We start from the raw sequence: 56,923 nt of genomic DNA on the forward strand, positions 1-56,923 counted from the left end.
GTTTTTCATGGTGACAGTTTGAATTTAAAGTTAGTAAATTCGAATTATTAACTGTCCTATTTTTAGGGAAGCCTACATTGAGGGCAGAAATTATGATATTTTAATTGGAATTACCGCGCCAATAATTGGGTTTCTGTTTGTGAAGCAAATAATAAATAAAAAGATTTTGATGGCTTGGAACCTTGTAGGATTGATACTCGTGCTTTTCATTCTGTTTAATGGAATTTTATCATCGGAATTACCATTTCAACAATTTGGATTTGAACAACCTAATCGAGGAATAAACTATTTCCCTTTTGTTCTCTTACCAGCTACAGTAGTTCCAATTGTAATTTGGACACATTTATCTGATATAATTAAACTAAAAAAAGAAATAAACAATTGAATACAAGAATAAAGACTAATTTAGTGTAAGTCCAAGCTTCAACTTTTGTAAAGATTGTCCCAACGACCATTAAATAATGAACAAACAGCTATTAATATTTCTATTTATTTTCAAACTTGGATTCGGTCAAGACTTCAAATACCTTTCTGAAAACTATGAATTCAAAAATGGTGAAATAGCTTATATGTTTGGTAATGATGTTAAACTTCGTGACCTACCGAGTATCAAATCGGATGTTTTATCTCTTTTAAAAATTAACGAAAAAATTACAATAATAGAGAGGTCGAATTCAAAAATGGAATTTGATGGAATTGAGTCATCTTGGTATAAAATAAAGACTAAAGATGGTATAGGATATGTACTCGGGAGTTTAATTTCGCTCGATAGAGTAACTTACGGAAATTTGACTTATTTGATTTCATTAAAAAAAGATGGATCAAAGTTATTTCTTAAAACAAGAGTTTTAAAAAGTGAATTTGAATTTAAAGAAAATGTTTCTCAACTTTTTACTGGAGAATTTTCAATAAAAGCAACAGGAAACAAAGGACTTGAAAACATAAAAAGTATATTCGAAATTAAATATTTCGCAGAATCTTGTGGCGTAGATGGAGGGGGAATTTATTTATTCTATGATGGAAACGAATTAATAAAAGTAATTGATTATACTCAAGTAGCAGACGCTGATTTATACTGGTTTATTGAGGAGTATATATTCCCAAATGATAAAGGTGGTATAAAAGGTAAAATCGTTTACAAAAGTGAAATTGGTGAAACCAAAGAATATGAAACAGATTGGACAGAAAGTAAAGCGACTAGAAGAGTTTTGAAATGGAATGGAAAAGAGATATTGCCCAAAATAGCTGCTCAAAAAGAAGAATAATTATTGTTAATAATATGCATAATCCATAGCCAGTACTAGTTTATTTACTGAAATTCATATGGATTTTCGATTCGATTTGTTTTTACCAATTTAGTTGCTTTAACACACAAAAGCCCATTTAATAAACCGTCAACAATCACCAAATTTCCAATGACATATAAAAAAGTAACTATAGAAACAGAACGTTGCATCATACGCGATCTAGAAGAGACTGATGCAGAAGGAATGTATGAACTGGATTCTGACCCCGAGGTTCATGAGTTTTTAGGTAAACAACCCATACAAACCATTGAAGAAGCAAAACATAACATTGCTTTGATCAGAGCGCAATATGTCACGAATGGAATTGGACGTTGGGCTATTATTGACAAAAAAACAAACGATTTTATTGGCTGGACCGGACTTAAATTTGAGCACGGATTGAGAAAAGAATTTGACTACTATGATTTAGGCTATAGACTCAGAAAAAAATATTGGGGAAAAGGTATTGCTACTGAAACGGCAAACGCATCGTTAAAATATGGATTTGAGCAACTTAAGTTAGAAGAAATTGGCGCAGCGGCTGATATTAATCATATAGCATCCAATACAATCTTGAGAAACCTTGGGTTGCAATATGTTGATCAATTTGAATATGATGGTGTACCTCATAATTTTTATAGCCTCAAAAAAACTGAATGGACCCGAATGCAAGGTTACTAATGGTAAATTGAACTATGTCTTTTTACGATAAGTTCGCTATTTATAATTCCTCCAATCAATAAGATCTCACAACAAATTTAGGAGTAGTAAAAACCAAAAAATATGAATAAAATCATAATTATAGTACTATTGGCAGTAGAATTATTATCCTGCAAAAACACCGAAAAGGAAATAGATAGGGTCGCAATTGCAAAACAATACTTTGAGGTTCTTGATAAATCGGACTATTCCAAAATGTCTAACTGGTTTGGAGATAGCTTACAAACGATAGAAGGAGGGCATAGTACTACGTATGCTATAGAGGATTATTTGGAACTTTTAAAATGGGATGCTGTATTTGATCCTACCTATGAAATCCTTGAAATTGAACAAAAAGGCGATGTAGTTATTGCAAAAATTTCGAAGATGGACAAAAGAATCCTATTTCTTCACGAAAAACCATTTATAACAAGTCAAACTGTTAGTTTTCAAAATGATAAAATAATCAAGGTAGAAACAGCGTATGTAAATTTTGACTATCCAACCTGGGATAAAAACAAAAATAGTCTCTTGACTTGGGTAAATGAAAATCATCCTGAATTGAATGGATTTATACATGACCAAACTGAAAAAGGAGGATTGAAGTTTTTAAAAGCAATTGAGCTTTATAAAAACCGAAAATAGAAGAATCTAAAAAACGGCTACTAAAGGATAAAACTATATAGCTTGAACTAATTTTTAAAGACCGCTAGATTTGACTCTAAAACTTAAAAAATCAGAAGCAAAAAAAGAACGTTGTATAGACTAGACCTTAACTAAGGGACTGTTTAAATAGTTAAATTATGTTATATACTATAGAAAATGAAATGCTCATTTGCACTATTGAATCAAAGGGAGCAGAAATCCGATCTCTTATTAATAAGACAACCGGAGAGGAGTACATTTGGCAAATAAAAGACAGCATATGGGGCAGTAGCTCTCCTGTGTTGTTTCCGGCTATTGGGAAGATAAAAGAAGATAGAATTTTATACAATGGAAAAGCATATGCCATGTCTAAACATGGTATTATTCGAAATAATGATAAACTTACTTTTGAGAAATTCGCAGAGTCTAGCTGTACGTTTACGCTCACAAGTTCAGAAGTTACCTTAAAACAATATCCGTTCCTGTTTACTTTTATAATAGAATATACGCTTATAGACGAGCGTTTACTTATGACGTACAAGGTAGAAAACCTGGATACGGTACCCATGCAATTTGCTTGTGGTGGACATACAGCCTATGCTTGTCCGTTAAGTGAAGAGGTTAGTTTATCCGATTATGTGATCGAATTTGCAAAGCCCTTAAACCTTGAAGCCAATGTTTTGGCTGCATCAGGATTGTTATCAGATCACAAAAGAAAAATCAGTAGTAATAAAGGCATACTTCCACTTTCGGATACTTTATTCGATGATGACGCTTTGGTATTCGCTAACATCGCATGTGATTCGGTACGACTGCGTAAAAAGAGTGATACCAAAGGAATAGTCGTTAGCTTTAAAGACTACCCTCATCTGGCTTTGTGGTCTAAACCATCAGCTGATTTTGTGTGTATAGAACCTTGGCTCGGACTTCCGGATAGAGAAGATGAATCTATTGATTTGACAAAAAAAACTAGTTACAAAACTATAGAGCCTGGTGCTGAATTTTCAATTGCTATTGAAACAGAAATTGAATACTAGAAGTGGTATAATAAGGAGTTATGTTTTTACAGTTTTAGCTTTTTGAAAACAAATTCGCTTTAAAGCAAATACAACAAATTACCAATACCGACAACACCCGTTAAACAGCCTAGAATAAGATCCATTTTGGTTGCAATAAAAGTGAGTTTTTCTTCGATTTTTGGGGCAAACTTTGCATACAACGCGTATAGCGAAAAAGAACCTGCCGTAGAACCTATTGAAAAGTATAAACTATTCAGAAAAGAGTACTCAAAATATTCCAATCCTATTAAAAATGAAATGGAGGTAAAGTAAAAAGGAATAGCAAAGGTGTTGAGTAATGACATGCCTATGCCGTGTAAATACGCTTTAGACTTGTCAATTTCCTTTTTCTTTTTGAGTTTTTTGGTAGTGAAATATAATCTGAAAAAATTAAGAGACAGAAGGAGTAAGATTCCTGTTCCCACTCTTTGAATGCTGGTAATATATTCAGAATTCTTCATCAGAATACTCGATAGGTAAGCTCCAATATTTGCTTGAAAAAATAAAACCGTAGCAAAACCGCCAATTAAATACAAAGCGGATTTTCTGCCACTTTTTAAACTGAATTTTACAACAGTTAGATTTAAAAAACTTGGTACAATACTTCCGGAAGCAGCAATAACAAATCCCAAAAGCACAGAGGAAAGAAAAATCATATAGTAAGTATACGCGCAAAGAAACGACTTAAAGCGTTAAATGGTTCTAACCTAAAACTTATAATTTGGTTAAAATATGTTATACCCTGCTTGGCGAGGATTTAGTATGCTAAAGTATCGTATGGTAATACCTTTTCATTTGCTTCCATTACACTGTTGTACTTGGGAGTATTAATTAGTGTGAAAATGTTTGATGAACACTGACAAAATATCTTAAATATTCTTTGAAAAAAATCCAATTATCTTATATTACCAACCTATCAAAAGTGAATACAATTATGCAAGAAAATAAGGTCTTAGATTATATAAATGAAGTTTTAAACAACATGCCGCCTGATTGGTTAGGCTTAACGACACATCGACTTGATATATACGATGAACAATTAGCTAAAACTCAGTTTATAGATGGATTTAAAACCTTATTCAATGCTAATAATGCGCAGACATCAGCGCTTAGCGAATTGCCTACAGCTTATGATTACATTCGCCTGGGACACCCCTTATCATGCGTTTTGGAGTGGGGGATAGCTCGTTTGAACAATTTGCACCCCAATAATGTAATTAGTTTTTCGTCCGTAACAGTACCTATACTGGCAGTGCTAAGGACAAATTTATTAGCTAACAAAAACACTCAGATCGTTTATAAAGATAGGTTACCTGATTCTTTTGACGCTGACGCGCTGCAGCGCGTATATGGTTATACCTTTGAATTGAAAAAAATAGAAAGTATCGATGCTCTCGAAGCATTTGATGGTAGCACAATTTATGTTTCCGAACAAACAGATATCGCTGCTGTAAATCTTCAGAAATCTATTGATTTTCATGTGAGTACGCATACCAATCTGGGTAGTGTTTTGGTAGTTAATGGGGAACAAAATGAAGCGTATGTTTCAAAAATTCAGCATGTACGAAGAAGAGAGACTATCGCTATGACACCGATTAACTGTTATGCAGCTTTGCAAGCATTGGTAGCACAATCACCTTTAGAAAATAAAAGATCTAACGTTGAAGCAAATAAAGCAGCTGTTTTAGATGCAATCACAACCATTACCGGAACAACAACAAAACCATTAGTGGGTTCGAGTGGGTTGTCAGTTCAATACGCCATTATGATGGGACTTATTGATGATGCTTTAGAAAATCACAAAGGTAAGGCTATCAAGTTCGTTGTTCCACCTAATTGCTATGGAGGTACGAATGATCAGGCAAGACGTGTTGCTGCAACTCTGGAGAATGTAGAAATTGTGGATTTACCTGTTGACGGTGATAATGATATGGTAAAAAGTATTGCTACCGTATTAGAGACAATTGCTAATCAAGATGCCATTCCGTATATCATAGCCGAAATTCCTACCAATCCCAGAGTAGAGGTTCCGGATCTGATCCAATTAAAAAATGTATTGAGTGAAGTTCGCAAGACTACTAGCGGTGCAGTAGCTGTGGATCCGGTTTTTATTTTGGATCAAACATTTTGTCCTAATGTACAGTTTCTGGGTGACGGGAATATACTCTCAGATGTTAGAGCCATTTCGTATGCCAGCGGATCCAAATTTCCGAGTGGTGGACAAAGCACGGCAGGGTATTGTGTAGGGAATGATAAAACCCAAAACATGATGAAGAATATAGAAAAGCATCTGATACTTTGTGATAATGAAGCTACACAATTACAGTATGAAATACTAGCCAAGCAATTGCCGTCTATGAATCAAAGAATTGAGGAGGCCTATAAAAATACCCGTGAATTTGTAAACTTTATCGAAGAAACCTTACCGGAAGCTAAAATCAATTTTGTATCGGAAGCATTGGCTGAGCAAGGATTTACACCCTCGGTGTTTTCATTAGATCTTCCTACCAAAGGCGCTACTGCCGAGGAAAGGGAGCGTTATAAACGTGCATTAAATCATAAGTTGATTGACTTAATGATTACAGAAATCCCGGAACAAAGTAAATACTGTGTAAGCTACGGACAATTAAAAGGCTGTTATTGGACGATACCGGCAACCTCTACACAAGGAACGACCAAAGAAGGAGACAAAGATTATATCGCTCGTGTAGCACTCTCTCCGAATATGGATCTGGAACGACATAAAGAAGTGTTTTTGGACTTTGTCAAAAGTATTTGATTTAAATAAAGGTGGTGATCGCCTCCTAATAAGATATATTTAATATTAATTGAATTAAGAAATGATATTCGTTCAGAAAATAAGTTTTCTCTTTATTATTTTAACAAACTGTTTAATTGCAAATTCTCAAGAAGGAATTTGGATTAGTGAGTATTCACTCAATAATAAAAATAATATGAAGAGTAATCAGATATCTAATAGATTGCTATTCAAGATAGATAATGATTCAATATTTACATTTGATTCTGGAAAGGAAGAATGGAAAGGTTCTTTTAAAACAGGCTTTGGTTACATCAAACATGAAAATAAACTTTCTATTCCTTCAATAGGAGCCGAACTAGAATATTCTAACGGAAATCAATTGACGTTAAAGGATAAAAATGAAACTTTATACTTTAAAAAGACAAAATTGAAAAAAATTAATGTTGATAAATTTGAGAAATTTATTTCAGAAAACATCTTTGTAAGTAATTTTAACAAGAATAAAAGAGACACTATATCCTTTCAAGTTAATAGGACTTCTCCTAAATATAGTTTTAATAATGTAGATGTCTATTTTATTAGGTTAAAAAACTCTAAGGTGCTATTGTATGCTAATTTTAAGGGAGAAAATATTTATGAAATAGCTTCTTTTGGCAAAAGGCAATTTTCGATAAATCAGAATTCAAAACACGGAATGAAAAAAATAGATTTCGAAGTTTTGAAACTTAATAATTTGGATAAATTTAGAATTGAAGAAGAATCAATGATGCTCGAGTAAAGAAGTGTATATAATTTTTACCTATTAAACTCCTTTCTGTTTAAAGTTTATTATGAGATATTAGGTTTTTTTAGACCTGCTCCTGTCCCTTGTTAGGGAAAGGTGGCTAAGCATAGCGCAGCCGGAAAGGCTAACTATTCAATTTTGAAAGCAGAATTATAAATGTAAAATATAAAACTGCAAAAGCTAAATTTTAGAGGTTTTATAATTGATAAGTGATGAAGCAAAAGATAGAGTTCATGAAAATAAGTTCAATCATATTTTTGATCTCCTGATTCTTGTCTCACAGTTATAGATTCCTACCTGCTATTCTACATCAATAACTTCTTATTTACTGTTTTCAATTTTATTATTTCTCTTTGAACTAAGACCCGGGATTTTAAGTGTATCCAAAAAAATCTTTTTATAAGTTTGTAGCACGTATAAATAGATATTATGAATCCCATTACCCTTTTTGAACAATGGTTCAGCGAAGAAAAGAACCAAAATAATAGAAAACTATCTAATGCATGTTGTTTATCCACCGTAGGTTTAGATGGGTATCCAAATGCTCGATTTGTTTCGCTCAAAGAAATTGTTGAGGATTCATTTGTTGTCACAGGCTCTTTGAGCTCAAGAAAGGGTAAGGAAATAGAAAATCATAAAAAAGCAGCCTTAACTTTTTGGTGGACATCATCCGAGAGGCAAGTTAGAATACAGGGAGATGTGACAAAAATTTCTCAAGCTCAAGCAAAAACCTATTTTGAACAGCGACATAGAGATTCTAAAATAGTGGCTGCTACATTTGCTCAAGGCGAAGAGATATAAAGTGTTTCGCAGCTCAAAGAACAGTTCGAAGCACAGAAAACCGAACTGGAAAATAAGGACATTGAACTTCCTGAAAATTGGAGTGGAATTTCAATCAAACCTATTCGGATTGAATTTATGGAATTCAAGAATAGCAGACTTCATGAAAGAATACTATATGAGCATATTGAGAATCGTTGGAAATCTACACTACTACAACCTTAATCAGACAGCATGGATAAAAAGATTGCTTATATAACCGATATTCATTTGGATGAAAAGTTTCCCGTGGATTGCGGAGTTGATGCTCAAAAAAATTGGAAAATACTACTTGAGGATATTTCCTCACGCCAGATCAATCAAATTATTTTTGGCGGAGATATTGGTCTAAAATCTTCAAATAAATGGTTTTTTGACTCCCTTAAGGAATATAATCTCGCTATTACCTTAGGTAATCATGATTTTTTTGACGAAGTAATAAAGTACTATAATTTTGAAAATTCCAGAAATCAAGCAGAGCTGTATTATACGCAAGAGCTTGAATATTTCAAATTTATATTTTTGGACTCCAGCAAGGGATTTATAAGCGAACAGCAATTTAACTGGCTTACAACAGAACTTATCACCCTAAAAAAAATAGTTATTTTTATTCACCATCCGATTTTAGCTATTGAAGCTGAGGTTGACAAGCGCTTTGCATTACAGCAACGGGAGCGGATACAAACAGTATTACTGAGTAGTAAAAATGAGATTTATATCTTTTGCGGACACTACCATTTTAATGACACGCAGCATATTGAAAATATCATTCAACAGGTAACACCTGCGAGTTCTTATCAGGTGGAGAAATTATTGGGTGTTATTGAAATTAACAATGCAGCAGAGTTTGGATATAGAATTATTGAGCTGAAAAAGGATACCATTCAAACCAATCTAGTGATGCTCCCCAATAATTGATAGGATTGCTTTTTGATACGCTCTACTCAGTAAAACCTTCATTTAAAAAATCAACGAATAGCCAATTTAGCTATATAATAACGTTTGTGTTAGGAACAAGCAAAGATTATTCTTCTTCGCTTGCAATAAAATTAGGTGTTTCAGTTGTTTCGTGAACTTCACTGGTATTTTCAGTTTCCGTTTTCTCTATGGCATGAAACTTTTCTAACTGTTCCTCTTCTCCTGTAAAATAAGGGAATACATCCATAATCGGAGATTCTGTAATTGCAGGAATACTATAGTCACCAGTTGTGCCTTTCATTGCCGTTAACGTATTATCGTACGCTTCTTTTACATCATTTGCCTGAATCAACATATAAAGGTTCGTTTTGCGTTCCTTTCCACTTTCTTCATCAAAAGAGATTAACGACACCTTAGATTTAAACCAACGATCCGAATTTTCAAAAGGATGAACCTCAGATAGGTTAGCTACCTTGATATTCGTAATCATAAACTCTTCACTCGTATACGCAGCCATTTCTTCATTGATTCTGGCTTCAGCTTCAGTGTATGAAATTGCGTCCAGTAAATAAGATTCGGTAGTTACCTTTTGCTCTCCTGTTTCATGTGTTTTTCTGTATTTTACTTTGCACTCGTACCACGTTACGCTCATATCAATTTTTTTTGGACGGCAAATATAGATTTTTCAAAAAAGGAGAGTAGTATATTTTAAGAAGAGATATTCACAATTTGTTTCGAAAATGTATAAACTTCTTATATCATTATAGTTATAAAAAGTAGTGCCTTATTCGATCAGTAAAGAATCTTTGTCAACACCGAAAAACTTTTTATAACTATGGAAATGGTATCGATACTGTCATCTTCCGAAGTCCAAACCATTATTGAAAGCTATCCTGCTGCAATCAGAGAACGAATTCTTATACTTCGTCAGCTAACCGTAGAAACAGCAAATGTAACAGAGGGTGTCACCGAGCTAGAAGAAACGTTAAAATGGGGAGAACCCAGCTATATGACCAAAAAAGGGAGTACACTTAGAATCGCCTGGAAGCCAAAAATGCCTGATTATTACGGAATGTATTTTCAATGTTCTAGCAGATTAGTATCTACGTTTAAAAGGGTATATAGTGATGCGTTTAGTTTTGAAGGAAATCGAGCTATTATTTTTAATCTATATGATCCGATTCCTGAAGAAGAGCTCAAAGTATGTATTAGAGCGGCACTCATCTATCATACGGTGAAACATTTACCCACTTTGGGGATTTAAATGAAAAGTTCTGTAGGTTTATTAGATGTTTTAGAGAGTTTGAAGAGAAATTTATCATGTATTATTTGATAAAAAAATAAATACACCTAGGTTTTGTTAAAATGTATGCACTGCAAGTAAGACCTCTTATAAAATATGAATTATTTTCTTTAGGATAAATAATGTAATTTGTTTTTTTTAAATTACGAGTACGAAGCATTTGTTTTAAGTACTAGTACACACACACACACACACACACAAATCAAATTTAAAATGGGGGATGTTTTAAAAAGGAATAATGTGCAAATTTCAGGTAAAGGTGAACAACCGATGTTATTTGTACATGGTTTTGGATGTGATCAGAATATGTGGCGTCTCATGGTCCCATCTTTTGATGAAGATTATAAAATAGTTTTAATAGATTTGGTAGGAGCAGGGGACTCTATTTTGTCAGCATATCATCCAGAAAAATATGCTTCGTTGCATGGCTACGCCCAAGATGTTGTTGAAGTTTGTCAAGTTTTAAATTTAAAAGAAGTAATTTTTGTCGGTCATTCTGTAAGCGCTATGATTGGTGCGCTTGCTGATATACAAGCTCCCGGTCTTTTTTCTAAGCTAATTATGATCGGACCCTCTCCATGTTACATCAATAACGCTAATTATGTGGGTGGTTTTGATCGGAAGGATATAGAGGAATTATTAGAAACTATGGAATCAAATTATTTAGGTTGGTCAGCTGCACTCGCTCCAAGTATCATGGGTAATTCTGATAGACCTGAATTAGGTGAAGAATTAACCGAAAGTTTCTGTAAGATGGAACCTACCATTGCTCAGCATTTTGCTCGCGTTACCTTTTTGTCAGATAATAGAAAGGATCTTAAAAATGTGAAAGCTCATAGCCTGATAATACAATGTTCTGACGACATGATTGCTCCAGAAGTAGTAGGTATGTATACACATCAGGCAATTACCAATAGCGAGTATAAAAAAATAAATGCAATAGGACATTGTCCTCATATGAGCGCCCCTACAGAAACCACAGCGGCCATTCGTCAATTTCTAAGTAAATAATAGAAGAGTATGAAAGCATCTACACCAGCAAGTACTCCATATCACTCCCCAAAAGATTGGATAGATTTATTTAAAGAAGCGCCTTGTGGCTATATACTCACAGCACCCAATGGGAGGATATTAAAGGTAAATGACACACTATGTAACTGGCTGAAGTTTTTGCCAGAGGAGATGGAGAACACCATGCGTTTTCAAGAACTATTATCTATTGGAAGCAAATTGTTTTATGAAACACGACATATTGCATTGCTGAAGTTGCATGACCAAGCCAATGAAATCAATTATGACCTTAAATGCAAAGATGGAACCAGCATATCCGTATTGCTCAATTCATCTCAGCATAAAGATGGTAAGGGAAACATTGTAGCTTATCAATATATACTCCTTCCTTTTTCTGATCGAAAAAAATATGAAATAGAGATTTTAAACGCAAAGAAGGCTTCAGAAGAAGCAGTCCGCGCAAAATCTATTTTCTTATCTACTATAACACACGAGATTAGAACGCCTATTCATGCTATTTTAAATGCCGGAAACATTTTGTTACAAGAGTATTCCTCACAAGAACAGCGCGAATTATTAGAAGTCATCAATTTCTCAAGTAATAATTTATTGGAGTTAGTTAATTCGGTGCTTGATCTAAGTAAGATGGAAGTTGGTAAAGTAAAAATAGAAGAAGCACCCTTTAATATTCGCGGCGTATTTGAACGTTTACTACAAGTTTACCGTCCGTTAGCCTTAGGCAAGGATGTTAATTTTGAATTAATTATTTCAGAGACGGTTCCTGAAATTATGGTAGGAGATGGCGGTAAGATTCGTCAAATTTTCACCAACCTTATTGGCAATGCCATTAAATTTACACAACAGGGGACAATACGGTTGCAACTTTCATTAAAAGCAACTGTAGAAGACCGATATATCATTCATTTTGAGTTAAAAGATGAGGGGATCGGTATGAGTGAGTCCGAATTAGCTAAAATTTTTGATCCTTTTACGCAAGCGAACGATACTATTCATAAGAATTTTGGAGGATCAGGATTAGGACTAAGCATTGTTCAAAAGCTATTAAATCTGTTGGATAGTCAGTTGACTGTGAGTAGTAGGTTGGGAGAAGGTTCTACCTTTAGTTTTGATTTATGCCTACAACGAACTTTGGAAGAAGTCAAAGAAGAAAAAACTGAAGAAATTCTAGAGCGTAAAGAAGACCTGTCTCACATTAAAATCTTAGTGGTTGATGATATTTTTTCTAACATACTTGTAATTAAGCACTATTTTAAAATTTGGAATATTCCTTTTGAACATGTCACCAACGGAGAAGAGGCGCTCAAGCGAGTGCAGGAAAAGGATTTTGACTTGGTTTTTATGGACCTTAATATGCCTGAAATGGACGGCTATCAGACTACCGAATGTATCCGTGCGCTACCTGAGGCAAAATATATGCAATTACCTATAATTGCATTGTCAGCTTATGATGCCAACGACATAAAATTCAAAGTAAAACGCAGCGGGATGAACGGGTTGGTTCAAAAACCCTTTAGAGCGAATCAATTTTATCAAACTATTATTGAATATGTTGGAACTGCAGACAAGCGAGCTGTACATGCAGATCCTACTATTGAGGTGACCAGGGAGCGTACTAATCATACCGAATTCTCAACTAAAATTCTTTGTGAAATTTTTGAGAACGATTGTGAAGCTATTCAAAATTATTTTGAGGTAGTACGTATAGAATTAACGCAAGTTATTGAGGATTTCGTCAAAATAGAAACTAATTTTTCTCTATCAGCTTACCGGGCTGCCGTTCATAAGAATATATCTTTACTGACCATATTTCAACTGGATGCATTACGTTCAAAGATGATTATAGCTTCACAACTCTTATCCGATGATAGAAAACAGGAATTTTTACATACATCCAAAGAGATTAGAGTTGCCTTAGGGCAGTTGGCAGATTGGATTCGAGAACAAAGTAACAGCAAGCAGTCAGTTTGTGAATAGTAAGTAGCGTAGGCTTGTTTTTTAATAGATGAAACTTGATCTGATGCCTTAGTAAATTTATACGATGCTGCTTTCTTAAAAAAAGACAATGTTATCGTACGGAGCAGAGAAAAAAGAAAACTAACATGATAAAAAAGATTGATGTTACGCAACATACACTTGCTAAAGAAATATATCGAGTATTTCAGGTATCATATCGTATAGAAGCCGATATTCTAAAAGCTGAAAATTTTCCTCCACTCCAAAGAACAGTTCTTGATCTGCAAGAGAGCCCTACGGCATTTTACGGTTTTTACAAAGCCGGTCAGATGGCCGCAGTAATTGAGGTCAAAGAAGAAAAAGATAATACACATATTCAGAGTTTGGTCGTAGACCCTGATTATTTCCGTCAGGGAATAGGGAAACGACTAATGGATTTTGTTATGGAGCAGAATACTAATGCAATATATACCGTAGAAACAGGGGTAGACAATGAACCGGCATGTAGTCTATATAAAAGCTTAGGTTTTATTGAGGTACAGCAATGGGATACTTCTTTTGGCGTAAGAAAGATAAGATTTAAAAAAGGGAGCAATAAAAAAACGCCGGTATAGTAACCGGCGTCTTTCTAATCTAACTCAAAATAGTATATTACATCTTGTCATTCGGTAATAAAACGGTATTGATTACATGAATTACTCCGTTAGACTGATGTACATCTGCGATGGTTACCCAAGATGTTCCACCTTTTTCATCCATAAGCATTACTTTTTTTCCTTTTAGCATAGCAGTTAGTTTCCCGCCGTTTACTGTGGTAAACATCGCTTTACCATTTCCGGCTTTAATAGCCTTTACGATGTCCATAGCTTTATAATCTCCCGCAAGTACGTGATAAGTCAGAATATGTTGTAGTGTCGCTTTGTTTTCTGGCATTACCAAAGTTTCAACAGTTCCTTTAGGTAATTTATTAAAAGCTTTGTTGGTTGGTGCAAAAACCGTAAAAGGTCCTTCGCCTTGTAAGGTAGTTACCAATTCTGCTGCCTTTACAGCTGCAACAAGGGTCGTGTGGTCCTTGGAGTTTAAAGCATTCTCCACAATATTTTTACTAGGATACATCGCAGCACCGCCAACCATTACTGTTTTTTCTTTTTTCATCATAGTATCTTGTGCAAATGAAGATGTTCCTGCCAAAATGGTCATTGAAAAAGCTACTACGGTTAAAATGTTTGATCGTTTCATTGTTATTTTTTTTTGTTATTGTTTACAAGCATATAAACGAGATCTATCTCAGTACGGTTTTTCCAAACAATATTTTTTAATATTTCTTTAACATTTAGGAGCTGATTGTTTAGCATTTCGAAAACAATTTTATGTATTTAAATAACTGAGAGTGAGTGGTGCATATCGTTAATTAGTTAAACGGTGGAGAAAGTGAGTTTAGTAAAATGGTATGAACAATTAATTTTTAGGCTTATTTATTTGCAATATCTTTAGCTTGTAACAAACTACTTAAACTTGTAAATGTATGAAGATACAGCTGATACGTAATGCCACCTTAAAGATTGAATATGCAGGAACAACAATACTGCTGGATCCTATGTTGTCGGCCAAAGGAGCGTTTGAATCGTTTGCCGGAATTCAAAAAAATCCTATTTCTGAATTGCCAGTGACAGTAGAAGAAGTCTTGGAAGGTATTGATCTAGTCTTAGTTACTCATACCCATGAAGATCATTTTGATGAAGTGGCTAAAGAAAGGTTACCCAAAGATATACCATTATTTTGTCAGCCCCCGGATCTTGCGAAAATGAAAAAATTCGGATTTACCAAAGCTGAAGAAATTGAAAGTGAGATAGTATGGAAGGAAATTACTATCACCCGTACCGGCGGAAAGCATGGTAGTGGAGAAATAGTAAAGCATATGGGCGCGGTTTCAGGCTTTGTGTTGCAAGCAGAAGGTGAGCCTACTTTGTATATTATCGGAGACAGCATTTGGGTAGATGAGGTAGAGCAGACCATTACCAATTATTCCCCTCAGGTGATTGTAACCAACTCAGGTGGCGCTTTTATTCCCGGTCATGAAAAGAATTTAATTCTAATGAATGAAGCAGATACGATGCAGGTTCTGAAAAAAGCCGGAGAGGCTCAGGTTATCGCAGTACATATGGAGGCTTTGGATCATTGTACAGTAACAAGGGCTTCGCTAAAAAAGATTTACGCTTTAGAAAATTTAAAGCTAGGTACCTTACACCTTCCTTTAGATGGAGAAATGCTTGAATTTTAATTGCTGTTAGACGATCATCCCTATAGAATATTTGTAAATTCTTAAGCATTCAATAGTACGAAGTTACATTCAGAAAATAAATAAAACCGTTCACGATACTTCGTAAACGGTTTTATTTCCTTGTTTTTATTAATTCTAGATTTTATTCAGCAGTGACAGTAGTATCACTATCCGAATTATTTTCAACGGTTTCCTTTTTTAAATAGGTGTCCAAAAACTTCAAAATTCTGCTGTAGGCTTCAATTTGATTTTCTTTTTTGACAAATCCGTGGCCTTCATCTTCAAATAATACATATTCTACGGGAACTCCGTTCTTTTTGACGCCTTCCACAATCTCGTCAGACTCGACTTTGAGTACTCTAGGGTCTTGAGCTCCTTGTAAAACGATGAGAGGTTTCTTCACTTTATCAGTATGAAAAAGTGGCGAAATTTTCTTTAAGCGAACAGAATCTGCGGTGTGTGGATTTCCAAGTTCCAGATACAAGGCTTCTTTGAAAGATTCCCACCAAGAAGGGATACTTTTTAAGGTACGCATCCAATTCGTCACTCCAAAAATATTGACACCGACTTCAAATTCATCGGGAGCATAGGTCAATGCGGCCATAGTCATATAGCCACCATAGGACCCACCAATAATTCCGATCTTTGAACCGTCGATAACCTCTTGTTGTGCTAACCAATCTTTACCTGCAATACAATCTTTTAAGTCCTTATCCCCGTGATTAAGATCGTCCATTTTATAAAAAGACTTGCCGTAACCACTACTACCTCGGTTATTTACAGCCAAAACAGCATACCCATGATTTACCAGATATTGAATAACAGAGCTATAGCCCTGCCTTGATTGTCCGCCGGGACCTCCATGAACCCAAACTAAGGCTGGTACTTTATTGGTGGCAGTAGCTTGCTTTGGTTGATAGTATATCGCCGGAATTTCTAATCCGTCAAAAGATTTGAAACGCACTACTTCTGATGGCACTAAATCTTCTGCGCTAATGTCTTTGTTCAACACATCAGTTAATTGAGTATATTCCTTTGTCTCTAAATTATAAGAATATACGTTAGAAGGTAAGTGGGTACCGGAAACACTTAAGAGTACCATGGATTCATCATCAGAGAAATCCACTCCCGTTACATTTTTATCTTTGAATGTAGGTAAGGTAAGTTCATTTCCCGAAGCTACATCGGTAATAGATAAAACGGTCTGTGCGTCTTCGTTGGTGTACATCACACTGTACTTGCCGTTATCAGTGAAATAGAAAGAGCGAATATCCCATTCCTTCTCTTTTACTTTTTCCTTTTCATTTGTCTCAAGGTTATAACGCATTAATACACTATACTCTCCTTCAGCATCTGTGGTGTAATATAAATATTTACTGTCTTTTGAGAAGTCTTGAGGGGTGTTAGCACTCAAAGAGTCATTAACCTTCACTTTTTTGTTAGTCGCTGTATTCAAAATAAACAAATCGCTATCATTAGTGTTGATAGTTTTTGTCAACGCAATAAACTTACGATCATCAGACATTCCGCCAAAATCCATACCTTCTTTATTTTCATAAATCCGTTTGGAGCTAAAGTCTTCAATATTCATTTCGTAATGATCCATATATTTAGGATCCCGTTCATTACTGGCGTAGAAAAAGCTAGTACCATCTTTTGCCCATCCTCTAAAAAGTGCACGTACATTTTTAAGAGGTGTCAGTGCTTTAGTAGAAGCGCTGTCTTTTACATACAATTTATAGATTTCATCCCCATTACCGTCCATGCGGAAAAGGATTCGCTCATCTTTGGGAAAATAAGATATACCATAAACTGAAGCACTATCCGACTGGGTGATCGGACGCAGCTCACCTCCTGATGAAGGTATCGTATACATATTATAAATTCCTGAACGATTACTCGTCATTAAGACTTTAGTCTTATCTGGAGAATAACTGTTAGCAAAAGCGTTTTCATTATCCATAAATTGCTCTATGGTATACTCTTTAATTTCTGTTGAAGTTTCTGCCAGATCACTTTTCTTCTCTTCTTTACAAGAAAATAAGAGAAGCAAGCAGATTCCAAGAATGTGCCATGTTTTCATATACTAATTATTTAATGGTTAAAACTTTTATCTCTTTAAAGGGAGAAAGTGAGATACTTTCCATGCGTTTTTGATAGGTTTTCCATTCGGTATTGAAAAAAGCATTTGTTTTTTGTAAAGCGTCTTCAACTGCTACTTTCGCATGATTTAAAAGTGTCTGCTCTGTTGAGGTTAGACCGTTTTGTCGACTGCTTACGTACCACTCAGCAGTTCCTAAACGTTGCATAACATTAACATCAGGATTTCGTGTGATACCTTGCCTTTTATCTTCTTTACCAATGAAAACAGCTATGATACTGTCAACTTTTTTAATGATTCCTTTGCTTGTTTCGATGTCCTTCTTGTAAGTTTTTTTATCCTCTTTCTGAAGTTTATTCTTATACTCGTTTGCGATTTTTTTGTTTTCAACCAATTGTTTCACTGCTTCGTAAGCGGCTTGACTATATTTCTCTAACGCTTTTGATGCATTGTACACCTCGTCAATATTGGATGTTGAAACTTCTAAGCGAGGATCGCTTTTAACTTTGATTTCACTTTTGCTAATGAGATCGCCATAATGAAGTTCTGTTCGATACGTACCGGGCTTAACGCGTACACCTCCGGGTTCGTTTTTTTGTTTTTCTATCGTTCTTGAAGGACGTGCTACACCTTTTTCATCCATCATCCATCGCATTTTGTAAAAACCTGTAGAGTCAGGAGTTTTTTGCTTCAAGGTCCTGATTAAACGATCTCCGTCATAAATTTTTAAGCTGATCGAATCCCATTTCACAGTACTTTCATCCTGCTCATCGGCTGTCTCATTATCATCAGTTTCTTCAGTGACCTTATCTGTTTCGGTTTCAGGTTTTTCTTCAACCTGAATAAAATAAGTAAAAGCTGCTCCATACTCTTTATTCTCACCATGATATACTGCGTCTGCACCAAAACGACTCCCGCTAGGTTGCTGGTAGGCTGCCTGATAGGCAACTGAAGGTTCAAAAAGATTCACTTTTTGATTAAGAAGAGAAGCATCCTTGGCTAAAGCTCTCAAAGGCTTGATATCATCTAATACCCAAGCTGCGCGACCAAATGTTCCAATAACCAAATCGTGCTCTCTGGGATGAATTACCAAATCCTTTACAGGAACCGTCGGAAATCCGTTAGTCCATTTGGTCCATGATTGTCCGGCATTAAGAGAGTAATATAATCCATCATCTGTTCCCAAAAACAACAGGTTTCTTTCTATAGGATCTTCCACAACACTTAATGCATAGCTTGCTACATCATTTTGATCAACCAGACGACTCCACGTTTTTCCGTAGTTGGTAGTTTTGTATACATACGGTGTATAATTAAATCTACGATAGTCATTTGCGACCAATAAAGCTTCACCTTTAGCCTTGTTTGAGGCTTTGATCTGTACGATCCAGCTTCCCTCGGGTAACTCTTTTAAATTTTTGCTAACATCTACCCAATTTTGGCCGCCATCCATGGTGGTATGCACGCGTCCATCATCGGTACCTACCCAAAGCATATCTTTTTCCAGCGGAGAAGGTTCGATAACGAGAATGGTAGTATGGTTTTCTGCTCCGGTAGCATCCAGAGTAAGTCCGCCACTTTCAGATTGTTTTTGTTTTTCAGGATCGTTGGTTGTAAGGTCTGGTGATATCACCGTCCATGTCAATCCTTTATCAGTACTTTTATGAACAAACTGACTTCCAAAATAAAGAGTTTTGCTGTCAAAGGGATCACTGTTGATAGCTGCGTTCCAGTTAAAACGAAGTTTCGTATCTGCATCTGGATGGGTTGGACGTACGGTATAGTTATTTCCGGTCATCCAGTCGTATCTACTTACAAACCCTTGCTGACTCATGGACCAACCATAGCGGCTATCATCACGATCGGGTACTACATCAAATCCATCGCCAAAAGATATTTCCTGCCAATAGGAATTGCGAATTCCTTGGGACTTCCACACATATGCAGGACCTCTCCAACTTCCGTTATCCTGCATACCACCGTACACATTATAAGGAAATTCATTGTCCACATTGATATGATAAAACTGAGCTACCGGTAAATTACCGATAAAGCGCCAGGATGCTCCGCCGTCACGTGTGATATTAAGTCCACCATCGTTACCGTCGATCATATAGGAGCCATCGGTAGGATGTATCCACCAAGCATGATGATCAGGATGAACCCCGTTATCCACTCCGTAAGCCGGCATTAACTGTGTGAAGTTTTTACCACCATCTTCAGAAACATTTACATACGTAAAGACAGAATAGACTCTATTTTCATTTTGAGGATCTACAAAAATATCTGAGTAATAAAAAGGGCGATTCCCTATATCTTTTTTATCATTGATCATCTTCCAAGTGAACCCACCGTCAAATGATTTATATAAAGCGTTTTTCTTAGCTTCTACCAAGGCGTAGACAATATTCGGTTTACTAGGTGCTATAGCTAGTCCAATTCTACCCAAATTACCTTTGGGCAGCCCGTCTTTTTCGGTACGTTCACTCCATGTTTTTCCGCCATCATGCGTAATAAAGATTCCGGAACCTTCTCCACCTGAATTAAAAAACCATGGATCTCTCTTATGTTCCCATAGTGCTGCGATTAGTTTATTTGGATTTTTTGGATCCATAACTAAATCAGCCGCACCTGTTTTATTATTCGCGTACAATATTTTATTCCAGGTTTCACCACCATCGGTAGTTTTAAAAACTCCGCGTTCAGGATGTTCACCCCAAGGAGAACCTATGGCCGCAGCATATACAACATTTGGATTTGTAGGATCTATAACGATACGGTGGATATGTCTAGTCTTTTGAAGCCCCATAGCTTTCCAACTTTTTCCGCCATCCAGCGAGCGATAGATACCGTATCCACCGTTCAAACTATTTCTCGGATTTCCTTCACCCGTTCCTACCCAGATTACAGAGGGATTCGATTGTTGTACCGCGACTGCTCCTATAGATGCCGTTATCTCGTTATCAAAGATTGGTTCCCATTTAATACCTCCTGAAGTAGATTTCCATAAACCACCAGAGGCAGTTCCTGCATATATGATATTTGGATCAGAGGTTACTACATCAATAGTAGTTACCCGTCCACTCATACCACCTGGACCGATATTACGAGGTTTGATTTCGTTTAAAATTTCATTTGTAAGAGTTTGTGAATAGGTCAGAAATGAGATACTCACTAAAAAAAGAAAAAGTGTTTTTTTCATGTTGAGATACATACTTTAAAATGCTGTTGAAATGTTTTTTTGAGGTGTAGTTGAAGCTGATGCGCTATTTTGATAAATAAGACTAAACATTTATATATATCTAAGAATATTGAGATATACTTTAGTCGTTGGATTTTATAAAAAACAGCCATCATGCTTACGCTAAATAAGCTTATAAAGTTAAGGAAATCTTAATGTAGTATTCTTAAAGCTATGTTAAGAAGCACGGTTACAACTTTACAGCGACCTACAAATTTTATTATTTTATAACATCGAGCAGTTTAAAATCTTTGTTTACTTTGATAGCGATCATTTTTCCGGTTTGAAGATTGAACATTTTCCATCGAAAACCGTAGGTAGTTTCAAAAATATCTGATCTGGCCATAGCCTTGAAGTCAATTCCATCAATATTGGCCATAACTTGGTTCACCATCATGTCAATGCCACGCTGTTGTACTTCTTCATCACTCAGCTTACGATCTCTCGGATTTTGAATGTGGTGAGTTAAAGGATAATCGCAGACACTATTGGATGCTGTATAGGCATCAGCATTTGTAAAAATGCTTGTTAATACAAGGAATAGGGTTGAGAGTAGTAGGCAATGTTTCATAACTAGTGTTAAATGTAATTGCTTACTAAGTTGCAAACAATTACGGTTGTAAATTTATAACCATATGTTGTAAGTGTTTAGTGCTTCAATTAAATCCCCAAAAGCACTGAGTTTTTTATAATAACGCTACTAAAATTAAAATGTTATACTTCTAAGGTACATTTTTAAATTGGACTAGTCAAATATTAGACCTATTTACTTATTATACAACGCAGTACCTGCTGAAAAATATTTGTCTCCCTCAACCCAAAAAGGAGTAGTAGGATTGTTAGCTATTTTACGAGATGCCAGTACATAGGATTGGAAAAATTTGAACAAATATTCGTAATCCAAAGTGTCAGGATTATCGGTTACCTGATGATAATACTTAGTTATTTCTTCGTCAAATGCAGTGAAACCCATGCTAAATGTTGGAGCAGGGATACCTTTGGCAGCAAAATGTACATTGTCAGAGCGATCAAACAAGCCTTGCTCGGGCGCAGGATCATCAATTGCTTTTAATCCAAATGCAGTTGCAGCATCTTTAATATCTTGTGCTGCAGTAGTACGTTCCAGTCCTATAATAGTTGCCAGCGTAGTATCATTGTATCCTCCATTGTCGCTATTGAAACAATATACCATTTGTTTAAGAGGCAACACAGGGTGCTCCACATACCATTGACTCCCTAACAATCCTTTTTCTTCACCCGTAAATAAGATGAATAGAGCAGATCGTTTCGTCGGATATTTTGCTATATTTTTAGCAGAAGCCAATACAGTCACACTACCTACCGCATTATCACGGGCGCCGTTATAAATAGAGTCATTATCAACAGCTTTGCCTATTCCCACATGATCATAATGTGCGGAGTAAATAATGTATTCATTTTTAAGTTTTGGATCGGTTCCTTCAACTATACCGACTACGTTTTGAGATTGAACAGTACTCTTGGTTATTCCTTCTATAGTAAATGTACCTTCTAAATTTTTAGCATCTTTAAAAAGTGTGTTTATTGTATTCGTAGCTATGCGCACCCAACTGTGTGCAAAGGGTTCTTCTTCATCGTCATCAATGGTTAGTTTATCTGTGTTTAAGTAGTGAGAAAGATTGTCCCAAACATTTTGATCGGTATCCATAATCTCGATCAAACCTTTGGCTCCCTTGGATTTGGCTAATGTTCTTTTCTTTTTAAGTAGGGCAAAAGCACTTCTCGGATCTGTTTTTTCTGGACTGCCCGCAATGGCAATAATAATTTTGCCATTAACGTCTTTTTTATCGTAATCTGTTTCTAAGCCGTGGTTTACAAAGACCATTTCGCCGGTATAGGCAATATTCTTTTTGGTAACGGGCAATAAATTAGACGAACTTACAGTGCCAATAGCAAAAGTTGTATTTGTCGGGGTGGATATTTTTGTCAATGCTACCGGTTGCATATAGCTATTGTTTAATTTGGGAGCTGTTGCAACACCATATCCTCTGAACATAGTAGCTAAATATTGAGCGGCAATTTTATTTTCTGCTGATCCTGTAGCACGACCCTTTAACTCATCAGAAGCTAAAAAATAAATATGACCTTCAATTTCACTTTGTGTAATAGTCTCCTTGACCGTTTCGATGTCAGATTGGGCATAAGAGGGAAGTGCTGAAAGAAAGAGAACAAGTAACAAAGAGATATACTTCATGGTGTGAAAGTTTTTTATAATAATTACGTCAAATAGCTCAAGCTATCGACTAGATCTTTCAAATATAAAAAATCTTTTAACAATTCTGGGGAATGGGAGTTTATGGTTGTAGGATTCAACAAATGTTAATTGACTATTAAGGTATCGCTATACGGTGCTATTGTTTTTAAATTGTAGTAAATTTATGTAATGAAGAAGACACAGGAAATATATAAAAAGGGCTTTTCTTTTCAACCTTATCAAGCGCCGGATCAATCTCCTTTTGATAAGCTTTTTGAAATTTTTCAGGAACTGATTACGCATACTTCAGGTGATCTGGATGAGGCTTTGGATTGGCTTAAGGAACTGGACAAAGAATATAATCTTACCACAGACGACTATACTCTGGATGATTTTGTAGAAGATCTGAAAAAAAAAGGGTACATACGAGAAGAAATTAAACCTGATGGTAAAGGAGGTATGGCTATTACTGCCAAAACTGAGCAAGCAATACGTAAAAGAGCATTAGATCAGATTTTCGGTAAGATAAAAAGAAGCGGATCAGGGAATCATGCTACAAAATATACAGGTAGAGGAGATGAGCACGCGGGAGAATTTAGAAACTATCAATATGGAGATGCGTTAGAACATATATCAATCACTGAAAGTCTTAAAAACGCACAGATTAACCATGGGATGGACGAACTGAAGTTGACTGAGGATGATCTTATCGTAAAAGAAACGCAATACAAAGCACAGATGAGTACTGTGTTAATGATTGATATTAGCCATAGTATGATTTTATATGGCGAAGATCGAATCACGCCGGCAAAGAAGGTGGCTATGGCACTTGCAGAATTAATTACCACGCGATATCCAAAAGACACCTTGGATATTCTTGTGTTTGGGAATGATGCCTGGCCTATTGCTATTAAAGACTTACCCTATTTGCAAGTAGGACCTTACCATACCAATACGGTTGCAGGGTTGGAATTGGCAATGGACATGCTACGTCGTAAGCGTAATACCAATAAACAAATATTTATGATTACCGATGGGAAACCAAGTTGCTTGAGATTGCCTGATGGACACTACTATAAAAATAGTAACGGATTGGATCGTCACATTGTAAACAAGTGCTATATGATGGCGCAGCAAGCTCGAAAACTTCATATTCCTATAACTACCTTTATGATTGCACAAGATCCGTATTTGATGCAATTTATTAGAGAGTTTACCTATGCAAATCAAGGAAAAGCATTCTTTACTGGATTGCAAGGGTTAGGCGAAATGATATTTGAAGATTACGAAAACAACCGAAAGAAAAGAATCCGCAGATAGTCTGCTAATTACTAAAACAAGAGCAAGAAACACATAATTAAAAGCATTACTACACTACATATATGATGAACATAGCGAACTTAACTACTTTAGGAGCTTTAAAAGCTGAAGGATATCAAAGTTTATCTATAAAAGATGAATTGCGAAAAAATTTAATCAAAAAATTACAAAACAAAGAAGAGACGTTTGAAGGTATCCACGGATATGAAAATACCGTAATCCCCGAATTGGAACGTGCAATTCTTTCCCGACATAATATTAATCTCTTGGGACTAAGAGGACAGGCCAAAACCAGATTAGCGCGTCAAATGATCAATCTTTTGGACGAGTATATTCCCGTAGTGGCGGGATCAGAGATTAATGATGATCCTTTCAATCCCATTTCGCGTTTTGCCACAACTTTAATCGAGGAGAAAGGGGATGAGACTCCGATTACCTGGCTACACAGAACTGACCGCTTTGCAGAAAAACTTGCAACGCCCGATGTGACAGTAGCCGATATCATTGGCGATGTGGATCCAATAAAGGCAGCAAATCTAAAACTGAGTTATGCAGATGATCGGGTAATACACTTTGGTATGATTCCGAGAGCGAATCGCTGTATTTTTGTGATTAATGAGTTGCCTGATTTACAGGCGCGTATACAAGTGGCCTTATTTAATATTTTACAAGAAGGAGATATCCAAATACGAGGGTTCAAATTACGATTACCATTGGATATGCAATTTGTATTTACCGCGAACCCTGAGGACTATACCAACAGAGGTAGTATTGTTACGCCATTAAAAGACAGGATAGGATCCCAAATACTTACGCATTATCCTGAAACAATTGCGATCGCAAAGACTATTACACAGCAAGAAGCTGGGTCAGACAAGAGACAAAAAGAATTAGTGCATGTGCCTGAATTAGCCAAAGATTTATTAGAACAGATAGGTTTTGAAGCGCGAGAAAGCGAGTATATTGATCCTAAGAGTGGAGTGAGTGCGCGTATGAGTATCACAGCCTACGAAAATTTACTAAGTACGGCAGAGTATCGTGCCTTAGGATCAGGTGATGAGCGCACCTTGTTACGAGTAAGTGATTTTATGGGAATTGTACCGGCCATTACAGGAAAAGTTGAGTTGGTATATGAAGGTGAACAGGAGGGAGCCGATGTCGTTGCGCAGACGTTAATATCTAATGCTATAAAAACGCTTTTTCCTGATTACTTTCCAAAAATTGAAAAATTAGAGAAAGAGGGTGAAGGGAGTCCTTATCAACAGCTGATAGATTGGTTTTTTGAAGAAAGTGGTTTTGAATTGCTAGACGATGTATCTGATCAAGAGTATAAAGCCAAACTCGATGCTGTTATACCTTTAAAGCAGTTGTTACAAAAATATCATCCTGATGTAGCTCAAAATGATAGTTATTTTCTAAAAGAATTTCTATTGTGGGGGCTGGTTGAATATAAAAAATTAAGTAAATATCGTCTTTCTGAAGGGTTTAGATTCAAAGATGTATACGGCGGTTATATCAGTGGATTATAAAGAATCAAGTAGTCTTTCTTATATAATTACCACCAGGTTATAAAAATTTTCTGATACTGATCCTCTTTGGTTTTTATCCAAACCATAGGGGATTTTTTTTGCTCACAAGCCTGCTCAATTTGAGATAAAATTTCTACGAAAGAAATCCAGGTTGTTCCATGAGCGGGATTAATGATCCACTCTTTTTTCAGCGGAAGATGATATACTGCATCTTGATCAAACTGGTTTTTAAAATCATGAAACGAGGTCCAAAATCCTGCAATTGGTGGTTTTCTTTCTTCAAAAATGGCTGAAGCTTTCATATGCAGCGGTAGATATAGTTGTGTGAGAAAACATACACGCTGTTCAAAATTCTGGGAACTCAAATTTAGGGATGCCAAAATTTTTTCAGTTTCTTCGTTATATAGAAGGGGCAATTGCTTTTTGAGTAATTTATTAGACTTTAGATCGTAACTATCTTTACGATTTGGACCGATCCACCCGGTTTCATGTGATGCTGCGATCGTAGGATCATAAATGTAAAATTTATAGACCAATTCGATATGCAAAAAGGATTGTGTTGCTATATTTTTAACTAAGAAATCTAATTCGCCAATGGTTTGTTTTTCTTTAAAAACCTGGATACCGCTTCGTAGTAATTCAAAGGCTGAATGCGTTTTGATGTAGTATTCAAAAAAGTGTTCAACACGTTTGCCCAGTACTTCATTTGGATGTATATGAATATGTTTTTTTAACGCTTCTTCAGAGGGTAGTACATCTTGCTGTACAATGAATGGATCAAATGTATTGGGTATATACTCCAACAAACTTGGGGTGTTCAAAAAACCTGAATACTGTGATTGTAAGTCTGTCAACACCTAAGATTCTTTTTCAGTTAAATTTCCGTCAGGATATAGCGCAAAGCGTCCTTTTTCGGCTGCATGTACATGATCATATTTTGGCCAGGGCCACCCACCAAAATCAGTTTTTTGATAGGTTGTGATGGCTTCAGAAATTTCAGCTCGGGTATTCATTACAAAAGGTCCTTGTTGCACGACCGGCTCGTTGATTGGATTGCCTTGCAGAAGTAAAAAATGACTTTCGATAGCTCCGTTAACTAAGGTGAGCGGAACGGAAGGATTGGTTATGATACGATGTCCTGCCGGAATGGTAAATCCTTCTGTCACTAGTTCGCCTCCTTTAAAGAAATACAACGATTGCGAAGTTGACTGACTCGTGGTGGGTAAGGTGAACGTTGCACCGGGTTCCATGACTACCGTCCAAATCGCAACATTATTGTTGGGGTCTGAAGCCCAGGAATCAGGCGCGCTATCAGGTGCTGTTACACCGTTCAGTGTTCCTGCTATTAAAGTTACCGTAGTTTTAAGTCCGTTAGTATCTTGTTTGGTAACTATCGGAATATCTTCATGCCATAACATTTTAAAATGTGGCGCAACAAATTTGGATTTTTTCGGGAGGTTCAGCCAAATCTGAAAAAGTAAAAAAGGATTTTTATCGTTTTTATTAAGAAGAGGAAACATTTCTGAATGCTGTACACCACTCCCTGCGGTCATCCACTGTACATCTCCATTACCGAACCTGCCCGCAGCACCTAATGAATCTGAATGATCCACTAAACCTTTTTGCACGATGGTCACCGTCTCAAAACCCCGATGTGGATGCGCAGGAAAACCAGGTACGCTAGTACCGTGATACATTCTGAATCCGTCCTTTTCTATAAAATCCTGCCCAAGATTTCTTCCTTGCAAAGATGCATCCGGCCCCAATTGATCGTTACCTGCAGGATATAAATCTTCGTGATAAGCACAAAAGAGAAAGGGATCACTTGTTTCCCAAGGGAATCCAAGGGGTTTTATTTTTTGAATGGCATCCATATATTTAATATTTTGAACCGGACTGTATCTTTTTTGAAGACTTTATAATAAAGTCTCGTATGTCTTGATTTGCCTTAATGAGATCTTCGTTACGCAAATACATCATATGACCGCTGCGATACCCTTTGAAATCTAAGCGTTTGCCAAGCTTGCGGTTTGCATTGAGCTGCCACATCACATATTTCGCATTAAAATAAGTGGTAGCACCATCAAAATATCCCGATTGAATCATGGTGTGCAAATTTGGATTCATAGTCATAGCGCTACGCAGGGCTTCGCCGGAATTATTATTACTGCGATCCCAAGGATGAACCGGTCCAAACATATTATACTTCAAGTCTGTTTTAAATTTCAGTTCTTCTCCGATATAGTAGTTGATGGCAGGGGTAAAGGCATGTAGCCAGGCCGTGAGCTCACTATTGTAATCAGGTCGCTCTCCAGCTTCTTTTACATCCATACCTTTATAACGCGAATCCAAACGTCCTACGGTATAGCCATGACTAGTGCGTAATAATTCTTTCCAGAAAAATGCTTTGGGTACTTCTAGATTATGTTGGTCGATCACAGTTTTGGATATTCCTGAGTAATACGCCATGGAGTCAATGATGAACTTGCGATCTTTCTCAGATAAAGTACCTCCTTTTACCAGAGCAGGGATTAATGTATGGATAGTATACTGTTCGGCTTTGGGCAGCACTTCTAAGAGATCCTTTTGTTGCAAGGCAGGTGGTAGTTTTTTATGATACCAGGCTGCTGCTGTATAATAAGGCAAGCGGTTGGCTACTTCTATCGGGCCATCAAATTCGAAACCAATTTCGGTAGGGGAAACCAGAATGACTCCATTGAGATACATCCATTGTTTTTGTTGTAGCGCCAATGCTAATCCGGATACTCTCGTAGTTCCATAGCTTTCACCAATCAAATATTTTGGAGAACGCCATCTGTTGTTTCTGGTTACAAAGGTATTTACCCACTCTGACAGGTATTCGATATCTGCATTTACCCCAAAAAAGAATTTTTTCTCCGGCATCTTGCCATCTTTGTCCGGAATCATTCGGGAGTAGCCTGTATTCACCGGGTTTACGAAGACAATATCGGCAACATCTAATACCGAATTCGGATTGTCCTTGATTCCATAGGGTTGAATGGGAAAACCTTCGGAATCAATTTTTAAAATTCTGGGACCGGTATAAGCAATGTGCATCCATACCGAGGCTGATCCCGGGCCACCGTTAAACGAAATTAATAAAGGCCTGTTCTCATCGTTCTTTATATCACTACGTTTATAATAGGTGTAGAAAAGGGAAGCAATGGGATTTCCTTGGTCATTCCACACGGGTTGAAAACCTGTGGTTGCGGTGTAAGGAATAGATTTTCCTTTAATTTGAACTGTATGACTGGTGTTAACTAAGGTATCTAATGGAACGCTCACCTGCTGACTATGAGCAAAAGCAATACTACAAAATATACCGAGGTGTATACAAAAATGGCGTAATGTGAAATTCATATGAAAACGATGCTTTATAATTGAGATTTATTAAGATAGGTAGCTTTTTCAAAGTCCATAATATTTATAGACAGTATAGGAACCTCGGGAAATATTGACTGTAAAGTTTGCACTACACTCTTGGATAATTTTTTCTTTTGCTCTTGGGTTCTACCTTCCATGATATAAGCAAAAACATGGATAAAATCATTGGTTGTGTTGCCAACGGTATAATCATCAAAGCTTCGTATACGCACTTTTATATCACCCGGAGTAAAAAGTTGCGTCGCTTCTGCAGTGTCATATACAGCTTGAATGATCTGTTGAGGTTCTTTGAGTTTTACGATGTTCGAGGAGCATTCAATTACAAAGTGTGGCATGATGGGATCGTATATTTATAGTAAGTGTTAATTTAAATGATCAGTTAAAAATACGAAGTATCTATGGAATAGCATTAGTAAATTATGGTTTGCTGTATGAAAGGTTTGGATGCAATTCGTGTGGAGAAGTATGTAAGGTATTTAACTCCTTGATTCTATTAAAATATATGTGAAAGTATCTTGACTGTGCCGTTTAAAATTGCTTGGTACGTTACTGATGAGGTATGCAATATCAAGATTACATTTATGATGTATGCAAAGAGAGTGATTTGTATGAAGTTAAGATATTTAGGTATCTTGAGGGTTCAACCAACACAAAGAAGATATGGTAAAAACAATCTTACTTATCGCAGGCGTTATCTTATTAGGCTACGGAATATACACTGTAATTACTCCCGAAGCATCCGTATCTATAGGAGGATTTAGCATAGAGGCACAGGACAATACCAATGCGTATATCAGTATTGGTTTAGGGATTCTAGCGTTACTTGCCAGCGTGATCGTAAGTAAAAAGGCGTAAACAACGCCTTTTTACTAATTGATTGGTTACTTTATATTAAAAGCGTTCTGGGAAATGTTTCTCTAACACTTTCATCAACACTTCGGATGTTAAGGGTTTGTTTTCAAAATGGTCGATAATACCGTTTTCTTGAGCACGTGCGCGATCATCCGGACTAGAAGAGGTAGTAAGCATGGTAACCACAATTCCTGCTTTAAATTCTTCGTCAAGTTTGTCATATTCTTCCAGAAACTCCCATCCGTTCATTCCCGGCATGTTAATATCTAAGAATATTAAATCCGGATTAGGATATTGATCCTCTTCTAAGGTGGTTAAATATTCTAAAGCACTTTCGCCGGAAAGCTTAGCGACAATAGATTTAGTGACATTACATTTTTTAATCACGCGTTTATGTACGAAGTTGTCTGCTTCAGAATCGTCTATAAGTAGTATTTTATTTAACTGTTCTTTCATGTCTTGGAGGTTGTTTAATTTAGGGTTGTAAATCTTTTTTGAAAGTAAATCTAAAAACGGAGCCTATTCCCAGCTCAGACTCGGCTTTGATTGTACCTTCGTGGAGTTCAACTATCTTTTTACAAAAAGAGAGTCCGATACCCTTACCTTCATATTGTGAGGTACTGTGGAGGCGGGTAAACATTTCGAATATTTTATTGATATGCGCCGGTTTGATGCCGATACCGTTATCATGTATTTCGAAGATATGATACATTTGATCTTCGGTATACTTAATTTCAATAGTTGGTTGTCTATCCTTGGGAATAAACTTAATTGCATTGGAGATTAAATTAGAAAATAATTGCTTAATTTCTATCTCATACCCATTTACCGTTGGAAGTTTAGGTAGTTTGAGCTGTGCATCACTAGCGTCCAGCAAACTAGTATAATCAATGACAATATCGTTGAGAATTATATTGAGATCCACCGCCTCTATTTTGCCGGACCGACCGATTCTACTATAGTTTAACAGCCCTGTAATTAAGTTTTTCATACGCTCTGTAGCGCCGTAGATGAAGTTAAAGTATCCAGAAGCTTCTTCATCCAGCTTGTCCCCATAATCTTCTTCAAAAATCGTAATAAAATTATCTACGGTTCGCAAGGGCTCTTGCAAATCATGAGATGCGATATAGGCGAATTGATTGAGTTCCTTATTTTTATCTTGTAGACGATCAATGAGTGTTTTATTAATTGCGACTTGCACTTCTCTTAATCGTATCTCTTCATTTTTTGCATCGACACTTTGTTTCAGGGATTCATTGTTGTTCTTTAATTTTTCAATCAACGGACGTAGTTGATTGCGAATACGTAGCAGGTTTAAAATCATATAGCCCAAACATGCAATAAGCAAGGCGATCGCTAAATAATAAGTGTATTGTTGCGTTTGTTTACGTTCTTCAAAGAGGGTGTCCTGATCTTTTAGGATATTTTGAATTACGGTATTGATTTCTCGCATCAAATATTGACCACGATCTGTATTTACAATATTGAGCGCAGTATCATCATTACCTGCTTTTTGAGCATCGATGGTCCGCTCAAGAATATCCAGTTTTAGATACAGCAGCGAATCTAATTTCTTAATGTTGGCTTGTTGTGCCGGATTGTAAGCAGTTTCGGCTTTGAGTTCTTCAATTTGGTCATCCAGTTGATTCGTAGCTTTATTATACGGATTATTATAGGAGGTTTCGTTGGTTAATAAATATCCCCGTTGTCCTCTTTCAGCATCTTTAATAAAAGAATGTAAACGTTCAGTTTTATGTTTTACGTCTACGGTATGTACTAACCAATTTTGAGAATTTTTAATAGCAGCTACCAGAAAAAATATTCCTGCAACGATTAGAATTAAGATAAATAAACTGACATAAATTGATTTAAGAATAGAAACACCATCATTGTTTTGATCCATAGTTTGGGAATAGTCTTAAAATTGATTTTTGCATGGTTTTTAATATGGTATCCTCGTCTGCATCCTCACGACTACTATCAAACTCTCTTAAAAAAGACGCGACTTCATCCAGGGCAGCATCTTTCTTACGTTGATAATCTAATTTTTTCAATTGTTCTTGCTTTTCTATATATAGCTTTTCTAACACCGGACGTAGCTTCTCGGGGAGTTCATTGATAGGGTCTTTTAGAAAAAAACCAGAGGCACCTTCCATTAACAATTGCGCAACCTTTTCATCATTATTCAAACTGCCTGAAATGATCAAAATGATAAGATTCGGATCATGATCCTTGACCATTCGTATGACATCAAAACCATTAAAACCGCTAAGGCTAAAATCACTGATGATAAAGTCGGGCATATATTTCTTTAATGCATTGGTTAATGCCAATTCACTATCGGCAAATCTTATTTCTGCATTATCACATAGCTTGTTAAGTTGTCTCTGAATTAAAAAAGAATCAGAAACCAAATCTTCTACTACCAAAAATTTTAATGAACTAGGTAACATAGTTAAATGGATAAGTGAACAACAAAAGTAGAAAAAATACTATAGATAGGCCCCCTGAAAGCCTAGGTGTAAGCACTGGTTTGGCTTAGGTACACTGAGAGTCAATGTAAAAGGGTGTATTAAACATTTGTTAAAGTACTTTAAACTATCAAATACAGCGTATTCAATTGTATCGAATGCTAAAATATAAGACCAAAAATAGCCAGAATTATACATAACAGCGCAACCACAATTGTAGCGTAGAGTAGCTTAGAATGAGTTCTTGTTTTAAGCATGGCATTAAGAGTTATTTGTGTGTATTACAAATCTACTCTTAAAAATTAAGGTATAATGTTAAAACTCTTAACGTTATTACGTAATTCTTTAGCAGTTTGCACTTATTTACGTAAGATAAACAACTGCAGACTTGTTATTTACTAGGATAATCGATTGATTATAGATGATTTGAATTAGTCAACATCATATACAAGCTTCATCGTGATGGATGCAGTTTTTTCTTTATCAGCCGTATTAAAAGTACCTCCCCATGAATACGCTTCGGTAGAGTTTTGACCTGTTATCTGAAAAACTCCCATTCGTGCTGATTTCAACTGACCTAAACTGCTACCGGAGTTCTCTGCGATTTTTTCTGCACGTAGTCGGGCATCTTCTGTTGCTTTTGAGATCATTTCAATTTTAAGATCTGCGAGTTGTGTGTAGTAGTATCTGGGAGCTTCAGAATATAACTGAACGCCTTGATTAAGTAATTCGGTTACTTCACGCGAAACGAGTTCGATTTTAGCAACCTCCTTGGATTTGATTTCGATAGCTTGTGAAAGGTGATATCCATCAAATTCTTCCCCGATATAATTTCCGTTAGCGGCGTATTTTGTACGTGTTTTGCGTGTTGTTTTCACAGCACTAAAGACTAAGTCATCTTTACTTACTCCTTTCGATATTAAATACTCCTGAATGGTTTTTTTGTCCGAATCCAGCGTCAGGTAGGCTTGTTTTAAATCTATGTTTTGTGCTTCAAACCGTCCTTCCCAAACAATAAGATCGGAGCTAAAATTAGCTTTTCCTAATCCGGTTACTAATACTTCTCCATCTTTATTATTTCTGTCGACATAGGCTTTTCCCAAAACCAATGCTGCAACGACGATGGCAGCGGCAAAAATAATAGCGGTAACTTGCTTTTTCATTGACTCCTGTTTTATAACGAATCACAAGGTACTTATATTTTTGCTCGCATTTACCAAGGGACTCATATTATAAGGTGTGCAATGCCTTCCATGAACTTTAGGATTTACCTGTAGGCTTCAGTAAGAGTTCGTTGACGTTAACACTATCGGGTTGTTGTACTGCGTACACGACAGCTTCGGCAATTGCGGTGGCATCCATTTTTGGCTCATCTCCGCCGTAATCCTTATCTTCTAACAGCTCCTGATCGGTGATGTCCTCTCGCAGGTCTGTATCCACCGTTCCCGGTTCGATGGCAGTAATCCGGATATTGAATTCGGGAGATAATTCCATACGTAAAGCTCTCGACAATGCAATCAACGCTGCTTTTGAAGCTCCATACACTGCACCTCCTTCATACAATTCTTTACCATCTACCGAGGCAATATTGATAATATGCCCTTTGTTTTGCTTTTTCATTGATGGAAGCACTTCGTAGATACATCGCAGCACGCCTTTGACATTCACATCAATCGTATCAAGCCACTCGTCCAGATGCCTGTTCTTTATATACGTTAAGGGCATGATACCTGCAGAATTGACTAAGATATCAATATGGTCGTAGGTCTTGTAAATTTCTTTAAAAGCTTGAGAAACGCTATCGGTACTGCTTACGTCCATCGTAACGACACTACTTTTATGGGGTAAGCTTTTGCTTATCTCTTTTAGGGTTTCGGTACTTCGGCTGGCTAAAACTACAGTACATTCTTGTTGCGATAATTCTTTTGCAATAGCTTTGCCAATACCGCTACTGGCGCCTGTGACTACCGCAATTTTATTCTTAAGATTCATATTGTTTTTACTTAAAAATACAACTATTACAGAGGTCCATAATACGAATGTTTTCAGTTTATCATTAGATTAACGTAGTCGCGTTGAATTTTAAGATTTGCTAACAATTATGTGGATATATAGGATGTTGTTTCTACACCTGAGCTCAAAGAATTGAAACCTCAAGAACGATAAAGCCTTTCATTACTTGCAAACAATAATCTACGATTTTAAGGCTTTTAATGCATCGAGTATTTCAGAAGGTTCTGCTCTGTTTCTATATTCGGCATCCAAAAAAGCGTAGGTGATCTTACCGTAAGGAGCAATGACATAGGTTGCCGCTAAGGGTAACTCATTACTTGCGTCCCCATTGAAACCATGTAAATCAAAACCTCTTTGATAGCTCTCTGCCAGTTCGGGAATCAACTCGAAAATAATTCCGTAGGCACGTCCTATGGTATTCCCTACATCACTGAGTACTTCAAAACTTAATTGATGCTTTTCTGTTGTGGACATTGATTTATCGGGTATTTCGGGAGTTAAGGCAATTAAACTTGCGCCTTCCGCTTTAAAATCAGGTAGTGCTTGCTGTAACGCTCGTAAGGTCATATTACAATAAGGACACCATCCGCCACGATACCAAGTGAGTACGACCGGACCTTTTTGTAAATACTCTGAAAGTGTAACCGATGTCCCAACTGCATTGTTAAGCGTAAAATCAGGTGCCTGATCTCCCACTTTTTTTGCATTTTGGTAGATAGCGCTCTTTTCTACAGCTTCAATACCTTCGCTATATAAGGATTTGACATCTTCGGAAGCTTTAGCGTTAAAGGATGCTTTGGTAGCATCTAATTGTTCTTGTAATGAGGAAGTCTCTTTCATAATTTAGATTTTTTTGTGATAGCAAACTATAACGCACTAACTTATTTTTTGAAAGTTAGTGCGTATCTATATTTCTTAAATTTATTTTACAATAAGAGTATACTCCGGTGTTGGATTAAGCGGGCAAAAGTATACATATTCACCTTTACGCAACGTTACTTCTTTTGAGGTAGAGGTTTCTCCGTCGACAATGGTTTTTTGAACATATGCGTTTTGAATATGATTTGCCTGATCTGTTTTACCTTTTGGTGCAAGGACAAAACCTAGTGCATGATCTACCCCTTGATTAGAAACTTCAAAAACATAAGTACCTTCGTTTAGGGTGAGTGTTTTTGTTTCAAATTCACCTTCAGTTTGTACGAGCTTGATGGTTTTTACTTCTTGCGCAAGTGCTTGTCCGCTAACCAATGTTACTACTAAAAATAAGACTGCTGTTACTAAATTTCTCATGATGTTTAATTTGAATTGTTATGGATTAAAGTTGTTTTTCTAAAGCCGGTGCCAAAGGAAAATCCACGGCAAAATCGGTTAGATTATGTATGTAGTTACTGATTATTTTATCACCTACGACAAAGATGACATCGATGAGATTCGCTTCGGTATATCCTGCGGCGAAAAAGGCTTCTTTGGATGCTTCTGTTGCTTTACCACGGTTTTCTACCACTGAAGCTGTGAACTTTACTAAGGCATCTAGTTTTGAGTCAAACGAAGCAGCACCTTGTCTGAGTTCCAAAATCTGGTCCTCGTTAAATCCGTTAAGTTTACCTAGTGCGGTGTGAGCCGATTGGCAATAGCGACATTCATTTATTTGACTCGTTACCAAATTGATAACCTCACGTTCTTTTGCTTTTAGCGTAGACTTACGATTTTGCAGTGCCAAGTAGTCCCCGAGAGCGGTTTCATTTTTAGCATAATAAGCGTAGAGGTTAGGGACAAAGCCCAATCCTTTTTCCAAGTTGGTAAAAATCGCCTGATTCGTTTCGGATACTTGTTCTTTTGTGGGTATTGAAAATGTTTTCATGTTATGTTATTTTAAAATTAGTAATGTTTAGAAAATGAGAAATAGTACAGATTCCTGATAATATGATCGGGGGATGTCTAAATAAACATTCCGCTTTTTGTACAGTAATAATCGGCAACATGTTGTTGATCACAGTACTTTAAATCAAGTATTGGTAAGGGTTGTTGCTTTTCTCTCTTTGATAAGAAGACTTCGGTTTTAATTACAACCGAATCTATAGTGGTTTTGATATTCATACGTTCTGTTCTTTTATATTATGAGTACAAAGATCTTCTAAAAGAACAGGGGAGGAGTAGGCAGAATTTCCTAAGGTGTTGTCAATTTGTCCTGAAACGTATTTTTTTTGAAGTCTGAAGGGGAAGAACCTTCATTTTTTTTGAAGAAACGGCTAAAGGATTGGATATCCTCATAGCCAAGATCATAGGCAATTTCTTTTATAGAGTGATCGGTATAACGAAGCAGACGTCTAGCTTCTAGCATGATACGATCTTGTATAAAATGCAGCGGAGTTTTTGTATTCAATTTTGAGAAGAGGTTCGATATCGTCTTTGGAGATTTATTGAGCAAGGCTGCATATTCGGCTACGGTATGTTTTGATTTAAAGTGTTTTTCGACTAGAAAATTAAATTCGCGCACAAGATCTACATGATGATCGGCGAGTGCTTCATAATTATGTTGGTCCTTGTACATACGAGTACATAGGATGAGTAACCGTTTTAAGAGAATTTGTAACATCTCAAGTTGCAAATCATCTTCGGGTTCGGTGCTTAACTCGCTTTCAAACACTTCCCATAGTCCGGAGAATTTTTTAACCTGATGCTGGGGCAGATCAAGAACAGGTAATTGAGAAGCACCAAAGAATAAGATCCCCTTACAGCTCACTTCGCTATCATGATCGAGAATACAATAAAAACTTCGGTTAAATTGAATCATACGCAGCGCTCCGAGGGTATTGATCGTTACCTTATGAAATTCGGTCAGACATATGATTTGATTTTTTTTGAATTGATACAACCTTCCGTCAATAGTAAGCTCAGTAGCAACATTTAAACACCAAAGCAGGGTAAGACAGCTCTCTTTGGGCTCCTTGAGGAGGTAGCAATTAGATGCGTCAATGGTAGTAATATTTAAGTATTCATTCGTCTTACCTTGATAGTGCATGCATAAAGTTTTTATAAGGGTGTAGTCTGTTTTTTCCGCAGGACATTACATAACAAGATGGCTATTTTTTAAGACTTAAAATTGTTATGTGCTTTCCTTCTGTACACTATACAACATGATTTCTTCCTTGTCATCGGGAAGTGTGATATACTTTTTGAACCGAAGTCCTAACTTCTCGATAAGCCGTTGCGAGCCTATGTTTTCTTTATCGGTGATTGCGTGCAGTTCCTGAAGATTAAAACGAGTAAAAGCCTGTTTTTTCAATTCATTTGCAGCTTCGTAGGCATAGCCTTTACCTTCATACTGTGGTAAAAAGGCAAACCCAATATCAATACCACCCAGTCCCTCACGGTCGTACAGACCACAATTGCCTAGTTTTAACTGATCATCTTTTCGGATCACTGTGTAATTGGAAAAGTCATAATGTGCCAGCTGCGCACGCATACGTTCGGTAATATATTTTTCGGCTTGCTCGATGGTGCGAAGGTTACGATCCCCAATAAACTGAATCCATTTGGGCGAATTAAATAATTCTAAGATAAAGGGAGCATCCTCCAGCTCGGTAAGTCGTAAGATGAGACGTTCGGTTTCAAAAGTTGGGTACTGTGACATGGTTGTTTCTAGTATTGCTGCTGGTCTCAAATATCGTGAATTCTACGATACGGCTAAACGACGAGTCATTGTTTTTGTGTTTTCAGTAAGAGCAGACTATTCAAAAGGGAGGAGGTCAGGTGTCAAAAAGCTTTTTTTGGCTGCGTCACAGGTGTAGATGTCGAAGCTATAATGACAGCTCATGAGCTCTTTAAAATTTGTTTCTAGTCTCGGAAATTCACATAGCAAACCCTCAAAAGTATTGGTAGTTGATTTTTGAATAAAGTGATGTACTGCTTTGATGGCAGCTTGCGTAAGGGTAGCGTTATATTTATCGGAAGCTCCCAGATGTTGCACATAGCGTTGTAACTGTTGAGAAACTATACTTTCGGCTGGTGTTACCCCGTCTCGTTGAATGTACAGGTATGCCAGACGCAGATGTGCTTCGTGTGTAAAAAGTGTCGGATCCAGTTTACAGCTGCTAAATTGTTGCAGGAATTGTGTATCAGAGAGTTCTGTATGTTTTTTCATCGTTTAGCTATTTACGCATCCTTAGTACTCAATTCATCCTGCAGCGCAAAGTCCACCGCGCTTTCTGCATGGATTCTGGTGGTATCAAACACCGGAATGCTTACATCGTCTGCGCTAATCAATAACGGAATCTCAGTACAGCCCAAGATGACACCTTCTGCTCCGTTGGCCGCAGCCTCCTGAATGATTCGTTGGTATACATTTCTGGAGTTGGTTGTGATATTACCATGTACAAGTTCCCGGTATATGATCTCATGTACACTATTTCTGTCGGCTTCATTCGGAATACTAACCTCGATACCGAAATCCTGCGTAAGGATAGTTTTGTAAAAGTCCTTTTCCATCGTAAACTTAGTCCCTAATAACAGCACCTTAGTAAGCTTCTTTTTTTTGATCTTTTCGCCTGTGGCTTCGGCTATATGTAGCAAGGGAATGTTGATGTTTTTACTAATTGCTGAACTGCACAAGTGCATGGTATTGGTGCATAGCACGATGATATCGGCTTTGGCTTTTTCTAAATTGACTGCACTCTCAACCATCAAAGCATTGAGGGCGCTCCAATCGTTGGCATGTTGCAAGGCTTCGATCTCGGCAAAGTTAACCGAATCCATGACGCATCTGGCCGAGTGGAATCCACCTAATAGCTCTCGCACTCTTTGATTGATAATTTCGTAGTATACCTGTGAGGACTCCCAGCTCATTCCGCCAATTAGACCAATCTTTTTCATCGCTTATGTATTTTTGAGTGTTGAATTCTTGCCTGCCTAAGCTACGATTTTTTTTGATTATTTAGACAAGCGTAACGTTGGCGTGGAGAGATTATTGAGAGGATCGAAAGGTAATTACATTATAGTCGCTTAAATAACATAGCTGATATGGGGATAGTACCTACTATTTCTGAAGGTTAAACAGAGATTTCCATACTCTAAGTACCTATTTCTGTACATCAAACTGAAATTTCGGCAGGTGAAGACGCTATTTCTGTACCTAAAGCTGACATTGCGTCACCTCAAGAAGACATTTCCGTCCTGTGAGACGCTATTTCTTTACCCAAAGACGACATTGCGGCAGGTGAAGATGGTATTGCTGTACTCAAAGATGACATTGCGGCAGTTGAAGACGCTGTTGCTGTACTTAAAGATGACATTGCTTCACCTCAAGTACGAATTGTTTTACCTAAAGACGGTATTGTTGTATTTGAAGAGGATGTTCGTTCTTTTGGTGGTTGTGGTGGGGGTTGGTGTTTGGGAAGCGGATTCTTAGTATTTTATTTTTTCTAAGTTTACTTTTTTATCATATTCATACAGAATTCTATCAGATTCAGAAAATGGGATTTGAAACAAATCGCATACTTCTCTTAAATGGTTCAAATAATCGAAATACTGAACAATATTGTCATTTAAATTAGTTTTCAATTTAAGTGCTGTTCCAAAAATTACTCTATAAACTCTTTGGTCAATAATTTGATAGATATTTGGATTTTTGAACCGCAATATTGTTGAAGCCATTGGTAAACGGATTCCTCTTGTTTTGAGTAGAAGCATTAGAATTTCTTCGGTCAGACTAGGATCTATAAATTCAGCATTGCGGTCGATTTTATTGATTAAGTTCAATATTTCATTATCTAATTTAGCATAACGGTTAATTTTCCACAACACTATTTCATTTATCAACTCTAGGTTAAACTCAGATTTTACATTATCCAATTTTTTTGTTAGTTCTGGTTGAAAATTATATTCCAAGTTCAGAAGCTCATCAGTAGATGGATTTAAATCGTGTATTTTTTTCATTGTATTTGTGAGTAAAATTAGTAGAACAATAGATGTATAAAACGTTACGTATGAAAGAATGCTAACTTTTTGGATAAATACAGAGCCGAATTTTTATATTTTTACTTATCAATTCTTAAGACCAAATTAAAAAGATTGGAGGTCTTTGCAAATAAACAACAACCTTTTGATTAAACACCAATAGCCCTATTTGCTATATATAGTGTTAGTACCTTTTTTAACTAGTTTGTTTGAATTCATAGATTAGAATTTTTTCATCATCTATTGCGTAATCACAACCATTTTTATAGATGTCTAAGTAGTTGGATAAATCGACATCACTATTAATTAATCCAGAAAGAAGTGCATTTACTAGTTCGCTATCTGAAGCTATATTGTAAAGGACTTCTTTTAAAGCAAATACCCGTTTGTCATTGTCAATGTTTTCTATGACGAAATCTCCAACTTCTTCATACAACATTGTGTTGGTATCTGTCTCTCTAGCTTTGTAAAGCTCATCTCTGTCTTTAACAAATAGAAATTGAGTAGAGTCAATTATCTCTTTCAGTTTTGTAGAATCAGGTGAAAGGTCGATAATCTTTCGTTTTTCTCTCAAGTCATTTATTACCCAATCTTTTACATTACCTTCGCTCTTCTTCTCATCACTGAAGGCATATTTTATGTTTTCGTATATTGAGATGTCAAAGTATTTTGTGATTTCCGCAATGAATTCGTCAAATTTAGGAGTGTATCCTTCCAAAAGGGTTTCCATTAATAAAGCTGAAAAATGAAAACTGTCAAATTCTTTTTTTTCTTCGCAGAAATCGCACCAATCATTAAGCAGTTCGTTATCAAAAGAAGCTGTGTACATTGTTTTACTTTTCAATTGGTTACAACACTGTTTTATAATCGCCTTAAATAACTAAATCTTTTGATAAACGGACTAAAAGTAACGAACAGTTTACCAATTGGGGTGGGTGTGTTGGTTATACTTGCAACTAAGCTACATAATTATTTTTAAATGTGGGAAATTATATTGGATGGATTGTACAACGGTGGAGTTGGGAGGGGATGGAGATGGAGTAGTATATGTTTAGGTTATGAGTTAAAGAAAGGATTTATATAGGATATAATGTCACCAAGCGTTTTTATTTATCACTTTTGATTTGACTTTTTCTCAATTCCGCAGCTTTTTTTAGTTTTCCTTTACGAACGAAAAGCTGATACATAGCATCCTTGATTAGTTCAAGTAGTATTTCTGCTCTCACAGAAGATAAATTTGGAAGATGGGGATGTGCTCCATCGTGACCATCAATTATTATTTGTTTTAATATTTCAAAAGTCTCATTATCAATTTGTGCTATTTCCTTCATTTCATTTAGTTGGTGCTGTACTTTGCTTTTTCCTTGAGCACCAATTTTATTCGCGCTTGATTGAATTGTACGACGACACATTGCCGCAAATGCATTAAAAGATGAATTGGAATAACAATTTAAAGCTTCCTTAAAATCTTCTACGACTTCATCCGGAATGAATTCAAAATCGAATTCAATTGTTGGTTTTTCAATTTCTGTAGGATCATCATAGAAGTTTATTGAAGTATTTGTGTGAGATGATATTTCAAATTTCAAAAAAATTGGCTCAGAACAAGAAGCACATTGAAAACACATTCCTACTCGATTTGGTCTAAATCTTTTTAGAGTTTTATAATCTGGAGGAGAGATCAGAATTAAATTAGTAGACTTCCCACAATGAGGACAGTCTAAATTAAATGTCTCATCGAAAAGAGCTTGATTTGAAGTATGATGTAATGTCATTTATAATATGTTTGCCAACAATTATATAATCCCTTAGTAACTATATTTCTCTTATTTATAAACTAAAAAGCAACTAAAGATAACCAAGTGAGGTTAGTATGTTGGTTTTACTTGCAACTAAGCTACATAATTAATTTTAAATGTAGGAAATTTTATTGGATGGATTGTATGTGGTGGAGTTGGGAGGTGAAATCCGTTTCTATTTTGGGACGGTACCGTCTATTCGATAGAGATATATTACATTCGAATTACTGTACCAACAATATTTGATTCGTCTATAAATCCGATATATCTAGAATCTTCTGAATTGTGACGATTGTCACCAATCACAAAACACTTTCCTTCTGGAACTGTTAGTGGTCCGAAATTGTCCCTATTCCAATCTTTATTATATTTTTTTACAATTGTCTGATCGACTCTATTTTTAGATTCAATCTGTATTTTTGATGTTAATCCATATTGTTGTACCATTTTATTAATTAAAAGGATGAAAATTTTATCATTTGTCCGATAAGCAATATCTTTTTCGTTAATTAAGTTTTTATCTAGTAATTTTTTGAACTCATCTGGTTCAAGAATATAGAAGTGTTTCAAATCCATGCTCTCATCAATATTCTTTTCATTTAAGTACAGAACTCCATTTTTAATCTCAATAAGATCACCTGATTTCCCTAACAGACGATGAACTCTTATGTGCTTACCCAATTTTTCGTTTTTATATTCATAACAAATAAAATCACCATTGTTAAAATCAATTAGATTGGAAACAAAAATTTTAGAATTAATTTTCAACCCAGGCTCATTTGCAGTAGTTGGTATATTGTATATTTTCAACATATCCGTTTGCCCGAGTACAATATAAACTCCGAATAAAATTCCAACAATTATTAGTGCTATTTTCAGCTTACTCTTCATAATGTGCTTCAACAATTAAAATAGTCACCTTTGGCAACCCAATTTTCAATATTTACAAACCAAACGGCCACACCTGGTTACAAATCAGGTTAGGTGTTTATTATACTTAGAACTAAGCTACATAATTAATTTTAAATGCGGGAAATTTTGTTGGATTGATTGTATATGCTAGCGTGAGAGGTGCACTCCGTTTCTATTTTGGGAGCGGAGATGACTATTCGATTGTGTGCAGTTATTTTTTGTGTTTTGGGTTGATTCCATTCAGTTTGGCACTTGCAAATTGATAACCGAAAACAGAGTCCATTAAATAACTTTCTATTCCAGTTTCAGGAATTAAGTTATTGTAAAGCTCAAAATTCTCTATTATTTTGGTCAGAACTTCTTTTTCCATAATAAACTCTACTTTATATCTAAATGTCGATTCTGTTATCTCGTTAACGTCATTCAAGTAATAAGTTATTTGATTAGGAACTTCTGAATACATAAAATCATTTGCTAAATCGATATCAGATGTGTAGGCTGTTTCAGTTATTGCTTTAGGTTCGTAGTGGTATTTGATTATTGGACCACCATAATAACCAGAACCTGGGTAATCAAGATGACCTTTAGTATTGTAGAATTCCAATCGCTTTGTCCGACCAATAGAGTCAACCAACTCTTTCACATAGTTTTTTCCTTTAATTTCATTTATGTTGAATTCAATTAGTTCTATTGAGCTTGCCGTAAACTTTATTTCGTGATATCTAATATCATCTACTCTGGTTTTAGTGCAAGAAGTCAATATTATAAATATGATTAAAATTCTTTTCACAAAGTTTTTTTTAAGACACACAACAACTATATATAATCACCATTAGTATCTATATTTCTCAGATACATAATAAAAAAAGCAAAACAGGTTACTAATCGGGGTGGGTGTGTTGATTATACTTGCAACTAAGCTACATAATTAATTTTAAATGCGAGATATTTTGTTGGATGGATTGTATAACGGTGGAGTTTGGAGGGGGTAGAGATGGAGTATTGTATATTTAGGTTATGAGGAAGGGAAAGGGTTTATATAGGATATAGTTTTAGCCTTTTATTATTTCTTCTTTATTTTTAATGTAATCCTCTCTTTCCCAATATCCATTTTTATAGTTGTTTTCTAAAAATTCTTGCCTTAATTCAGTTAGAGCAATTCCCAACCAATTAGTTCCCTTCCATTTAAGTATGTTTTTAGCATCTATGTCATCAGCTGTTAAGCCGATTCCCCAAGTTTTATCTGTAGGAATAGCTTCAACTAGTGTCTTTCCTTTTGTTGATAGCAAAAGTTTTAAATAATCTGCGTTTTGTTCAAACTTTGCCTTGTTTCCTTTATATACTATATCTATAGCATTTTCATTCCATATTTCTAAATCAAAATTCTTAACCTCTCGACCTAATTTTTTTTGTTCACGAACATTTTTGGAAGCCATTATTTTCTCTGTAATTTCTTTGTTATCAAATAATTTAGCTTTTCCGTACATCATATATTGTTCCGCACTATTAAAAGTCAAACCATCTATTTGAAATTCTGATTTGTTCCATTGAGAAAATGGATGTTTAGTTTCATAAAAAAAGTAATACTCCTCTTCCAAACAATTTGGTTTATACCATCCAATATCTCCACCTGATAAGCCAAATTCAACAAACTTTGGATTAAAGTAACCTTTTTCAACTGATTTAAGAGGAAAGTCAGGATAATCTATCAAACAAGTTCTTTCATCATTTGAAATGTTGAAACCTCTTCCCAAGTGTTTTTTCAGAATCTCTGGTTGTCTTTCAGTACTGTTTATAAAGATTTTTAGTTGTTCAATGAATTCATTTTTACAATTCAAGAATTCCTCATCAAATACTATTTCATGCAAACTAGCATGCATTTCTCCACCACACAATTGTGCTCCACCTAATGTATTCTGATAGTATTTAAATTTCATTTTTGTAATTGCAGGTAACTTTTCGGCTATGGTTAGTATGGGAATTAAAAGTATTGAACTTTTGATTAAGCACTTAGCCAAAACTTTTTATTTTGTTTTATCTTTTTTGTTAAACGTCAAAACTTTGTTTTGGCGTTGCGTGTCCAAAGAACAGGACTTTCATTTATCACTAATTGCCCTATTGCCTATGCACCTTGTTGAACTAAACCTAAAGATATCTTTTTGATTATAATTTTATTACCAGCTTTTTTATAATTCAGTTATAAACCAAAGAAAAATTTAAAATAACTGTCATTGGGTTTTATAATCGATTCTTTCTTTAAAAACATGAATTTTTCACCTCCGTTTTTTCTATAAACACTCAATTCGGTTCCGTTTTTAATTAAAGAATCACCTATCATGATTGATTTACTTTCAAGTTGTTCCAGGTAAAAAAAGTCCTCTTTTGCGTAATATACTTTAGTTCCGCGTCCTTCCTTAATATCCAAAATAACTCCGCCCATTTTTTTGTCAAAAAACTTAACCTTATTACTATAATATTCTTTTTTCGAGTTATAAATAAGAGCAAAAAAAATCAGAATAATTATAATTTTCCATACTCTTTTAATTCCGAATTTCATATGCCTAAATTGCTGGTAACGGTAAATAAAACAAACGTTGTCGTCCCGAAGGGCAACTATGATTTGTTATATAGTGTTATGTGTATTTTCAATTATTTGTAATATGTAATTGTTCTTTCGATAACCTTTTCTGTATCGGAGGAAGAATCAGTCTCTTTCCTAAATATCCAATTTTTATTTTTGTCATATTTGTAAACAATTTTACATTCAAATTGCAATTTATTGTCCTTTTCTTCATATTTCACCATCTTTTCAATATCTCCAGAAGAGTTATAAGTAAAAGTCTCAGAAGATGTATGATATTGATTATAAAAAATACGTTTATACTTCTGACCTTTTGAATTATAAAATACCTTATGTCTTTGGATCAGACTTCCATCTCCATAAAGAATTTCTGTGGTGATGGAATTGTCATTTTCATCATATGTAATAATATATATTTGTTCAATATTTAGTACTTCTTTTTCTTTAAAAAAAGTCATTTTTACTTTGTCTTTACCATAATCAAATTTAATATTACCTAAAACACCTCCTTCAAATGAAATTGGAAGTCCTTTTTCCTCGTCCCATTTATAAACCCCTTTTATGTAACCGTCAGATACTCTTTTGTGGTATTCTCTGATTCCATCCTGATAATTAAAAGTTGTTGGGTAATAGATATCTTCTTCATAAGCAGTAATAATATCTACTAAATTTCCTTTTGAGTTAAAATTAAATATACTGTTCTTATATCCTCCATATAAATCTATGTATAAGCTTGATAACTTATCTTATTCGTTCTCTCCATTAACTTTTGAAATACTATATGCAGATTGTTTAATCGTTTGAACTTTTTCTTTTAGATTATGACTAAACCAATCCGTAACTTTTTCAGTGGAGCTAGCTTCTCCAAGTTTATTAAAATGAGATCCAAAAGTCAAATGGGGGTCAATTTCTATAAATTTCTGACAATGAACATTGTTAATGAATACTGTAAAAATTAAGCATTTTTGAAATAGCAAATAAAAACTTAGATATTTATTTTTTTTAGAGTTACTCATAAGTTCTTTTAATCTCAATTATTCGTTAAAATAGGTTATACATAACAATTAAATATAATCACTCCTAGTAACCATATCTCTCTTATATAAATACCAAAAAGCAACACAGTTACAAATCGGGGTGGGTGTGTTGGTTTTACTTGTAACTAAACTACATAATTAATTTTAATACGGGAAATTTTGTTCGATGGATTGTATAGCGGTAGTGTTGGGAGGGGTTGTGGAGCGATATAGTAAAGCACGAACAATGTTTGATCCGGTTTAGACGACAGGATAGTGTCACTTGGTCTTACTAGCTGTATGAGTAGTAGTTAGTATGAAACGTTAATTTTTATTTTTTAAAATCTGTAATAGCTTTGCTGGGTCTTGACGATTATCCCAAAATGCAGTGATTATTATTTCCTCATCAGTAACTTTGTAGAAAATACTGAAATTTCCCAAGGATGCCACTCTCGTATCTTTAAAATCAGCTGATTTGTATATTAAAGGTGTTTCCTTAATTTGTTTAGTTCTCTCCGCAACCAGCTTTATCAGCTTTTTGGAGTAGGTTTTGGATTTGTTTCGCTTAAACCAGTATTCAAGAATCCCTACATATTGAATGTCAGCTGTCCGAGTCCATCTTACAATTCGTTTAGCCATTCAAGATTTCGTTTGTCCATTGCTTCTTGAGATATCAACCTCCCATTTTTAATGTCCGCTTCGCTCATTTCAAGCATTTGTTTTTGTTCAGTAGTTAACTCCACAACATCAGTATCTGCAGAACTTGACGAAATCAGATGATCAAGTGCTAATAGAAAATCTTTATTCTTTATTGCTAATATCTTATCAATTAATTCACTTCGTATTTTATCAACTGTCGCCATTTTTTAAATCTTTAACTTTTTAAATATCCGAAATTTTGATTGTCTTTCCTAATGCTTCAGAGCAATTATATAATCACCTTTGTTAACTATACCTCTCTTATATAAATGCCATTTAGTTAACCAATTGTTATCTACCGGTGTCGACTAAACTTATAACTAAGCTACATAATTAATTTTAAATGTGGGAATTTTGTTGGATGGATTGTATAATGGTGGAGTTGGGAGGGATTTTATCGTACTAATCGATCTCTTCAAAAACCTCGATACTTTCTGACCCAAATGGTGGAGGGACTAAGTGAGCATGCATCACATTCGATAGGTTTCCTGATATTTTTTCTATGGTATAGGAGGATTCCTGAACTTCTGAAACTACCTCTATAGCATAGTGGTTTTTATATTCGCGAATAATCATGGTGTCCTCAAAATCAGTTATGTCGATGGATCCAACTTCAGGGCTTTTATTGATTGCTTCCAAAACAAATTGAGTATTCAATTTTGTTTCGTTCGTTTCTTTGTAAAATGGAATGTTCTTATTGTTACTATCATCAATTCCGTTGGATACAGAACTATACACAGTTGTTTTTTCTAAAATAGTTACTATCACATCAGTGTAAAAAATGGTCTCGATTGGAAGATATGTTATTGGATTACTGAAATAAACATACACTTCGTTACCATTGGTCGTTACTTTAATCTTGGCAAAATTTTGAACACTTGCGCTGTCATCAACTAAATCTAGTGCCAGTTGCACCACAGCATCTTTTCCGAGTCGTATGATTGCTTCAGTTTCTTTATTCATTTTAATGTCTTGAGAGAGGCAAGAAGTAGGATCTAACAGTAATAATAGCAGAAGTAGTATTTTGAATATCTTAATCATTGATCTATTATGAACGTTTACAATCCCACATACGAATTGTAGGAACTATGCATCTTTTGCATACATACTCTAATAACACATCTTACTAAGGGACGGTCAATACATTAGTTATACTTGTGACTAAGCTACACAATTAATTTTAACAAACACATTTTAAAGGATCATTTTAAAAGGCGTAGTCCGAATATCTTGTGGAGTGGTACATATGAATATAAGCAATTATCGATCTGATTTAATCACCGGGATATTGTTGATTTGTAGTATTAACCGTGTGAATTTTTAGCTGTTTTACAGTGTTTTCATTTTGCTAATATTTTTTTCATTTCTTTAATTGAATTAGTATAGTCAGACATTTTTCGACCTTTACCTATGTGAATAGAACTTGTATTAATTTTATTAGTTAACTCTTTGATTGGCATATTCTCTACGCTTCCAAAATCATATTTCCACCAATCCAATTCATAAAGTCTTTGATTTTGAAATGCCGTAGTACTTCGATCATTATCTGTAGGTAAGAAATCTAGGCCACCAATAATTGACTGTAGCTGTTTAAAATCCGTCATTATTCCATCATAAATTAATTGAGTATACAACGAATTTAGAAATATAGAATCAATATTTTTTAGATCACCAGCTCTTAAATCTGTCAAGATTACATTATACTTTGTAATTCCGTTAGTGAGTAACCAGCATTTTTTTCGATCTACATAGAAAATCGTTGCGTTCCACTTTCCAAGTTTTCCATATTCAGTATTTTGGTCAGTTGAAATCAGTTTTTTGATTAACTTTTCAAGTTTTTTAGTGGTATGTATTTTAGTTCGTATCAATGATGTAAGACTTTATAAAGCAGGTTTGTATCAGAGTAAAAAGTTACACAGTAATTATTAAATTTACGTGGTTTTATTTCTTAATAAACCTATGAAAATTTAGCAACATTGGAAAAGGATGATCACTAGATTATTTTTTGATCTTCTGGTAGTGTTAGCGTTAGTTACTATGTTATATAGTAAATTCTTTTATTGCCTTGCCATGTCAACACCTTCTTTCCATGCGCTGATAATTTCTTTTATATCCCGTGTGAGGATGCTTTCGTTCACTGTAAACTTAATGATACCTTTCTGGTTTGCTCTTCCTAACCAAATAGTATGTTCCTTATTAAGAAATACGGCTAGTTTTTTTAGATTGATTCTTGCTGCTAGTTTTAAGTCGTAAATGTTCGTTCCGTTTTTTATTTTAGTGATCGTTATACCTTCTAACTTATTTAGTTCAGAAATCAAAACGTTAGCAGTGGACACTACCTTTTTCCAACGCTGGTCTATACCGTCCAAATAATGCGAAGCAACCGCTGTATTGTTCCAATTTTGGAAAACGGTGCCTCCGTGAATTTTAATTTGATGCGCAATTTTATCAATTAGTGCAGCATCACCACAGAGGATAGCACCCCCGGTAGCGTTCAAATATTTATATAACGAAATATAAACGGTATCAAAATAAGAGGCATACTCCGTAAGGGAAACCTTAGTATATGTAGCAGCTAAGTGGATACGAGCTCCATCCAGATGTAATTTATATCCATTCTCCTTGCAATATGTGGATAGCTCTTTGATGGTTTCTATTGGTACGGTCGTTCCATCTGCACGACGTATTGGATTTTCAATAGCGACAGTTCCAATTCCACTTTTAAATACTTCGTTTTCGTTTAGATAACTCAAAGTTTCTTTTAAATCACTGAGATCAAAATACGCTTTTCCTTTTCCGATTGGAACGAGTCTTTTGCCATGAACGCTTTGTGCAGCATCGGCTTCATCTCTATAAATATGAGAATTTTCGGGAACAAGTACTTTTGTATTATCCTCGCTAAGTAATTTAATCGCTAGTTGATTCGCCATGGTGCCGGTAGGTAAGTAGATAGCTTTTTCTTTTCCTGTTAGTTTTGCGAAGGTATCTTCTAAGGCTTTTGTTGCACCACCATTACCATAAAAGTCAGGTTCAATTGGATGTGTTTTGTTTATTTCGTTGAGTTTTTCCAGATATTCTTGCGGAGAAAATGCTAATCCATCATATACAAAATTGACAGGAGATTTATTGTTATTTTGAGGTGTAGAAGGTGAAGTATTACTCAAAGATATTGTGGGTAAGAAGAATGGTAGCGTTGATAATCCACATTTTTTTAAAAAGTCACGTCTTTGATTATTTTCTACTAGTTTTTTCATGGTTGGTTTCTATGTGCTATTGAATAATATCCGGGTGTTGTTTTAAGATAATCACGAATGATGGTATAGAAGTGTTTATAATGTAGGATGTTACTAAGCTACACAATTAATTTAATATGCTGGATAATTAAAATTGGTCAGAGCGCATGTTTTTCTGCTAGTGCTTTTTATATCAGTTATTATGCTTCGTCTTGTGTTCGACCAATTCTAAGAGGGTTTTGCTTCCATCGATGTTGGTGTAGTCCAATTTTACAAATCCATATATTGGATTAAAGTAGGCCGTCAAAGCTGTTTTTCCGAGGCTACTGGTTGCTTCAGCTTCAATCACAAAACAATCGATAGTACCCAACGCAGTTTCCAGGGTTTTGGTGGCTGTTATTTCATAATTCATTTTGTTTTCAATTTCACCTTCCCATAGTTTCCATCGCTTGTCTGCCCATTGGTCACCGATTTTCAGTTGCCAAGTCCATTTGGTTCCAACCGCATACGGCGCTTTTATATACGGAAAAGGATTCAACTCCAAAATTCTGAAATATTTATCCCGCGGTGGGTGAATCCAAACATTCTTTTCATTTTCGATCGCCCCGGACATGGAGTATCCTTTTTCGTTTCCATTTTTATAGATCAGGGCAGTCTGGTTATAGTCGGGCTTGTATTTTACCAGCGGGTTTCCGTTCGCTACCCTAATCGTAACATGGTGGATAGTGGTTGAGTCACTAGGATTATCAGGAACAAATTCCCAGTTTTTGCGATCCTCACTGATTTTAAAATAGCTGGTTTTGTTATCCGGTGTTGTATGTTCAAATTTATATTTAAAACTACTACCCACGGTATAAATGATGTTGTTGTGATTATATCTATTTTGATTAACTACGGTCGAATCAAATTTTTCGACTAGAATTCCGTCGTCATCTTCCACAAGCTTGTAGTTTATTTTGGTTTGCTCACCGGTAGATTGACAATATGCGCTGGTTATAACGAGTGATGAAATAATAAAATGCAGTAGTTTCATAAAGTTAGGTTTTAAGGATTTTTAACTGTAATCAAAAAGTTGATCTAACTAAAAAATAAGTTTATATCAAATGGTTAATATTTAAGCTATAAAATTTCGTTGTGAAGTAGGTTTATGTTTAAAAGCATTGCTAAGGTACTTTTTTTATTTAATTCTTGGAAGGTAGATCGATGATCGAGGCTATGCGTTGTATGGTAAATTGATATTTCTGTGGTAGGCGTACTTAAGGATAAGTGATCTTATCAACAATCAATATAAATTTATAAAACCTTATCCTCTCAGAGTAATCAAAAGGATAAGGTAATTGAATTATCAGCAGTTTTATTCTTCCTCCAAACTGCGTAGGATATCTTCTGCAGCAGTGGTGGTGCTTTGATACTTTTTATATACCCATTTGGCAAAAAAATAGAACAAAGGTATTGCTGCAGGAGCGATCCAGATCCAGTCTTTGTCTTCTGTGATAATATCAACGCCACTTAGTAACTTTCCCATCACTGGCAGTATGACCAATATCAAAAAGAAACTTAGATAGTAAGTGATTCTCTGCAACTTCATGAATCGATGTTTACTTTTTAGGTAAGAAACTATCGCTTCTTTATAGGTAGCTTTACTAATTTGAATACTACGTAATTGTTGCAAGGAGCGTAGGGATAAGATTGGGAGAATCAAACATGCCAGTGCGGTAAGCCCGCCCGAGAGTTGCAAATACCAGGTGTCGAGCTTGCTAAAATTACTTGCTATAAAAAAAACAGTAGCAAAACAAATTACGGCTCCGATAATTTCGGGGATGGATATGGCTTGCAATTTTGAGGTATAGCGTTGTTGTGTCATTTGTACGATCATTTTGTCTGTTAATACTTTTTGAGCTTCGAGCTGTTGTGACATATCGCTCCACAAGGATTTCATTTCGTCAAGTTCCATACTTTTTATTTTTTGAATGATTTTTTTAATTGTTGTTTGATTCTCATGATCCGGGTACCGATATTAGTTATCGTAAAGCCTGTTATTTCGGCAATTTCTTTATGGCTTTTATCTTCAAGAAATAAGAGTATAATCCCACGATCTACTACATTGAGCATCTTTATATGTGTATACTAAGCTGCTACACGTTCTTCGATAATTGTATCTGCATGTTCTATCCGATTTGCTAATTGCTGATCCATGGCAATACGCATAGGTTTCCAGTTATCTTTTTTAAGATGCGTGATTGCGGTATTTAACGCAATGCGATACATCCAGGTACTAATTTTGGAATCTCCTTTAAATGAAGGATATGATTTCCAGAGTTGGTATACTATTTCCTGAAATAAGTCCTTTTGGTCTTCGGTAGTATTGGAGTACAATCTGGCGATCTTGTAGATCAGACCTTCGTTCTTTTGTATGTCTATTACAAATTGTTGTTTTTCTTTCATGTAAAATCTATTACACTCTATTAGTATAAACCTACACCAAAAAATCACAAAAAAGATAAATTATTTTTATCAGGGCCTTGAAAACAGGAAGGTTTTTTAGTTGTCTCTTCTCGTATATAACGACAAAAACCGCTACAGGAGCGGTTTTTTGAAATAAGACATTCGTCTTTATATGTACTTCGATTAATCTATAACAGTGACTAAATCATCTTTGCTTTTTCTTACTTTGACCAAATTGACCAACCAATCGTTTTCTTCATCACGATAGCCTAATGGTAACAACACACAACTACGTAAGCCTTTTGCTCTTAGGTTCAAAATTTCGTCCACAGCTTCTGGTTCAAACCCTTCTATTGGCGTACTGTCAACACCTTCAAAGGCTGCAGCCGCGATAGATTGAGAAAAAGCAATATAAGCTTGTTTTGCAGCATGGTGAAAATTCTCTTCAGCATCCTTTTGCGGATAACTGTTTAATAATTGCTGACGGTAATTTTCCCAACCTTCGTTTTTAAATCCACGAACCTCGTTAGTTAAGTCAAACATTTTATTGATACGATCCTCGGTATAGGTATCCCATGCAGCAAAAACTAATAAATGTGAGCAATCTGTAATTACTGACTGGTTCCATGCTACCGGTCTGATCTTTTCTTTGATTTCCTGATTCGTGATTACCAAAATTTCGAAGGGTTGTAAACCACTCGAAGTAGGAGCAAGTGAAGCCGCTTCTATAATATTATCAATTTTATCCTGAGGTACTTTCTCGCCATTCATGGCTTTGGCAGCATAACGCCATTGTAATTTATCTAATAATTCCATAAGAGTCTTTTGCTTCAAAGATACCATGCCTCACTCAAAACTAAAATTGATGTATGCTAAGAAAACACAAGGTAATACGTCTATATTGATGTGATAACTGATTTAAATCATTGATAATGAGCTGCTTTTTTTGTATCTTCAAGACGCTCTGCATTTTATAGATAGCTACCTATTAGAAGGTATCGTAGATTTCAAAGCTGAAGTTTCTTTAATAATTGTGCCGTGTTAAAATTTTGGAGGTATGAATCCTGTTGTAATTTTTATAGTATTGATCATTGTGTTTCTGTTATCAGGAATACGTATAATTTTTGAGTATAAGCGTGCGCTAAAATTTCGTTTCGGTAAGTACATCAGTACACTGCAACCGGGATTACGCTGGATCATTCCTTTTATAGAAACCGTTCAAATCGTAGATATACGGGTTATTACCATCAATGTAGATTCGCAAGAAGTAATGACAGAAGATAATGTACCGTGTAGTATTGATGGCGTAGTGTTCTTCAAAGTATCCAATCCCGAAAAAGCCGTGCTGGAGGTGGAGCAATATAATTATGCTATCATGCAACTTGCACAAGCAGCTTTACGTGATGTCTGCGGAAAGGTAGAGTTAGATACTATCTTATCCAAGCGTGAGGAAATGGGCAAAAATATCAAAGCAATTGTCGAACAGGAGACCATGGAGTGGGGAATCCAAATCATTGACGTAAAGATTAAAGATATCCAATTACCAGAAAATATGCGTCGTATGATGGCTAATCAGGCAGAGGCAGAGCGTTCCAGACGTGCACGTATTATTTTGGCACAAGCTGAAGAGCAGGCTGCACAAAATTTATTAGCAGCAGGTAAAATCATAGATCAATCTCCGTCGGCCATAAAACTGCGCTTATATCAGACGCTAGCTAATATAGCTTCAGAAAAGAATTCAACAATCTTATTTCCGTTTCCGGAAGAAGTCCTACCTAAAATCCCAAAAGAGAAGAACTGAAATTTCCCTTCTGTATGATTCCAGTATAAAAGATGAATATCGAATACTGAATGTCGAATAACAAATTTTGAATTATTTGCTGTATTATTTTTAGGAAAGCTTACGATGAACATACACTAGTGATTATAAAATTATAAGAGGAAGTTGAGCAAATGTCCTATAAAAACTTTAGCGTAAAAAATGAAGTGGAAGTAGTGACTACAAGAAATTCCTTGAAAGTGAAAAGCTATAGTATATTTAAAATTAGATAAGTATTTGCATTGACTAAGTTACTTGGAATGTCTTAATTTCATGTAACGTATTGAACGTTATTTTTAGCAAAAGTTTTTTAAGACTAGACTTTTTTGGTTCTTTTTTGGGCGATGCAAAAAAGAATAAGCATTCATTGAACAACGAATTTTGAATTCAACATAACAAATTTTAAATGATAAAAGTGAAAGTGGCGAGGATTCTGGCTCTTGTGTCTGCCAACATAAAAATCTCGTGGTCACCTCGTGCTGAGTTGAGAGGTTATTTTGATAAGCTGATTAGGTCTCGATTTTAGTTTATCCTGAGCGCAGACGAAGGGCTCGACCTGACAAAGTGGAAGCTCTAAATTATCTGGTACTGAATATAGTATCCTACGAACTACTTCTTTTCCCTTGTCAGGGAAAGGTGGCCAAGCAGCGCGCGGTCGGAAAGGGTAGTTTTTCAATTTTGAATGCAGAATTATGAGTATCGAATGTAGAAGTTAGAATTTCAAATGTAAAAGTGTCAACTCTATTGGGTACTTTGTAAGATTTGAGTAAAACGAATATACTAAGTTTTATCTCTGCCTATATTTTACACATTTCATATAATTTCAGCACAGTTTTCCAATTACGTGTGGTAGCGGGAACTGCTAACTTTTTCTCAAAAAAAGTATTGGTGAATTTTGATTTGTGATACGAATCCGTACAATGAAGATAAATATTCGAATTGTAAATAGTAAAAGAATCGGTGGGCTGATCCATCTTTTGTATGGCTTCAACAGCTTCTTTACTCGGAAGGTGTTGTAAAAAGGTTACGTGGCAATCCTTAATTTCAATAGCTGGATCTTCCAAAAAAGGATTGTTCAGTGCAACTTGTTCGAGTTCACCGATTGTTTTTACTACCACAGGCACCTCGAAACCAAATTGATTTAGAATCGCATCATGAATTAGTAGGGAAAGTTCAATTGACGTTTGTTTCTTTAGAGAAGTGAAAATAACGTTCCCACTTTGTATATAGGTTTGAACATTCGTAAAATTCAGTTTCGCAAACAGTTGTTTCAGATCGCTCATCAAAATCTTTCGTTTTCCACCAACATTGATCCCTCTAAGCAATGCAATATATGTTGTCATGTAATTGTTTTAAGTGGCTTTTGTATAGGCTTCGGTTAGCCAAGATTGCAATTCGCTATCCAGATCTTCTGTCGAAGTTAATTGAACACGGTGCGTGCACATGGTTCCAAAAGGTCCGGAGTTCAAAAGACGATCGGTGGTTGGTACATCTTTTAACTTTAAACCCAAATCGATCCGTGTTTTAGTAGCAGGTTTAATTAATGCAAATTGCTTGTCTCGTATCACACTGACACTGGTCTTTTTTGGAGTAATGGTCACATCATCTCCTAGCGTTTTTACAAAATCTACTAGTTGATCATGTATAGGTAGTAAACTCTCTTTGCCCTGATATTGATTTTTTACTAAGTCATCAGGAGTGGTATTTTCCTCTTTTGATAAGGTGACAATAGTATTTGCAAACCCATGCGTAACCTTATG

64 protein-coding genes (1 of these 64 cut by a window edge) are annotated in these 56,923 nt (G+C 35.6%); 19 read left to right on the forward strand and 45 right to left on the reverse strand.

Annotated elements, in window-relative coordinates; all coding sequences use genetic code 11:
• Positions 1–169 precede the first annotated feature (169 nt).
• The 5 genes from ACJRPK_RS16045 to ACJRPK_RS16065 all read left to right on the forward strand — a co-directional run bounded on the left by ACJRPK_RS16045 (position 170) and on the right by ACJRPK_RS16065 (position 3,667).
• Entirely contained in the window at positions 170–385 is a 216-nt protein-coding gene (locus tag ACJRPK_RS16045) for a hypothetical protein (protein ID WP_407141432.1), read from the forward strand.
• A 76-nt stretch (positions 386–461) separates the two neighbouring features.
• Positions 462–1,265, forward strand: coding sequence for an SH3 domain-containing protein (locus ACJRPK_RS16050; protein WP_407141433.1), 804 nt, complete (start codon positions 462–464; stop codon positions 1,263–1,265).
• Between the two features lie 150 nt (positions 1,266–1,415).
• Positions 1,416–1,967 carry a GNAT family N-acetyltransferase gene (locus ACJRPK_RS16055; protein WP_407141434.1) on the forward strand — a complete coding sequence of 184 codons (552 nt, stop codon included), beginning with the start codon at positions 1,416–1,418 and terminating at the stop codon, positions 1,965–1,967.
• A gap of 102 nt (positions 1,968–2,069) precedes the next feature.
• On the forward strand, positions 2,070–2,630 hold the full coding sequence (locus tag ACJRPK_RS16060) for a hypothetical protein (protein ID WP_407141435.1): 561 nt from the start codon (positions 2,070–2,072) through the stop codon (positions 2,628–2,630).
• A 158-nt stretch (positions 2,631–2,788) separates the two neighbouring features.
• Positions 2,789–3,667 (forward strand): aldose 1-epimerase family protein, encoded by an 879-nt coding sequence (locus ACJRPK_RS16065; RefSeq protein WP_407141436.1) that lies wholly within the window; start codon positions 2,789–2,791, stop codon positions 3,665–3,667.
• 59 nt (positions 3,668–3,726) lie between these two features.
• Here ACJRPK_RS16065 and ACJRPK_RS16070 read toward each other — a convergent pair whose 3' ends face one another.
• On the reverse strand, positions 3,727–4,344 hold the full coding sequence (locus ACJRPK_RS16070; RefSeq protein ID WP_407141437.1) for a LysE family transporter: 618 nt from the start codon (positions 4,342–4,344) through the stop codon (positions 3,727–3,729).
• 278 nt (positions 4,345–4,622) lie between these two features.
• On the opposite strand from ACJRPK_RS16070, the gene ACJRPK_RS16075 reads away from it, so the two are divergent.
• From ACJRPK_RS16075 to ACJRPK_RS16095, 5 genes are all read left to right on the forward strand, one after another.
• Positions 4,623–6,467, forward strand: a complete 1,845-nt coding sequence (locus tag ACJRPK_RS16075) for a cystathionine beta-synthase (protein ID WP_407141563.1) — start codon at positions 4,623–4,625, stop codon at positions 6,465–6,467.
• A 175-nt stretch (positions 6,468–6,642) separates the two neighbouring features.
• Complete coding sequence (locus ACJRPK_RS16080) at positions 6,643–7,227, forward strand: hypothetical protein (protein ID WP_407141438.1); 585 nt, start codon at positions 6,643–6,645, stop codon at positions 7,225–7,227.
• 435 nt (positions 7,228–7,662) lie between these two features.
• Complete coding sequence (locus tag ACJRPK_RS16085; RefSeq protein WP_407141439.1) at positions 7,663–8,034, forward strand: pyridoxal 5'-phosphate synthase; 372 nt, start codon at positions 7,663–7,665, stop codon at positions 8,032–8,034.
• A gap of 87 nt (positions 8,035–8,121) precedes the next feature.
• Positions 8,122–8,238, forward strand: a complete 117-nt coding sequence (locus ACJRPK_RS16090) for a pyridoxine 5'-phosphate oxidase C-terminal domain-containing protein (RefSeq protein ID WP_407141564.1) — start codon at positions 8,122–8,124, stop codon at positions 8,236–8,238.
• A gap of 9 nt (positions 8,239–8,247) precedes the next feature.
• Positions 8,248–8,970: a metallophosphoesterase family protein gene (locus ACJRPK_RS16095; RefSeq protein WP_407141440.1), complete on the forward strand. Its 723-nt coding sequence runs from the start codon at positions 8,248–8,250 to the stop codon at positions 8,968–8,970.
• A gap of 106 nt (positions 8,971–9,076) precedes the next feature.
• On the opposite strand, the gene ACJRPK_RS16100 is transcribed toward ACJRPK_RS16095, so the two are convergent.
• A complete protein-coding gene (locus tag ACJRPK_RS16100; RefSeq protein WP_407141441.1) occupies positions 9,077–9,622 on the reverse strand; it encodes a DUF4494 domain-containing protein in 546 nt (181 codons plus the stop codon).
• 183 nt (positions 9,623–9,805) lie between these two features.
• Between ACJRPK_RS16100 and ACJRPK_RS16105 the strand changes: the two genes are divergently transcribed.
• From ACJRPK_RS16105 to ACJRPK_RS16120, 4 genes are all read left to right on the forward strand, one after another.
• Positions 9,806–10,234: a DUF1801 domain-containing protein gene (locus tag ACJRPK_RS16105; protein ID WP_407141442.1), complete on the forward strand. Its 429-nt coding sequence runs from the start codon at positions 9,806–9,808 to the stop codon at positions 10,232–10,234.
• A 252-nt stretch (positions 10,235–10,486) separates the two neighbouring features.
• Positions 10,487–11,284 carry an alpha/beta fold hydrolase gene (locus ACJRPK_RS16110; RefSeq protein ID WP_407141443.1) on the forward strand — a complete coding sequence of 266 codons (798 nt, stop codon included), beginning with the start codon at positions 10,487–10,489 and terminating at the stop codon, positions 11,282–11,284.
• 9 nt (positions 11,285–11,293) lie between these two features.
• On the forward strand, positions 11,294–13,279 hold the full coding sequence (locus ACJRPK_RS16115) for an ATP-binding protein (RefSeq protein ID WP_407141444.1): 1,986 nt from the start codon (positions 11,294–11,296) through the stop codon (positions 13,277–13,279).
• Positions 13,280–13,404: 125 nt separating this feature from the next.
• Positions 13,405–13,872, forward strand: coding sequence for a GNAT family N-acetyltransferase (locus ACJRPK_RS16120; protein ID WP_407141445.1), 468 nt, complete (start codon positions 13,405–13,407; stop codon positions 13,870–13,872).
• Positions 13,873–13,909: 37 nt separating this feature from the next.
• On the opposite strand, the gene ACJRPK_RS16125 is transcribed toward ACJRPK_RS16120, so the two are convergent.
• Entirely contained in the window at positions 13,910–14,497 is a 588-nt protein-coding gene (locus ACJRPK_RS16125) for a fasciclin domain-containing protein (protein WP_407141446.1), read from the reverse strand.
• Between the two features lie 286 nt (positions 14,498–14,783).
• Here ACJRPK_RS16125 and ACJRPK_RS16130 point away from each other — a divergent pair, with 286 nt between their 5' ends.
• Positions 14,784–15,539 (forward strand): MBL fold metallo-hydrolase, encoded by a 756-nt coding sequence (locus tag ACJRPK_RS16130; protein WP_407141447.1) that lies wholly within the window; start codon positions 14,784–14,786, stop codon positions 15,537–15,539.
• 142 nt (positions 15,540–15,681) lie between these two features.
• Here the strand turns inward: ACJRPK_RS16130 and ACJRPK_RS16135 are convergent, their stop codons facing one another.
• The 4 genes from ACJRPK_RS16135 to ACJRPK_RS16150 form a co-directional block, all read right to left on the reverse strand.
• Complete coding sequence (locus ACJRPK_RS16135; protein ID WP_407141448.1) at positions 15,682–17,622, reverse strand: alpha/beta fold hydrolase; 1,941 nt, start codon at positions 17,620–17,622, stop codon at positions 15,682–15,684.
• A 7-nt stretch (positions 17,623–17,629) separates the two neighbouring features.
• Positions 17,630–20,842, reverse strand: coding sequence for a VPS10 domain-containing protein (locus tag ACJRPK_RS16140; protein WP_407141449.1), 3,213 nt, complete (start codon positions 20,840–20,842; stop codon positions 17,630–17,632).
• 259 nt (positions 20,843–21,101) lie between these two features.
• Positions 21,102–21,452 carry a hypothetical protein gene (locus ACJRPK_RS16145; protein WP_148783225.1) on the reverse strand — a complete coding sequence of 117 codons (351 nt, stop codon included), beginning with the start codon at positions 21,450–21,452 and terminating at the stop codon, positions 21,102–21,104.
• A gap of 195 nt (positions 21,453–21,647) precedes the next feature.
• Positions 21,648–23,114: a M28 family peptidase gene (locus ACJRPK_RS16150; RefSeq protein WP_407141450.1), complete on the reverse strand. Its 1,467-nt coding sequence runs from the start codon at positions 23,112–23,114 to the stop codon at positions 21,648–21,650.
• 189 nt (positions 23,115–23,303) lie between these two features.
• Here ACJRPK_RS16150 and ACJRPK_RS16155 point away from each other — a divergent pair, with 189 nt between their 5' ends.
• Both ACJRPK_RS16155 and ACJRPK_RS16160 read left to right on the forward strand, forming a co-directional pair.
• Positions 23,304–24,434: a vWA domain-containing protein gene (locus ACJRPK_RS16155; RefSeq protein WP_407141451.1), complete on the forward strand. Its 1,131-nt coding sequence runs from the start codon at positions 23,304–23,306 to the stop codon at positions 24,432–24,434.
• Between the two features lie 65 nt (positions 24,435–24,499).
• A complete protein-coding gene (locus tag ACJRPK_RS16160; RefSeq protein WP_407141565.1) occupies positions 24,500–25,963 on the forward strand; it encodes a magnesium chelatase in 1,464 nt (487 codons plus the stop codon).
• Positions 25,964–25,989: 26 nt separating this feature from the next.
• Here the strand turns inward: ACJRPK_RS16160 and ACJRPK_RS16165 are convergent, their stop codons facing one another.
• The 4 genes from ACJRPK_RS16165 to ACJRPK_RS16180 are packed head-to-tail and all read right to left on the reverse strand — an operon-like array spanning position 25,990 to position 29,703.
• Positions 25,990–26,817, reverse strand: a complete 828-nt coding sequence (locus tag ACJRPK_RS16165; protein WP_407141452.1) for a DUF1853 family protein — start codon at positions 26,815–26,817, stop codon at positions 25,990–25,992.
• 3 nt (positions 26,818–26,820) lie between these two features.
• Positions 26,821–27,837: a pirin family protein gene (locus ACJRPK_RS16170; RefSeq protein WP_407141453.1), complete on the reverse strand. Its 1,017-nt coding sequence runs from the start codon at positions 27,835–27,837 to the stop codon at positions 26,821–26,823.
• Positions 27,838–27,841: 4 nt separating this feature from the next.
• Positions 27,842–29,344 (reverse strand): S10 family peptidase, encoded by a 1,503-nt coding sequence (locus ACJRPK_RS16175; protein WP_407141454.1) that lies wholly within the window; start codon positions 29,342–29,344, stop codon positions 27,842–27,844.
• A 14-nt stretch (positions 29,345–29,358) separates the two neighbouring features.
• Complete coding sequence (locus tag ACJRPK_RS16180; RefSeq protein ID WP_407141455.1) at positions 29,359–29,703, reverse strand: 5-carboxymethyl-2-hydroxymuconate Delta-isomerase; 345 nt, start codon at positions 29,701–29,703, stop codon at positions 29,359–29,361.
• A 325-nt stretch (positions 29,704–30,028) separates the two neighbouring features.
• Here ACJRPK_RS16180 and ACJRPK_RS16185 point away from each other — a divergent pair, with 325 nt between their 5' ends.
• Positions 30,029–30,223 carry a hypothetical protein gene (locus tag ACJRPK_RS16185; RefSeq protein ID WP_407141456.1) on the forward strand — a complete coding sequence of 65 codons (195 nt, stop codon included), beginning with the start codon at positions 30,029–30,031 and terminating at the stop codon, positions 30,221–30,223.
• 36 nt (positions 30,224–30,259) lie between these two features.
• Here ACJRPK_RS16185 and ACJRPK_RS16190 read toward each other — a convergent pair whose 3' ends face one another.
• From ACJRPK_RS16190 to ACJRPK_RS16345, 32 genes are all read right to left on the reverse strand, one after another.
• Positions 30,260–30,676, reverse strand: a complete 417-nt coding sequence (locus tag ACJRPK_RS16190; RefSeq protein ID WP_407141457.1) for a response regulator — start codon at positions 30,674–30,676, stop codon at positions 30,260–30,262.
• Positions 30,677–30,695: 19 nt separating this feature from the next.
• A complete protein-coding gene (locus ACJRPK_RS16195; protein ID WP_407141458.1) occupies positions 30,696–32,123 on the reverse strand; it encodes a sensor histidine kinase in 1,428 nt (475 codons plus the stop codon).
• The gene (locus ACJRPK_RS16200; protein WP_407141459.1) at positions 32,107–32,673 is read right to left on the reverse strand and encodes a response regulator; all 567 of its coding nucleotides are present in this window, start codon (positions 32,671–32,673) and stop codon (positions 32,107–32,109) included. Before ACJRPK_RS16200 ends, ACJRPK_RS16195 begins: the two co-directional genes overlap by 17 nt.
• Positions 32,674–33,122: 449 nt before the next feature.
• Positions 33,123–33,854 (reverse strand): SIMPL domain-containing protein, encoded by a 732-nt coding sequence (locus ACJRPK_RS16205; RefSeq protein ID WP_407141460.1) that lies wholly within the window; start codon positions 33,852–33,854, stop codon positions 33,123–33,125.
• 97 nt (positions 33,855–33,951) lie between these two features.
• A complete protein-coding gene (locus ACJRPK_RS16210; protein WP_407141566.1) occupies positions 33,952–34,740 on the reverse strand; it encodes an SDR family oxidoreductase in 789 nt (262 codons plus the stop codon).
• Between the two features lie 144 nt (positions 34,741–34,884).
• On the reverse strand, positions 34,885–35,544 hold the full coding sequence (locus tag ACJRPK_RS16215; RefSeq protein WP_407141461.1) for a peroxiredoxin-like family protein: 660 nt from the start codon (positions 35,542–35,544) through the stop codon (positions 34,885–34,887).
• An 81-nt stretch (positions 35,545–35,625) separates the two neighbouring features.
• Positions 35,626–35,994, reverse strand: a complete 369-nt coding sequence (locus ACJRPK_RS16220) for a cupredoxin domain-containing protein (RefSeq protein WP_407141462.1) — start codon at positions 35,992–35,994, stop codon at positions 35,626–35,628.
• Between the two features lie 25 nt (positions 35,995–36,019).
• A complete protein-coding gene (locus ACJRPK_RS16225; RefSeq protein ID WP_407141463.1) occupies positions 36,020–36,565 on the reverse strand; it encodes a carboxymuconolactone decarboxylase family protein in 546 nt (181 codons plus the stop codon).
• Between the two features lie 77 nt (positions 36,566–36,642).
• Entirely contained in the window at positions 36,643–36,801 is a 159-nt protein-coding gene (locus tag ACJRPK_RS16230; RefSeq protein ID WP_407141464.1) for a hypothetical protein, read from the reverse strand.
• A 70-nt stretch (positions 36,802–36,871) separates the two neighbouring features.
• Entirely contained in the window at positions 36,872–37,726 is an 855-nt protein-coding gene (locus ACJRPK_RS16235; RefSeq protein ID WP_407141465.1) for a helix-turn-helix domain-containing protein, read from the reverse strand.
• A gap of 84 nt (positions 37,727–37,810) precedes the next feature.
• Positions 37,811–38,368, reverse strand: a complete 558-nt coding sequence (locus ACJRPK_RS16240) for a GNAT family N-acetyltransferase (RefSeq protein ID WP_407141466.1) — start codon at positions 38,366–38,368, stop codon at positions 37,811–37,813.
• 66 nt (positions 38,369–38,434) lie between these two features.
• Positions 38,435–38,848 (reverse strand): hypothetical protein, encoded by a 414-nt coding sequence (locus ACJRPK_RS16245; RefSeq protein WP_407141467.1) that lies wholly within the window; start codon positions 38,846–38,848, stop codon positions 38,435–38,437.
• A gap of 11 nt (positions 38,849–38,859) precedes the next feature.
• Positions 38,860–39,576, reverse strand: coding sequence for an aspartate/glutamate racemase family protein (locus ACJRPK_RS16250; protein ID WP_407141468.1), 717 nt, complete (start codon positions 39,574–39,576; stop codon positions 38,860–38,862).
• A gap of 531 nt (positions 39,577–40,107) precedes the next feature.
• Positions 40,108–40,638, reverse strand: coding sequence for a hypothetical protein (locus ACJRPK_RS16255; protein WP_407141469.1), 531 nt, complete (start codon positions 40,636–40,638; stop codon positions 40,108–40,110).
• Between the two features lie 217 nt (positions 40,639–40,855).
• Entirely contained in the window at positions 40,856–41,503 is a 648-nt protein-coding gene (locus tag ACJRPK_RS16260) for a hypothetical protein (protein ID WP_407141470.1), read from the reverse strand.
• Positions 41,504–41,765: 262 nt separating this feature from the next.
• Positions 41,766–42,434, reverse strand: a complete 669-nt coding sequence (locus tag ACJRPK_RS16265) for a DUF4145 domain-containing protein (protein ID WP_407141471.1) — start codon at positions 42,432–42,434, stop codon at positions 41,766–41,768.
• 237 nt (positions 42,435–42,671) lie between these two features.
• Positions 42,672–43,349 carry a signal peptidase I gene (lepB, locus tag ACJRPK_RS16270; RefSeq protein ID WP_407141472.1) on the reverse strand — a complete coding sequence of 226 codons (678 nt, stop codon included), beginning with the start codon at positions 43,347–43,349 and terminating at the stop codon, positions 42,672–42,674.
• 232 nt (positions 43,350–43,581) lie between these two features.
• Positions 43,582–44,160 carry a hypothetical protein gene (locus tag ACJRPK_RS16275; RefSeq protein WP_407141473.1) on the reverse strand — a complete coding sequence of 193 codons (579 nt, stop codon included), beginning with the start codon at positions 44,158–44,160 and terminating at the stop codon, positions 43,582–43,584.
• Between the two features lie 262 nt (positions 44,161–44,422).
• Complete coding sequence (locus tag ACJRPK_RS16280) at positions 44,423–45,388, reverse strand: NADAR family protein (protein ID WP_407141474.1); 966 nt, start codon at positions 45,386–45,388, stop codon at positions 44,423–44,425.
• Between the two features lie 179 nt (positions 45,389–45,567).
• Positions 45,568–45,927, reverse strand: a complete 360-nt coding sequence (locus tag ACJRPK_RS16285) for a hypothetical protein (RefSeq protein ID WP_407141475.1) — start codon at positions 45,925–45,927, stop codon at positions 45,568–45,570.
• Positions 45,928–46,019: 92 nt separating this feature from the next.
• Entirely contained in the window at positions 46,020–46,409 is a 390-nt protein-coding gene (locus tag ACJRPK_RS16290; protein ID WP_407141476.1) for a hypothetical protein, read from the reverse strand.
• 288 nt (positions 46,410–46,697) lie between these two features.
• The gene (locus ACJRPK_RS16295) at positions 46,698–46,967 is read right to left on the reverse strand and encodes a hypothetical protein (RefSeq protein WP_407141477.1); all 270 of its coding nucleotides are present in this window, start codon (positions 46,965–46,967) and stop codon (positions 46,698–46,700) included.
• Between the two features lie 324 nt (positions 46,968–47,291).
• The gene (locus ACJRPK_RS16300) at positions 47,292–47,606 is read right to left on the reverse strand and encodes a type II toxin-antitoxin system RelE/ParE family toxin (RefSeq protein ID WP_407141478.1); all 315 of its coding nucleotides are present in this window, start codon (positions 47,604–47,606) and stop codon (positions 47,292–47,294) included.
• A complete protein-coding gene (locus tag ACJRPK_RS16305) occupies positions 47,588–47,830 on the reverse strand; it encodes a hypothetical protein (protein WP_407141479.1) in 243 nt (80 codons plus the stop codon). The genes ACJRPK_RS16300 and ACJRPK_RS16305 overlap by 19 nt, the downstream gene beginning before the upstream one ends.
• 238 nt (positions 47,831–48,068) lie before the next feature.
• Positions 48,069–48,629: a hypothetical protein gene (locus ACJRPK_RS16310; RefSeq protein ID WP_407141480.1), complete on the reverse strand. Its 561-nt coding sequence runs from the start codon at positions 48,627–48,629 to the stop codon at positions 48,069–48,071.
• A gap of 377 nt (positions 48,630–49,006) precedes the next feature.
• A complete protein-coding gene (locus ACJRPK_RS16315) occupies positions 49,007–49,534 on the reverse strand; it encodes a DUF6933 domain-containing protein (protein WP_407141481.1) in 528 nt (175 codons plus the stop codon).
• A gap of 189 nt (positions 49,535–49,723) precedes the next feature.
• The gene (locus ACJRPK_RS16320) at positions 49,724–50,920 is read right to left on the reverse strand and encodes a threonine aldolase family protein (protein ID WP_407141482.1); all 1,197 of its coding nucleotides are present in this window, start codon (positions 50,918–50,920) and stop codon (positions 49,724–49,726) included.
• A 172-nt stretch (positions 50,921–51,092) separates the two neighbouring features.
• On the reverse strand, positions 51,093–51,932 hold the full coding sequence (locus ACJRPK_RS16325; protein WP_407141483.1) for a hypothetical protein: 840 nt from the start codon (positions 51,930–51,932) through the stop codon (positions 51,093–51,095).
• A gap of 321 nt (positions 51,933–52,253) precedes the next feature.
• Positions 52,254–52,853, reverse strand: coding sequence for a hypothetical protein (locus ACJRPK_RS16330; RefSeq protein ID WP_407141484.1), 600 nt, complete (start codon positions 52,851–52,853; stop codon positions 52,254–52,256).
• Between the two features lie 5 nt (positions 52,854–52,858).
• Positions 52,859–53,011, reverse strand: a complete 153-nt coding sequence (locus ACJRPK_RS16335; RefSeq protein WP_407141485.1) for an RNA polymerase sigma factor — start codon at positions 53,009–53,011, stop codon at positions 52,859–52,861.
• Positions 53,012–53,026: 15 nt separating this feature from the next.
• Positions 53,027–53,344, reverse strand: coding sequence for a sigma-70 family RNA polymerase sigma factor (locus tag ACJRPK_RS16340; RefSeq protein ID WP_407141486.1), 318 nt, complete (start codon positions 53,342–53,344; stop codon positions 53,027–53,029).
• Between the two features lie 183 nt (positions 53,345–53,527).
• Positions 53,528–54,160 (reverse strand): NAD(P)H-dependent oxidoreductase, encoded by a 633-nt coding sequence (locus ACJRPK_RS16345; RefSeq protein ID WP_407141487.1) that lies wholly within the window; start codon positions 54,158–54,160, stop codon positions 53,528–53,530.
• A 241-nt stretch (positions 54,161–54,401) separates the two neighbouring features.
• Here ACJRPK_RS16345 and ACJRPK_RS16350 point away from each other — a divergent pair, with 241 nt between their 5' ends.
• A complete protein-coding gene (locus ACJRPK_RS16350; RefSeq protein WP_407141488.1) occupies positions 54,402–55,145 on the forward strand; it encodes a slipin family protein in 744 nt (247 codons plus the stop codon).
• Between the two features lie 815 nt (positions 55,146–55,960).
• On the opposite strand, the gene ACJRPK_RS16355 is transcribed toward ACJRPK_RS16350, so the two are convergent.
• Both ACJRPK_RS16355 and ACJRPK_RS16360 read right to left on the reverse strand, forming a co-directional pair.
• On the reverse strand, positions 55,961–56,506 hold the full coding sequence (locus tag ACJRPK_RS16355) for a DUF1697 domain-containing protein (RefSeq protein ID WP_407141489.1): 546 nt from the start codon (positions 56,504–56,506) through the stop codon (positions 55,961–55,963).
• 9 nt (positions 56,507–56,515) lie between these two features.
• Positions 56,516–56,923 carry the 3' portion of a DUF4287 domain-containing protein gene (locus ACJRPK_RS16360; protein ID WP_407141490.1) on the reverse strand. The gene runs 135 nt beyond the window's last position, so the window shows 408 of its 543 coding nt (coding positions 136–543); its start codon lies off the right edge, out of view — the gene reads right to left on this strand; its stop codon occupies positions 56,516–56,518.

The organism is Aquimarina sp. 2-A2 (genome assembly GCF_045505135.1).
GTDB lineage: Bacteria > Bacteroidota > Bacteroidia > Flavobacteriales > Flavobacteriaceae > Aquimarina > Aquimarina intermedia.

Bases quoted from the DNA above. Each gene is read 5' to 3' on its own strand.
- ACJRPK_RS16045 (WP_407141432.1), top strand. From the start codon at position 170: ATGGCTTGGAACCTTGTAGGATTGATACTCGTGCTTTTCATTCTGTTT.
- ACJRPK_RS16050 (WP_407141433.1), top strand. From the start codon at position 462: ATGAACAAACAGCTATTAATATTTCTATTTATTTTCAAACTTGGATTC.
- ACJRPK_RS16055 (WP_407141434.1), top strand. From the start codon at position 1,416: ATGACATATAAAAAAGTAACTATAGAAACAGAACGTTGCATCATACGC.
- ACJRPK_RS16060 (WP_407141435.1), top strand. From the start codon at position 2,070: ATGAATAAAATCATAATTATAGTACTATTGGCAGTAGAATTATTATCC.
- ACJRPK_RS16065 (WP_407141436.1), top strand. From the start codon at position 2,789: ATGTTATATACTATAGAAAATGAAATGCTCATTTGCACTATTGAATCA.
- ACJRPK_RS16070 (WP_407141437.1), bottom strand. From the start codon at position 4,344: ATGATTTTTCTTTCCTCTGTGCTTTTGGGATTTGTTATTGCTGCTTCC.
- ACJRPK_RS16075 (WP_407141563.1), top strand. From the start codon at position 4,623: ATGCAAGAAAATAAGGTCTTAGATTATATAAATGAAGTTTTAAACAAC.
- ACJRPK_RS16080 (WP_407141438.1), top strand. From the start codon at position 6,643: ATGAAGAGTAATCAGATATCTAATAGATTGCTATTCAAGATAGATAAT.
- ACJRPK_RS16085 (WP_407141439.1), top strand. From the start codon at position 7,663: ATGAATCCCATTACCCTTTTTGAACAATGGTTCAGCGAAGAAAAGAAC.
- ACJRPK_RS16095 (WP_407141440.1), top strand. From the start codon at position 8,248: ATGGATAAAAAGATTGCTTATATAACCGATATTCATTTGGATGAAAAG.
- ACJRPK_RS16100 (WP_407141441.1), bottom strand. From the start codon at position 9,622: ATGAGCGTAACGTGGTACGAGTGCAAAGTAAAATACAGAAAAACACAT.
- ACJRPK_RS16105 (WP_407141442.1), top strand. From the start codon at position 9,806: ATGGAAATGGTATCGATACTGTCATCTTCCGAAGTCCAAACCATTATT.
- ACJRPK_RS16110 (WP_407141443.1), top strand. From the start codon at position 10,487: ATGGGGGATGTTTTAAAAAGGAATAATGTGCAAATTTCAGGTAAAGGT.
- ACJRPK_RS16115 (WP_407141444.1), top strand. From the start codon at position 11,294: ATGAAAGCATCTACACCAGCAAGTACTCCATATCACTCCCCAAAAGAT.
- ACJRPK_RS16120 (WP_407141445.1), top strand. From the start codon at position 13,405: ATGATAAAAAAGATTGATGTTACGCAACATACACTTGCTAAAGAAATA.
- ACJRPK_RS16125 (WP_407141446.1), bottom strand. From the start codon at position 14,497: ATGAAACGATCAAACATTTTAACCGTAGTAGCTTTTTCAATGACCATT.
- ACJRPK_RS16130 (WP_407141447.1), top strand. From the start codon at position 14,784: ATGAAGATACAGCTGATACGTAATGCCACCTTAAAGATTGAATATGCA.
- ACJRPK_RS16135 (WP_407141448.1), bottom strand. From the start codon at position 17,622: ATGAAAACATGGCACATTCTTGGAATCTGCTTGCTTCTCTTATTTTCT.
- ACJRPK_RS16140 (WP_407141449.1), bottom strand. From the start codon at position 20,842: ATGAAAAAAACACTTTTTCTTTTTTTAGTGAGTATCTCATTTCTGACC.
- ACJRPK_RS16145 (WP_148783225.1), bottom strand. From the start codon at position 21,452: ATGAAACATTGCCTACTACTCTCAACCCTATTCCTTGTATTAACAAGC.
- ACJRPK_RS16150 (WP_407141450.1), bottom strand. From the start codon at position 23,114: ATGAAGTATATCTCTTTGTTACTTGTTCTCTTTCTTTCAGCACTTCCC.
- ACJRPK_RS16155 (WP_407141451.1), top strand. From the start codon at position 23,304: ATGAAGAAGACACAGGAAATATATAAAAAGGGCTTTTCTTTTCAACCT.
- ACJRPK_RS16160 (WP_407141565.1), top strand. From the start codon at position 24,500: ATGAACATAGCGAACTTAACTACTTTAGGAGCTTTAAAAGCTGAAGGA.
- ACJRPK_RS16170 (WP_407141453.1), bottom strand. From the start codon at position 27,837: ATGGATGCCATTCAAAAAATAAAACCCCTTGGATTCCCTTGGGAAACA.
- ACJRPK_RS16175 (WP_407141454.1), bottom strand. From the start codon at position 29,344: ATGAATTTCACATTACGCCATTTTTGTATACACCTCGGTATATTTTGT.
- ACJRPK_RS16180 (WP_407141455.1), bottom strand. From the start codon at position 29,703: ATGCCACACTTTGTAATTGAATGCTCCTCGAACATCGTAAAACTCAAA.
- ACJRPK_RS16185 (WP_407141456.1), top strand. From the start codon at position 30,029: ATGGTAAAAACAATCTTACTTATCGCAGGCGTTATCTTATTAGGCTAC.
- ACJRPK_RS16190 (WP_407141457.1), bottom strand. From the start codon at position 30,676: ATGAAAGAACAGTTAAATAAAATACTACTTATAGACGATTCTGAAGCA.
- ACJRPK_RS16195 (WP_407141458.1), bottom strand. From the start codon at position 32,123: ATGGATCAAAACAATGATGGTGTTTCTATTCTTAAATCAATTTATGTC.
- ACJRPK_RS16200 (WP_407141459.1), bottom strand. From the start codon at position 32,673: ATGTTACCTAGTTCATTAAAATTTTTGGTAGTAGAAGATTTGGTTTCT.
- ACJRPK_RS16205 (WP_407141460.1), bottom strand. From the start codon at position 33,854: ATGAAAAAGCAAGTTACCGCTATTATTTTTGCCGCTGCCATCGTCGTT.
- ACJRPK_RS16215 (WP_407141461.1), bottom strand. From the start codon at position 35,544: ATGAAAGAGACTTCCTCATTACAAGAACAATTAGATGCTACCAAAGCA.
- ACJRPK_RS16220 (WP_407141462.1), bottom strand. From the start codon at position 35,994: ATGAGAAATTTAGTAACAGCAGTCTTATTTTTAGTAGTAACATTGGTT.
- ACJRPK_RS16225 (WP_407141463.1), bottom strand. From the start codon at position 36,565: ATGAAAACATTTTCAATACCCACAAAAGAACAAGTATCCGAAACGAAT.
- ACJRPK_RS16230 (WP_407141464.1), bottom strand. From the start codon at position 36,801: ATGAATATCAAAACCACTATAGATTCGGTTGTAATTAAAACCGAAGTC.
- ACJRPK_RS16235 (WP_407141465.1), bottom strand. From the start codon at position 37,726: ATGCACTATCAAGGTAAGACGAATGAATACTTAAATATTACTACCATT.
- ACJRPK_RS16245 (WP_407141467.1), bottom strand. From the start codon at position 38,848: ATGAAAAAACATACAGAACTCTCTGATACACAATTCCTGCAACAATTT.
- ACJRPK_RS16250 (WP_407141468.1), bottom strand. From the start codon at position 39,576: ATGAAAAAGATTGGTCTAATTGGCGGAATGAGCTGGGAGTCCTCACAG.
- ACJRPK_RS16255 (WP_407141469.1), bottom strand. From the start codon at position 40,638: ATGAAAAAAATACACGATTTAAATCCATCTACTGATGAGCTTCTGAAC.
- ACJRPK_RS16265 (WP_407141471.1), bottom strand. From the start codon at position 42,434: ATGACATTACATCATACTTCAAATCAAGCTCTTTTCGATGAGACATTT.
- lepB (WP_407141472.1), bottom strand. From the start codon at position 43,349: ATGAAGAGTAAGCTGAAAATAGCACTAATAATTGTTGGAATTTTATTC.
- ACJRPK_RS16285 (WP_407141475.1), bottom strand. From the start codon at position 45,927: ATGAAATTCGGAATTAAAAGAGTATGGAAAATTATAATTATTCTGATT.
- ACJRPK_RS16290 (WP_407141476.1), bottom strand. From the start codon at position 46,409: ATGACTTTTTTTAAAGAAAAAGAAGTACTAAATATTGAACAAATATAT.
- ACJRPK_RS16295 (WP_407141477.1), bottom strand. From the start codon at position 46,967: ATGAGTAACTCTAAAAAAAATAAATATCTAAGTTTTTATTTGCTATTT.
- ACJRPK_RS16300 (WP_407141478.1), bottom strand. From the start codon at position 47,606: ATGGCTAAACGAATTGTAAGATGGACTCGGACAGCTGACATTCAATAT.
- ACJRPK_RS16305 (WP_407141479.1), bottom strand. From the start codon at position 47,830: ATGGCGACAGTTGATAAAATACGAAGTGAATTAATTGATAAGATATTA.
- ACJRPK_RS16310 (WP_407141480.1), bottom strand. From the start codon at position 48,629: ATGAATAAAGAAACTGAAGCAATCATACGACTCGGAAAAGATGCTGTG.
- ACJRPK_RS16320 (WP_407141482.1), bottom strand. From the start codon at position 50,920: ATGAAAAAACTAGTAGAAAATAATCAAAGACGTGACTTTTTAAAAAAA.
- ACJRPK_RS16325 (WP_407141483.1), bottom strand. From the start codon at position 51,932: ATGAAACTACTGCATTTTATTATTTCATCACTCGTTATAACCAGCGCA.
- ACJRPK_RS16330 (WP_407141484.1), bottom strand. From the start codon at position 52,853: ATGGAACTTGACGAAATGAAATCCTTGTGGAGCGATATGTCACAACAG.
- ACJRPK_RS16335 (WP_407141485.1), bottom strand. From the start codon at position 53,011: ATGCTCAATGTAGTAGATCGTGGGATTATACTCTTATTTCTTGAAGAT.
- ACJRPK_RS16340 (WP_407141486.1), bottom strand. From the start codon at position 53,344: ATGAAAGAAAAACAACAATTTGTAATAGACATACAAAAGAACGAAGGT.
- ACJRPK_RS16345 (WP_407141487.1), bottom strand. From the start codon at position 54,160: ATGGAATTATTAGATAAATTACAATGGCGTTATGCTGCCAAAGCCATG.
- ACJRPK_RS16350 (WP_407141488.1), top strand. From the start codon at position 54,402: ATGAATCCTGTTGTAATTTTTATAGTATTGATCATTGTGTTTCTGTTA.
- ACJRPK_RS16355 (WP_407141489.1), bottom strand. From the start codon at position 56,506: ATGACAACATATATTGCATTGCTTAGAGGGATCAATGTTGGTGGAAAA.